Genomic DNA, 57,671 nt, shown 5'->3' with positions numbered 1-57,671 from the left:
GACGAAGGCGTCGCGGTCCAGGGCGGAGGGCTTGAGGGTCTTGAAGGCGGTCATCAGGCGTTCTCTTTCTTGTACGGGTGGGTGGTGTGCCAGTGGCGGGCGATGTCCACGCGACGGGCGAACCAGACCTGCTCGTGGCTCTTGGCGTAGTCGATGAAGCGCTTGAGCGCAGCCAGGCGCGCCGGGCGGCCGACCAGGCGGCAGTGCAGGCCGATGGAGAGCATCTTCGGCGCTTCGGCGCCTTCGGCATAAAGCACGTCGAACGCGTCTTTCAGGTACTGGAAGAACTGCTCGCCACAGTTGAAACCCTGCACTTGGGTGAAGCGCATGTCGTTGGTGTCCAGGGTGTAGGGGATCACCAGGTGCGGCTTGCCGGTCGGGTTGTTTGGCTCCCAGTAGGGCAGGTCGTCGTCGTAGGTGTCGCTGTCGTAGAGGAAGCCACCTTCCTCCATCACCAGGCGGCGGGTGTTCGGGCCGGTGCGGCCGGTGTACCAGCCCACTGGGCGTTCACCGGTGATTTCGGTGAGGATGCGGATGGCTTCGAGCATGTGCTCGCGCTCCTGTGCCTCATCCATGTACTGGTAGTCGATCCAGCGGTAGCCGTGGCTGCAGATCTCGTGGCCAGCTTCGGCCATGGCGCGAATCACGTCGGGGTGGCGCTGGGCGGCCATGGCCACGGCAAAGATGGTGAGTGGGACGCCGCTGTCCTTGAACAGCTTGAGCAGGCGCCATACACCGGCACGGCTGCCGTATTCATACAGCGACTCCATGCTCATGTTGCGCTGGCCTTGCAGCGGCTGGGCAGCAACCATTTCGGAGAGGAACGCTTCGGACTCCTTGTCCCCGTGCAGGATGTTGCGTTCGCCACCTTCCTCGTAATTGAGCACGAAAGACAGCGCGATGCGAGCGTTGCCCGGCCATTGCGGGTGAGGAGGGTTGTTGCCGTAACCGATCAGGTCGCGAGGATAGTCAGCGCTCACTGCAGTCTTCCTTCTTGTGCGTTGGTGCGGGGGGGTGGGCGGGCCGCGTCGGGATGTCGCACCACCGGATGAGCTGATTGTATACAACTTATGAAATCTTTTGTAAGCCTGTTTTTCCGCATTTCTGCCCTTTTGTCGCTTCACTGCCAGCAGGAAATTCAGTGCAAGAAACCTGCCTGATTGGTCAGATAATGAAGTTGGCGTCGTTATCCCGCCTGTATTCGCGACCGCTGGGTGGTCTCTGGGCAAGGTACGGTGGGGGATGACGGCTGGGTTGAAAAAATTGTGTACAATTTTGCGGTGGAATGTCTTAATAGCGTCATTCGCGCCTGCCGCAGGCCCTGTTTGGGTGCGCTGGCGAGTATTTCTTGCCCACAGATTGAACAAGAGGCGACACGCATGGGACGTTTGACCACACACGTACTGGATGCCGCGCATGGCTGCCCGGGCAGCTCGATCAAGGTCGAGCTGTACCGTGTCGAAGGCCAGCAACTGGAGCTGGTGAACACCGCCCTGACCAACAGCGATGGCCGCGTTGACGCGCCGCTGTTGCAAGGCGACGACTACCGTACTGGCGTCTACCAGCTGCAGTTCAGCGCAGGCGACTACTACCGCGCCCGCGGTGTGCAACTGCCGGCCCAGGCGTTCCTGGATGTTGTGGTGCTGCGCTTTGGCATCGACGCGCAGCAGGAGCACTACCACGTGCCGCTGTTGATCTCGCCGTACAGCTATTCGACCTACCGTGGAAGCTAGTTGGTCGCTAGAAGAATCTTCGTAGGTCCTTTGGCCCGCTCTCACACTGGCGGGCTTTTTTTCGTCCGTAGTACGCTTTTTTTCCCGGCTTTACCTGTTTCGCTTGGCGACCTTTGCAGTCATGCCGAAAAGGTCGCTGTAAGAACACCGGATGCTTGTTGCACGCAGACCTACTTGGAAATTATTGATTCTTAAGTCAAAGGGTACAGGGATCGAGCCGGCTGCGGGCGTGTTGAGCGCTACCGAAAAAGCCAATTTGATAGCGTCCCGGTGGTCGAGATGAATATTTAGCCCGCTGCGATTCAGCGTAATTCCAGAGTTGGGCGTGCCAGGCAGAACTGCGTTCATTGGTAAGTTAACTTGCAATCCGCCAGAACCAACGCTGAATTTCATTTCTTTAGCCATGCCCCAGATGTCACCTGGATGCAGATTGTATTGCACGCCCGACCAGCTGATGGTCACGTTGCTTTTGCTTGGGGGAGTAATGACATTTTCAGGGTTTACCACAGTTGTATGGGGCTGTTGGCTGGGGGCCGTGAGTGGTGGGTTTACCTGTGGCGCGCTGCCGGGTGTTCTATTTTTCTTAAGGGTGAACGCACCCAAAACCGCATTAATAAATGAATGTCCGTCGCGATCAATTCGATTGACAGGGTCTCCTTGGCAGTAGGCGTACGCATTCAATCCGCCTCTGCCAAAAGGACTTCTGTCGTCTGGGCTGTAGAACCGTCCGAGCTGAGGGCTGAAATGGCGATAGCCTTGGCCGAGCGGATAGAGACCTGATACGGGATCTTGAAAATGGCCGTTATAGCCGAGTAAATCGCCACTGAGTACACTGTAACCACAAGGGGTGTAGTTGCGTGCAGCAGGCACAATGTGCATAGGAGCTATCTCCGGCCCTACCCTCATTGATGGTGCACCATGTTTATCATTTCCCTGCGCCCCCGGCACCTGATAAAAGTGTCAGGCTGAAGCACTCGCTAAAGTAGGGGTATCTATAATGAAGAAGGGCGCGGAGGCGCCCTTTTTGAAACTATGTAGGTTAAAGGAACACGAACTTGGCAATGAAGATCGCGCACAGTACCCACAGGCTGGCGGAGATTTCCTTGTACTTGCCGGTACCCGCCTTCAATGCCACATAGCTGATGAAGCCCAGGGCGATGCCATCGGCAACCGAGAAGGTCAACGGCATCATGATCACCGTGACAATTGCCGGAATGCTGTCGGTAGCCTCGTCCCAATGGATGTGCGCCATGCTGCCCATCATCAGCATGGCCACGTAGATCAGCGCGCCTGCAGTTGCGTAAGCTGGGATCATCCCGGCCAGTGGGGCAAAGAACATCGCCGCCACAAACAGCAAACCGACCACCACCGCCGTCAGGCCGGTGCGGCCACCTGCCGCAACCCCGGCAGCACTTTCCACATAGCTGGTCACCGGCGGTACACCCACCACGGCACCGAACACACTCGATGCACTGTCGGCCTTCAACGCCCGCGACAGGTTCTCGATACGCCCGTCCGGTGCTACCAGATTCGCCCGCTGGGCCACACCCATCAGCGTGCCGGCCGTATCGAACATGTGCACGAACAGGAACGCCAGCACCACGCTGATCATGCTGACGTTGAACACGCCCGCCACGTCCATCGCCATCCAGGTCGGTGCCAGGCTCGGTGGCATCGACATCACCCCGCCAAATTTCACCAGGCCCAGGCCCCAGCCGGCCAGGGTGACGCCGATGATGCTGATCAGGATCGCGCCGAACACGCGCTTGTAGCTGAGGATGGCGATCAGCAGGAAGCACACCGCCGCCAGCAGTGGCCCTGGCTCATGCAGCGAGCCCAGCTTGATCAGGGTGGCGGGGCTGTCGACGATGATGCCGGCGGTCTTCAGGCCGATCAGCCCGAGAAACAATCCGACGCCGGCCCCCATGGCATGGCGCAGGCTGACCGGGATGCTGTTGAGCAACCATTCGCGCACTTTCGACAAGGTCAGGAACATGAACAGCACGCCCGAGACGAAAACGGCCCCCAGCGCGGTTTCCCAGTTGTAGCCCATGGTGCCGACCACGGTGTAGGTGAAGAAGGCGTTAAGCCCCATGCCCGGCGCCAGGCCCACCGGCCAGTTGGCGTACAGGCCCATCAGCAGGCAACCCAGCGCCGCGGCAATGCAGGTGGCGACGAAGGCGGCGCCATGGTCGATGCCGGCGTCGGCCATGATGTTGGGGTTGACGAAGATGATGTAGGCCATGGTGATGAAGGTGGTCACCCCGGCGATCATTTCGGTTTTGACGGTGCTGCCGTGTTGCTTGAGTTTGAAAATCCGCTCCAGCCAACTCGTTTCGAGCGGTGGGGCAAGATCCAGCGTAGGGGCTTCGGATTTGCGGCTTTCCACAGCGTGTACTCCTCAAGTCTTTCTTGTTGTTGTGGGGGCCAGTTCCTGCGCCATGCACTTGGTGACCCCGCGAGGTGAGGCAGACGTCCGACCGTTTTGTTGACTTACGGGTCAAGAAGTTGCTCGATGGATTATGCTTTTGTGTACAAAGAATGCAAATAATGTTTTATGTTTTGTGTGCGCAATGCGTCGTACAACGGCTATATAGCTAAAACGCCCCCTGCGGAATCGCCTCAGCCTGTGTACAATGGCGCCATACTTTCTCTTCGTGCCTCGAGAGCCCATGAACGAACAGCTGCAACCTCTGAAGAAACCTGCACGGGTCGGCAAGGCCGGCCGCAGCGGTACCCAGGACGACATCGTCTACGCGCATATTTTCGAGGCGATTCTTGAACAGCGGCTGGCCCCGGGCACCAAGTTGAGCGAGGAAGCGCTGGGCGAAATCTTCGGCGTCAGCCGCACCATCATCCGCCGCGCCCTGTCGCGGCTGGCTCACGAGAGCGTGGTGTTGCTGCGGCCCAACCGCGGTGCCGTGGTGGCCAGCCCGACCGTTGAAGAGGCGCGCCAGGTATTCTTCTCGCGGCGCATGGTCGAACGGGCCATTACCGAACTGGCCGTGCAGCATGCCACCGCCGAGCAGCTGAACGAGCTGCGGCAGATGGTGCGTGAAGAGCGTGACAGCTTCTCGCGCGGCGACCGTGGTGCCGGTATCCGCCTGTCCGGCGAGTTCCATCTCAAGTTGGCCGAGGCAGCGGGCAATGCGCCGCTGGTCAGCTTCCAGCGCAGCCTGGTGTCGCAGACCTCGCTGATCATTGCCCAGTACGAAAGCGGCACGCGTTCGCACTGCTCGTATGACGAACACATGCAGCTGATCGACGCCATCGAGGCGCGCGATGCCCAGCAGGCGGTGAGCCTGATGATGCACCACATGGACCACATCGACAGCAAGCTGAACCTGGACGAGGAAAGCGCCTCGGACGACCTGCATGCGGTGTTCTCGCATTTGCTGAAAAAGCCCAAGGTTTCCGTCAAGGGCTGATCGTTTGCCTGGTTAGCCTCAGGGGTGTGCATTTGCGCTCACCCCTGGACCTGCTTTGCAGCCCATCGCGACACAAGGCCGCTCCTACCAGGGCTGCGGTGGCTAGCGCTGGTGCACGCAACGCCCGGCAGCGTAGGTTTCACGCACGGTGCGGTCGTCACCCAGGGTGGTCAGCACGAACAGGGTCTCTTCAATGCTGTTGGACTGCTGAATGCGGTAGTCCAGCAGTGGCGTGGCCTTGTAGTCCAGCACCACGAAGTCGGCATCGTTGCCGGGGCGCAGGCTGCCGATGCGGTCGTCCAGGCGCAGCGCACGGGCGCCGCCGAGGGTGGCCAGGTACAGTGACTTGAACGGGTGCAGGCGCGCGCCTTGCAGCTGCATCACCTTGTACGCCTCGTTCAGGGTGTTGAGCAGCGAGAAGCTGGTCCCGGCGCCGACGTCGGTGCCCAGGCCCACATTGACCTTGAAGCGTTCGGCCTGCGGCAGGTTGAACAGGCCGCTGCCGAGGAACAGGTTGGAGGTGGGGCAGAAGGCCACGGCCGAGCCGGTTTCGGCCAAGCGCTGGCATTCGTCGTCGCACAGGTGCACGCCGTGGGCGAATACCGAGCGCTCGCCCAGCAGCTCGAAGTGGTCATAGACATCCAGGTAACCCTTCTGCTCAGGGAACAGCGACTTGACCCAGTCGATTTCCTTGAGGTTTTCCGACAGGTGCGTGTGCATGTACACGCCCGGGTGCTCCTTGAGCAACTGCCCGGCCAGGGTCAACTGTTCAGGCGTGCTGGTCGGTGCGAACCGCGGGGTGACGGCGTAGTGCAGGCGGCCTTTGCCGTGCCAGCGTTCGATCAGCGCCTTGCTTTCGGTATACCCGGACTCGGCAGTGTCGGTCAGGTAGTCCGGGGCGTTGCGGTCCATCATCACCTTGCCGGCGATCAGCCGCAGGTCCAGGCGCTCGGCCTCTTCGAACAGGGCATTCACCGATTCCGGGTGAACGCTGCCGAATACCAATGCGGTGGTGGTGCCGTTGCGCAGCAGTTCCTTGAGGAAGATCTTCGCCACCTGGTCGGCGTGGGCCTTGTCGGCAAACTGCCGTTCGCACGGGAAGGTGTAGGTGTTCAGCCAGTCCAGCAACTGCTCGCCGTAGGAACCGATCATGCCGGTTTGCGGGAAGTGGATGTGGGTATCGATGAAACCCGGGGTGATCAGTGCGTCCTGGTAGTGCTCGACCGGAAAATCGGCGGCCAGGGTCGGCAGCAGCTCGCTGGCGTGGCCAACGGCGCTGATGCGGCCATCGTCGACGACCAGCAGGCCGTCTTCATAGTATTCATGGGATGCCTCCAGGCCCACCTCGGCCGGGTCAGCGATGCTGTGCAGGATGGCGGCACGGTAGGCTTTGCGGGTAACGGTCATAACTCACTCGTCAAAGGGCTTGGCTGCGCCGGGAGGGCGGCAGCAACTGGGCAATGGGGCCGGCATTGGCGGCAGCGTCGTGCTGGCCAAAGCAGGCGTTGTAGGTGGCGATGATTTCACCGGCGATGGACACCGCGATCTCAATGGGCAGCTTGCCCTTGACCTCGGCCAGGCCCATCGGGCAGCGCATGCGCGCCATCAGCGCGTCGTCGTAGCCCCGTTCGCGCAGGCGGTGCTCGAACTTGACCCGTTTGGTCTTCGAGCCAATCAGGCCGAACCAGGTGAAGTCGTTGCGCTTGAGAATGGCGGCGGTCAGTTCCAGGTCGAGCTGATGGTTGTGGGTCATGACGATGCAATAGCAACCGGGCGGCAGCTGTGCCACTTCGTCTACCGGCTCTTCACTGACCACCTTGGTCACCCCGTTGGGGACGAATTCGGGGAATTCCTGTTCACGCGAGTCGACCCAGCGCACCCGGCAGGGCAGGGCAGCGAGCAAGGGTACCAGAGCGCGGCCGACATGGCCCGCGCCGAACACGGCGATGTGCGCCTGCACTGCAGCCATGGGTTCGAACAGCAGAACGGTGACGCCGCCGCAGCACTGGCCCAGGCTGGCGCCGAGGCTGAAGCGTTCCAGGTGCGGCGTGGTGCGTTGTGCCTCAAGCATCTGCCGGGCGATGTGCAGCGCCTTGTATTCTAGGTGGCCACCCCCGATCGTGTCGAACAGGCCGCTGGCGCTGACCACCATCTTCGAGCCGGCATTGCGCGGGGTCGAGCCGCGTTCCTCGATGATGGTCACCAGTACGCAGGCTTCGCCACGGGCCTGGTGGTCGGCGAGGGCGTTGATCCATTGGTGCATGATGCAACCTCTCTAAAGATCGACACGGCCCCCTTGTAGGAGCGGCCTCGTGTCGCGAAAGGGCTGCACCGCAGCCCCGACAATCTGTGCAGTAGCCAAGATCTTGGGGCCGCTTCGCGACCCTTTCGCGACACAAGGCCGCTCCTACAGGGCCTTGCGTTGTCAGTGGGTGACGGTTTCCAATTCATGTTCAGACGGTTGCTGCTGGGCCACCGCCTTTCGCATCTGCTCACACCCCCACAACACCCGCTCCGGCGTTGCCGGCGCGTCGATGTTCGGCTGCACGCGGTAATCGGCAAGGCTCGCCACGGCATCCTTGATCGCGCACCAGGCGGCAATGCCGAGCATGAACGGCGGCTCGCCCACGGCTTTGGAGTGGAACACGGTGTCTTCCGGGTTCTTGCGGTTTTCCACCAGCTTCACGCGCAGGTCCAGTGGCATGTCGGCCACTGCCGGAATCTTGTAGCTGGCCGGGCCATTGGTCATCAGCTTACCCTTGGCGTTCCACACCAGTTCCTCGGTGGTCAGCCAGCCCATTCCCTGGATGAAACCGCCCTCTACCTGGCCAATGTCGATGGCCGGGTTCAGCGAGTCACCGACATCGTGCAGGATATCGGCACGCAACATCTTGTATTCACCCGTCAGGGTGTCGACGACCACCTCCACACAGGCAGCGCCGAAGGCAAAGTAGTAGAACGGCCGGCCACGGGCCTGGCTACGGTCGTAATAAATCTTCGGCGTACGATAGAAACCCGTGCTGGACAGCGACACCTGGGCAAAGTACGCCTGCTGCACCAGTTGCTCGAAACTGACGATCTGATCGCGCACCCGCACATGGCCGTTGCGGAACTCGACGTCTTCCTCGGTCACCTGGTAGTGCCGTGCGGCAAACTCGGTCAGGCGTTTCTTGAGGATCTCGGCCGCGTTCTGGGCCGCCTTGCCGTTCAGGTCGGCACCGCTCGAGGCTGCCGTGGGCGAGGTGTTGGGCACTTTGTCGGTATTGGTGGCGGTGATCTGGATACGGCTGAAATCCACCTGGAAGATCTGTGCCACCACCTGCGCCACTTTGGTGTTCAGGCCCTGGCCCATTTCGGTGCCGCCGTGGTTCAGGTGGATGCTGCCATCGGTGTAGATGTGGATCAGCGCACCGGCCTGGTTGAGGAAGGTGGCGGTGAACGAAATGCCGAATTTGACCGGGGTCAGGGCCAGGCCTTTCTTCAGCACCGGGCTGTTGGCGTTGAAGCGGCGGATCGATTCGCGGCGTTCGGCGTAGTCGCTGCTGGCCTCCAGCTCGGCGGTCATCTCCTCGAGCATGTTGTGCTCGACGGTCTGGTAGTAATGGGTGACGTTGCGTTCTGTCTTGCCGTAGTAGTTGGCCTTGCGCACCGCCAGGGGGTCACGGCCCAGGTGGCGGGCAATGTGGTCCATCACCTGTTCGATGGCAACCATGCCCTGCGGGCCGCCAAAGCCGCGGTACGCCGTGTTGGAGGCGGTGTTGGTCTTGCAGCGGTGACCATGCACGGTGGCATCGCCCAGGTAGTAGGCATTGTCGGAGTGGAACATGGCGCGGTCGACGATCGAGCCAGACAGGTCGGGCGAGTAGCCACAGTTGCCGGCCAGGTCCAGATTGATGCCATGCAGGCGCCCATCTTCATCGAAGCCCACGTCGTACTCGACGTAGAACGGGTGGCGCTTGCCGGTCATGGTCATGTCTTCGACCCGCGGCAGGCGCATCTTGGTCGGCTGGCCGGTCAGGCGCGCCACCACCGCGCACAGGCAGGCCGGGCTGGCGGCCTGGGTTTCCTTGCCGCCAAAGCCGCCGCCCATGCGGCGCATGTCCAGTACCACCTTGTTCATCGGCACGTCGAGTACTTCGGCGACCAGCTTCTGCACTTCGGTGGGGTTCTGCGTGGAGCAGTAGACGATCATGCCGCCATCTTCGGTAGGCATCACCGAGGAAATCTGCGTTTCCAGGTAGAAGTGCTCCTGGCCACCGATGTGCAGGGTGCCCTGGAGGCGGTGCGGGGCGCTGGCCAGGGCGCTGGCGGAATCGCCGCGCTGGTGGGTGTGGCTGTCGAGCACGAAGTGCCGCTTGCGCAGCGCGTCGACCACGTCCAGCACCGGTTCCAGGTCCTCGTATTCGACGATTGCGGCCATGGCCGCCTTGCGTGCGGTGTCCAGGTCACCCGCAGCCACGGCCAGCACCGGCTGGCCGAAGAACTCGACCTTGTCGATAGCCAGCAGCGGGTCACCCGCCACCACCGGGCCGATGTCCTTCAGGCCAGGGATATCTTCGTGGGTGATGGCGATGCGCACGCCCTCGAAAGCATAGCACGGCGTGGTGTCGATGCGCAGGATGCGCGCATGGGCACGGTCGGCGGTGCGGGCATAGACGTGCAGCTGGTTGGGGAATTCCAGGCGGTCGTCAATGTACAGCGCCTCGCCGGAAACATGTTTGTCGGCGCTGTCGTGCTTGACGCTGCGGCCAACCCCGGTGGTCAGGTGCTGGCTGAACAGTTCGGCCATCTCGGCCTGGCTCTTGGCTACATGGTGGTTAGACATAAGCGGTCACCCGGGTTTCGATGTGCGGCGATTGCTGTTCGATGAAGTACTTGCGCAGCAGGTTTTGCGCAGTCAGCAGGCGGTATTCCTTGCTGGCGCGGAAGTCGCTGAGCGGGGTGAAGTCTTCGGCCAAGGCCTGGCAGGCACGCTCGATGGCAGCCGCGTTCCAGGGTTTGCCGCGCAGCGCGGCTTCGCAGGCGCGCGCGCGCTTGGGTATCGCTGCCATGCCGCCGAAGGCGATGCGCACACCGCTGACCACTCCGTCCTCGATGCTCAGGTTGAAAGCGCCGCACACGGCGGAGATGTCGTCGTCCAGGCGCTTGGATACCTTGTAGGCACGGAACGCCCAGTCGCGGCTGGCGCGTGGCACGATGATCTTCTCGATGAACTCGCTGTCCTGGCGGGCAGTGATGCGGTAGTCGATGAAGTAGTCCTCCAGCGGCATCACCCGTTGACGCTCACCCTGGCGCAGCACCACCTGCGCATCCAGGGCGATCAGCAGGGGTGGCGAGTCGCCAATCGGTGAGGCATTGCCAATGTTGCCACCGAGGGTGCCCTGGTTGCGGATCTGTAGCGAGGCGAAGCGGTGCAGCAGGGCGCCGAAGTCGGGGTACTCGTCGTTCAGGGCGCCGTAGCAGTCGGTAAGCGGGGTTGCAGCGCCGATTTCCAGGTGGCTGGCGGTTTTTTCGATGCGTTTGAGTTCGGCGACGTGGCCCACGTAGATCATCACCGGCAGGGTCTTGTGGAACTGGGTGACTTCCAGAGCCAGGTCGGTACCGCCGGCCAGCAGCCGCGCCTCTGGGTGCGAGCTGTACAGTTCGGCAAGATCCGCCACGGTCAGTGGCACCAGGCAGCGCTTGTCGCCGCTGTTCAGTTCACCGGTCTGGGTGGGGGCAATGGCCTTCAGGCGGCTGATGGTATGCGCCTGCTGAGCATCGAACTGGTCGCGGCAAGGCTGACGGCAGCTCTGCTCGGCGGCGTCGAGGATCGGCCGGTAGCCGGTGCAGCGGCACAGGTTGCCGGCCAGGGCCTCCTGGGCCTGGTGCAGGTCGGCACCGTCGCTGTTCTTTTGCAGGGCAAACAGCGACATCACGAAGCCTGGTGTGCAGAACCCGCATTGCGAACCATGGCAGTCGGCCATGGCCTGCTGCACGCTGTGCAGCTGGCCCTGGTGCTTGAGGCCCTCGACGCTGATCAGTTGCTTGCCATGCAGCGACGAGACGAAGGTCAGGCACGAATTGAGGCTGCGGTAGCGCAGGCTGTCGTTGCCCTGTTCGTCCTGGGTCAGTTCACCGACCACCACGGTGCAGGCGCCGCAGTCACCGCTGGCGCAGCCTTCCTTGGTGCCGGGTTTGCCCAGGTGCTCGCGCAGGTACTGCAGCACCGTCATGTTAGGGTCCAGGGCGTGCTCACTACGCAGCTCCTGATTGACGAGAAACTGGATCACGGGGATGGCCTCGCAATGGTTTTATTGTTGTTGGGCGGACTCTAAGCAACACCTGTCCAGCAGGTCAATATTTTTCTGACCCAAAGGTCAAGAAATTGCGCATGGTCTCGCCCAACCCTGTTCATTGCCCTATTGCAAGCATAGATCGCGCCGGCCCCGCGGTTGTCTGCGGGGTCAAATAAAGCGCCTGCTCCCTCTGCGCGACCAATGGTCAAGTGCGCTACACTTCGCCCCTTGTGCCCAGTTCAATGATTTTGAAGGAAAACCATGACGTTCAAGGCCCCGGACAGCCTCTCCGAGCAGATTGCCGATTACCTGGCCGAACGCATCATCCGCGGCGAGCTGGCGCCCGGCGAGCGCATTCAGGAGCAAAAGGTTACGCAGGCACTCAATGTCAGCCGTGGCTCGGTGCGCGAAGCGCTGCTGATTCTCGAACGCCGCCACCTGGTGGCGATTTTGCCGCGCCGCGGTGCGCACGTCACCGAGCTGGACGAACGCAACGTGCGCAGCCTGTGTGCGCTGATGGGCGAGTTCTATATCCTGCTGGGCAACGCGGTTGCGCAAAAATGGCGCACCGAAGCCGACCTGCGCCCGTTTCTGGAAATTCAGCAACGGCTTCAGCGCGCCCACGACCGGCTGGACATCAAGGCTTTCGTCGGCGACAGCTTCGCGGTGATGCGCGCCGCCTATCCGTTTGCCGATAACCCATTCCTGCAGGAAACCGTGGAAAACCTGCAGCCGGCCATGAGCCGTGCCTATTACCTGGCGCTGGACCAACGCCAGGCCAACATGATCGATTACCTCGACCTGTTCGCCCGCCTGCTCGAAGCAGTGGTCGCCCGTGACCTGCCGCACATTCGCGAGGTGCTTACCGCTTACTGCCAGCGCAGCTGCGAACTGGTGCTGGCGGCACTGGCCCGAGGCTGACCGATGCGCCTCAAATGCATTCGCCTGGCCGGCTTCAAGTCGTTCGTCGACCCGACCACGGTCAATTTCCCCAGCAACATGGCGGCCGTGGTCGGCCCCAACGGCTGCGGCAAATCCAACATCATCGACGCGGTGCGCTGGGTGATGGGCGAGAGCTCGGCGAAAAACCTGCGCGGCGAATCGATGACCGACGTCATCTTCAACGGCTCCAGTGGCCGCAAACCGGTCAGCCAGGCCAGCATCGAGCTGGTATTCGACAACAGTGAAACCACCCTGGTCGGCGAGTATGCCGCGTACGCCGAAATTTCCATCCGCCGCAAGGTCACCCGCGACGGGCAGAACAGCTACTACCTGAACGGCACCAAGTGCCGCCGGCGCGACATCACCGACATTTTCCTCGGCACCGGGCTGGGGCCGCGCAGCTACTCGATCATCGAACAGGGCATGATCTCCAAGCTGATCGAGGCCAAGCCCGAAGAGTTGCGCAATTTCATCGAGGAAGCCGCCGGCATCTCCAAATACAAGGAGCGCCGCCGCGAGACCGAGAACCGGATCCGCCGCACCCAGGAAAACCTGGCGCGCCTGACCGACCTGCGTGAAGAACTGGAACGCCAGCTCGAGCGCCTGCACCGCCAGGCCCAGGCCGCGGAAAAGTACCGTGAGTACAAGGCGCAGGAACGGCAGCTGAAAGCGCGCCTGTCGGCCTTGCGCTGGCGCGACCTGGACGAGCGGGTGCGCCAGCGCGAGTCGGTGATCGGTGACCAGGGCGTGGCCCACGAGGCACTGGTGGCCGAGCAGCGCAACGCCGATGCCAGTATCGAGCGCCTGCGTGACGGTCATCACGAGTTGTCCGAGCGGTTCAACCAGGTGCAGGGCCGCTTCTATTCGGTGGCCGGTGACATTGCCCGGGTCGAGCAGAGTATCCAGCACGGTCAGCAGCGCCTGCGCCAGTTGCAGGACGACTTCAAGGAGGCCGAACGCACCCGCTTGGAAACCGAGTCGCACCTGGGGCATGACCGCACGTTGCTGGCGACCCTGGGCGAAGAGTTGGCCATGCTCGAACCCGAGCAGGAAATGACCCTGGCCGCCGCCGAAGAAGCTGCGGCGGCACTGGAAGAGGCCGAGCTGGCCATGCACGGCTGGCAAGAGCAGTGGGACAGCTTCAACAGCCGTTCCGCCGAGCCACGCCGCCAGGCCGAAGTGCAGCAGGCGCGCCTGCAGCAGCTGGAAACCAGCCTGGAGCGCCAGGCTGAGCGCCAGCGCAAGCTGGGCGAAGAGCGCGAGCAACTGGGGAGCGATCCGCAGGACGCCACCCTGCTGGATCTGGCCGAGCAACTGGCCAGCAGCGAAATGTTGCTGGAAGAACTGCAGCTCTGCGAAGAACAGGTGGTCGAGCGTCTGGAATGCGCGCGCGGGCAGTCGCAGCAGGCTACCCAGGCCCAGCAGCAGGCGCAAGGCGACCTGCAGCGCCTGGGCGGCCGCCTGGCATCCTTGGAAGCGTTGCAGCAGGCAGCCCTGGAGCCGGGGGCGGGCGCCGCAGACTGGCTGCAGGGCCAGGGCCTGGAGCAACAGCCACGCTTGGCCGAAGGCATGCGGGTAGAACCGGGCTGGGAGCTTGCCGTAGAAGCCGTGCTCGGCGCTGACCTGCAGGCCGTGCTGGTGGACGATTTCAACGGCCTGGATTTTGCCGGTTTGGAACAAGGCGAGCTGCGCTTGCTGCAGGCCAGCGAAGCCAGCGCGTCGTTGCCCGGCAGCCTGCTGGAAAAGGTCGAAGGCCGTGTTGATCTGGCCCCCTGGCTGAGCCAGGTCAAGCCTGTCGAAAACTTGGCCCAGGCGCTGGCGCAGCGCACATCGCTTGGCGACGGCCAGAGCCTGGTCAGCCGCGATGGTTACTGGGTTGGCCGGCACTTCCTGCGGGTGCGCCGTGGCGGTGAGGCCGAAGGCGGTGTGCTGGCGCGTGGCCAGGAAATCGACCGCCTGGGCCAGGAACAACTGCGGCAGGAAGCGGCGTTGGAACAGCTTGAGCAACAGTTGCAAACCCTGCGCGAGCAGCAGCGGGACCTGGAAGAACAGCGCGAGCAACTGCGCCGCCGCAGCCAGGAAGAAAACCGCCTGCACGGTGAACTGAAAGCCAGCCTCTCGGCCAGCCGTGCGCGCGCCGAACAGGTCGAGCTGCGCCGCCGGCGCTTGCACGAAGAACTGGCCGAACTGGAGGAGCAGCGCGCCCTTGAGCACGAACAGCTGGGCGAAGCCCGCTTGTTGCTGCAAGAGGCGGTGGAGCTGATGGCCCAGGACACCGAACAGCGCGAGCAATTGATGGCCCGCCGCGACGCCCTGCGCGAAAGCCTCGATCGGGTGCGCCAGGAGGCCCGCCAGCACAAGGACCACGCCCACCAGCTGGCCGTGCGCCTGGGCTCGCTGCGGGCACAGCATGAATCCACCCGCCAGGCCCTGGAGCGCCTGGAACAGCAGGCGGCAAGGCTGGCCGAGCGCCAGGAGCAACTGAGCCTGAACCTGGAGGAGGGCGAGGCGCCACAGGAGGAGTTGCGCCTGAAGCTCGAAGCGCTGCTGGAACTGCGCATGAGTGTTGACGAGGAAATGCGCCAGGCGCGCCTGCACATGGACGAAGCCGACCGCGAATTGCGCGAGGCCGAGAAGCGCCGCACGCAGGCCGAGCAGCAGGCGCTGCTGTTGCGCGGCCAGCTGGAGCAGCTGCGGCTGGAGTGCCAAGGCCTGGATGTGCGGCGCAAGACCTTGCATGAGCAGCTGCTGGCCGACGGTTACGACCTGCAAGGGGTGCTTGCCACCCTGGAGTCCGATGCCAGCGAGCAGGGCACCGAGCAGGCGCTGGAGCAACTCGAGGCGCGTATCCAACGCCTGGGCGCGATCAACCTCGCCGCCATTGAGGAGTACGAGCAACAATCTGAGCGCAAGCGCTACCTTGATGCCCAGGACGCCGACCTGGTGGAGGCACTGGAGACCCTGGAAAACGTCATTCGCAAGATCGACAAGGAAACCCGCAACCGCTTCAAGGATACCTTTGATCAGATAAATGCCGGGTTACAGGCACTTTTCCCAAAAGTTTTCGGTGGTGGCAGCGCTTATCTGGAACTGACGGGCGAAGATCTACTCGATACAGGGGTGACGATCATGGCGCGACCACCGGGCAAGAAGAACAGCACCATCCATCTGCTGTCCGGCGGCGAAAAGGCACTGACCGCATTGGCGCTGGTGTTTGCCATCTTCAAGTTGAACCCCGCACCGTTCTGCATGCTCGACGAAGTCGATGCGCCGCTGGACGATGCCAACGTCGGGCGCTACGCGCGCCTGGTCAAGGAAATGAGTGAGAGCGTGCAGTTCATCTACATCACCCATAACAAGATTGCGATGGAGATGGCCGATCAACTGATGGGGGTAACCATGCATGAACCCGGTTGTTCACGTCTTGTTGCAGTTGATGTGGAGGCCGCCATGGCCATGGTCGATGCGTGATGCGCGACGATGCGGGCACTTTCTCCAAGGAAATGCCCCCGTCATGTGCGACAGACGGTGTAAAGTTGTCTTTGGTCGTGCTAGCTTAATGTCACTCGTTTATTGCGTGGGTAAAACGCCTGTCAGAACATAGAGTTGGCGCCACGTGTTAAAGGGCTTTGAACCCTTTGTTTTCAAGCATATTTTTATAGAGGCACGGGATTACATGGAAATCGGTCTGCGCGAGTGGCTGATCCTCATCGGCATCATTGTCATTGCCGGTATTCTTTTCGACGGCTGGCGCCGCATGCGCGGCGGCAAAGGCAAGTTGAAATTCCGTCTGGACCGCAGTTATTCCAACCTGCCGGACGAAGAGGGCGGCAGTGCCGAAGTGCTCGGCCCGCCGCGGGTGCTGGATACCCATAAAGAACCGGAACTGGACGAAAGCGACCTGCCTTCGCTCAGCGCCTCGGCACGTGACCGCGAGCGCGAGCCAAAGCCGGCCAAGGCCAGCAAGCGTGGCAAGCGCGCCACAGCCGCGGCCGATGTGCAGCAGGGCGACCTGGGCCTGAGCGCCGAGCCGCGCGAGCCCGACCTGTTCACCGACAGCGACGACGACTTCGCCGCCGACAACACCCGTGCCAACCCTGCGCCCGCTGCCAGCAGCAGCGTCAAGGAGCTGCCGCCGGCCGAAGAGGTGCTGGTGATCAGCGTCATTTCCCGCGACGAGGGTGGCTTCAAGGGCCCGGCATTGTTGCAGAACATTCTTGAAAGCGGCCTGCGCTTCGGCGAAATGGACATCTTCCACCGCCATGAAAGCATGGCCGGCCACGGCGAAGTGCTGTTCTCCATGGCCAATGCGGTCAAGCCTGGTGTGTTCGACCTGGATGACATCGACCATTTCAGCACCCGTGCGGTGAGCTTCTTCCTCGGCCTGCCTGGCCCACGTCATCCGAAGCAGGCCTTTGACGTGATGGTGGCGGCCGCGCGCAAGCTGGCCCATGAACTGAACGGTGAGCTCAAGGACGACCAGCGCAGCGTGCTGACTGCCCAGACCATCGAGCACTATCGCCAGCGCATCGTCGAGTTCGAGCGCCGTGCGCTGACCCAGAAGCGCTGACAGATCCAACGAAAGAGCAGCCTGAGGGCGTGCGGGTCGGTTCGGGTACCGTCGTTGCCTGTGCCGGCCTCTTCGCGGGTAAACCCGCTCCTACAGGTACACCACCGCCCTTGGGCGTGTGATGCCCATGTAGGAGCGGGTTTACCCGCGAAGAGGCCGGCACAGGCAATAGACACCTGGAACCCCGCGCACCACCCCAGGCTGCTCTTTTGCTTTGCAAGAGAAGACAAACCCCATGACCGCCGAAACCCGTATCCACGAACTGCGTGCCGAGCTCGACCAGCACAACTACCGCTATTACGTGCTCGACGAGCCCAGTGTGCCCGACGCCGAATACGACCGCCTGTTCAACGAGCTCAAGGCGTTGGAAGCCGAACACCCGCACCTGGTTACCCCCGACTCGCCCACCCAGCGCGTCGGCGGTGCAGCCCTGTCGGCCTTCAGCCAGGTGCGCCATGAAGTGCCCATGCTCAGCCTGGGCAACGCCTTCGAGGAAGCCGACCTGCGTGAGTTCGGCCGCCGTGTGGTGGACGGCCTCGATCAGCCGGGCGCCGTTGACTACAGCTGCGAACCCAAGCTCGATGGCCTGGCCGTTAGCCTGCTGTACCGCGACGGCCAGCTGGTGCAGGGTGCCACGCGCGGCGATGGCACCACTGGCGAAGATATCAGCGCCAACGTACGCACCGTGCGCAACATTCCGCTGAAGTTGCACGGCGAGGGCTGGCCCGCGGTGCTGGAAGTGCGTGGCGAGGTCTACATGAGCAAGGCCGGCTTCGACCGCCTCAATGCAGCCCAGGCCGAAGCCGGCGGCAAGACCTTCGCCAACCCCCGCAACGCGGCTGCCGGTAGCCTGCGCCAGCTCGATTCGAAAATCACGGCCAGCCGCCCGCTGGAGTTCTGCTGCTACGGCGTCGGTCAGCTGTCTGCCAGCATCGGCGACAGCCATATCGGCATCCTTGAACAGCTCAAGGCATGGGGCCTGCCGATCAGCCGCGAGCTCAAGCATGCGGCAGGGATCGAAGAGTGCCTGGATTACTACCGCGACATCGGCGAGCGACGTAACAGCCTGCCGTATGAAATCGATGGTGTGGTATTCAAGGTCAACAGCCTGGCCGCCCAGCGTGAACTGGGCTTCCGCGCCCGTGAACCGCGCTGGGCAATCGCCCACAAGTTCCCGGCCATGGAAGAGCTGACCGAGGTGCTGGACGTCGAGTTCCAGGTCGGCCGTACCGGCGCGGTCACCCCGGTGGCGCGCCTGAAACCGGTCAAGGTGGCGGGCGTGACCGTGTCCAACGCCACCCTGCACAACATGGACGAAATCGCCCGCCTGGGCCTGCGCATTGGCGACACGGTGATCATCCGCCGGGCCGGCGACGTGATCCCGCAGGTGATGCAGGTGGTGCTGGAGCGTCGCCCGGACGATGCCCGCCCGGTTGCCGTGCCAAGCGAGTGCCCGGTGTGTGGCTCGCAAGTCGAGCGCACCCAGCTGGTCAAGCGCAGCAAGGGCAAGGAAACCACCAGCGAAGGGGCGGTGTACCGCTGTGTCGGCCGCCTGGCCTGTGGTGCGCAGCTCAAGCAGGCGATCATTCACTATGTGTCGCGTCGCGCCATGGACATCGACGGGCTTGGCGAAAAAAGCGTCGAGCAGTTGGTGGACGAAGGCCTGATCGGCTCGCCGGCTGACCTGTACAAGCTGCAGTTCGAGCAGGTGGTCGGCCTGGAAGGCTTCGCCGAGGTGTCTACCCAGAAACTGCTGGATGCCATTGAAGCCAGCAAGCGGCCGAGCCTGGCGCGCTTCATCTATGCGCTGGGCATACCGGATGTGGGTGAGGAGACGGCCAAAGTGCTGGCCCGTTCGTTGGGCAGCCTGGCGCGCGTGCAGCAGGCCTTGCCGCAGGTGCTGACGTATCTGCCGGACATTGGCCTTGAGGTCGCCTACGAGATTCACAACTTCTTCGAAGACGAGCACAATCAGAAGGTTATCCAGCAGTTGCTCGATAGCGGCATGCAACTGCAGGACGAAGGCGAGTTGGCCGCCGAATTCGCGGCCAGCACCAGCTTGGCCGGCATGATCGCCAAGCTCGACATCGCTTCGGTAGGCCCAACCGGTGCCGAGAAGCTGGTAGCCAAGCTCGGCAGCCTGGACAAGATCATCGCTGCCGACGGCATCGACCTGCGCCAGGCACTGGCGGCCAAGCAGGCGGATGCGGTGCGTGAATTCTTCAAGGATGAAGCCAACCAGAAACTGGCGCGGGCTATCGAGGCGCAGTTGCTGGCGTTCGGCATGCACTGGACCAGCGAGAAGAAAGTCGCCGAAGGTTTGCCGCTGGCCGGCCAGACCTGGGTACTGACCGGTACCCTGGAGCGCATGAGCCGCGATGTGGCCAAGGACAAGCTGGAAAGCCTTGGCGCCAAGGTGGCCGGTTCGGTGTCGGGCAAGACCCAGTGCGTGGTCGCAGGGCCGGGGGCTGGATCGAAGCTGGCCAAGGCCAGCGAGCTGGGCGTGAAGGTGCTGGACGAGGAGGCCTTCGTCGCGTTCCTGGCCGAGCAGGGCATCGCTATTTAAGTCCCTGCGCGCGCCCCTTGTGGGAGCGGGCATGCCCGCGAACACCGGCAAAGCCGGTGCCATCCATCGCGTAGCTTGCTTCGCGGGCACGCCCGCTCCCACAGGGCTCGCGCCAGTCTTGCCTGCAACATCACCCCAACCCAGACAAGTCATTGAGAAATGATGACTTTTTCTGCTCCTAGAGGTTGTATCTGCCCCCAGGACCGGTACAATGGCGCCACTCGCTGCTCAGCGAGGCATGTTGTGGTGGCCCTATCGGTCCCCCCGCATTGATTACCCGTTAACCTGGTCAGGCCCGGAAGGGAGCAGCCATAGCGGGAACATCGAGTGCCGGGGTGTGGCTGGTGGGGCCGCCTCCATTCCGGGGTCGGAAAACCTCAATCTGCTGCGAACGCCTTCTTTCTGTCCTGCTTCTCGCCCAATGCCCCCAACGCCGACAGCTTCATCAGTCGCTGGAATTTAGGGCAGGCCAGATGATCCTCCTCAGGGCACTGCGCCGCATGTCGCAAGCCTTTGCTCATCGCCTCTGGGCGCCTACCCATGTCACAGGCAGCACGCGAGCTCGAATCGGTCGCAATACCCTGTGGGAGCGGGCGTGCCCGCGAAACAGGCGACGCGGTATAGGCACCAGCTTCACCGTAGATCGCCGGCAAGCCAGCGACCACAGGGGGAGTGCTGGCTTGCAGCCTCTGTACATCACCAGCGCTTCTGTTTCACGGGCGAGCGACAGACGGGTTGTCGCTACGGCCCATCCCCGCGTACCGCTGAAGGATCCGCTCGATTACCCCCGTCTGCTTCAGCCGCACCAAGGCGCGCAGCAGCCCTTGTGTGGGTATCGCCGGGTCGTTGCGCACCATGCACCCCAGGTCCTGCTCCTCCAGCACTGCCAGTACTTGCAGTTGCTGAGCCGCCGGCTGCCCTTGGTTGAACCACTGCAGCGACAACTCGTTGCTCACTGCATGCCGGTAGCGGTGGGCTTGCAGTTTCTGCAGGACCAGCAGCTGGCTGCGGCTGTCTTCGCGGCTCAGGCGGCCTTGGTCAAGCAGGGGTTGCAAGGTTGGGTAGGTATACCCCAGCACCGTGCCGATGGCCTGGGGTGGCAGTTGCTCTGCGGCGACCGGGATGCTGTCGTCAAGGCGCCCCACCAGCACGTCGCGCTGGTGGATCAGCGGGATGCTCCAGACAAAGTCCCCCGGGCGGTCATTGAACCATTGCGTGCTGACATAGCAACGCACATCAATGTCACCGCTGTCCATGGCCTCCTGCAAGCGCAGCCTGGCCATCACGTGATACTGCGGGCGGACCCCTGCTTCCCTGGCCAGCGCCTGTACAAGGTCATAGACCAGGCCCTCAACCGGCTGGTCGTCTTCAACCCGCACCAGCGGCATGCTCCAGCTTTCAGCCACGGAAAAACGCAGCACCGGCTGTTCAGCCACGCTCTGGGTAGCCCAGACCAACAGCAAGGCCAGCAGTTTTCGCAAAAGCATCTCCTCCCTGGACAACAGGCGCTCGATTCATAGCTTAGCCGAGCTGCGCAGGGTGCAATTTTGCCCCCGCTCCGCTAGCATTAGCGATCTTCCGCTCGATCAGGCTACGATGGTTTTTCGATGAGTTATCAGGTTCTTGCACGTAAATGGCGTCCGCGCTCGTTCCGCGAAATGGTCGGCCAGACCCATGTGCTCAAGGCCTTGATCAATGCCTTGGACAACCAGCGCCTGCACCATGCCTACCTGTTCACGGGTACTCGTGGCGTGGGCAAGACTACCATTGCCCGTATCATCGCCAAATGCCTGAACTGCGAGACGGGTATCACCTCCACGCCCTGCGGCACCTGTTCGGTGTGCCGGGAGATCGACGAGGGCCGCTTCGTCGACCTGATCGAAATCGACGCCGCGAGCCGTACCAAGGTCGAAGACACCCGCGAACTGCTCGATAACGTGCAGTACGCGCCCAGCCGTGGGCGCTTCAAGGTCTACCTGATCGACGAAGTGCACATGCTCTCGACGCACTCGTTCAACGCCTTGCTCAAGACCCTGGAAGAGCCGCCGCCGTACGTCAAGTTCATCCTGGCCACCACCGATCCGCAGAAGCTGCCGGCCACCATCCTGTCGCGTTGCCTGCAGTTCTCGCTGAAGAACATGAGCCCAGAGCGGGTGGTCGAGCACCTCAGCCATGTGCTTGCTGCGGAGAACGTCCCGTTCGAGGCAGATGCCCTGTGGCTGTTGGGCCGTGCCGCCGACGGCTCCATGCGTGACGCCATGAGCCTGACCGACCAGGCCATCGCATTCGGCGAAGGCAAGGTGCTGGCCGCCGATGTGCGGGCCATGCTCGGCAGCCTCGACCACGGGCAGGTCTATGGGGTGCTGCAGGCGCTGCTCGAGGGCGATGCCCGGGCCCTGCTGGAGGCCGTGCGCAACCTGGCCGAGCAAGGCCCGGACTGGGCTGGCGTGCTGGCGGAAATGCTCAACGTGCTGCACCGTGTAGCCATCGCCCAGGCGCTGCCCGAGGCAGTGGACAACGGCCAGGGCGACCGTGACCGGGTGCTGGCGCTGGCCCAGGCATTACCGGCCGAGGATGTGCAGTTCTATTACCAGATGGGCCTGATCGGCCGGCGTGACCTGCCGCTGGCGCCGGACCCGCGTGGTGGCTTCGAGATGGTCTTGTTGCGGATGCTCGCCTTCCGCCCGGCCGACACCGACGATGCGCCGAAACCGGTGCTAAAGCCAGTGGGGATCAGCCAGGCCACAGCTGATCCTGCCAACCCGGTGGCAGCCCCTGCGCCTGCCGTGCCGCCGCCCGCCGCCGAGCCGGCGCCCGCGCCGCTGGTAGTGCCGCCGCCAGCCACGGTGGACCATGAGCCCGAGCTGCCCGCAGACGCCGAGCTGAGGGCCGAAGTCGAGGCCATTTCGGTGCCTGAGCCCGTCGCCGAGGTGGTCGACCTGCCGTGGGAGGACCCAGCCCCGGCCAGCGCGCCTGTCACAGAGCCTGTTGCCGAGCCCGCGCTAGCCCCGCGGCCGACCCCGCAGGCTGCGCCTGTCGTGCATGACGAGCCGCCTTTCGACCCGTCTGCCTATGCCGCCGTTGGCATGGACCGGGACGACGAGCCGCCGCTGGACGAGGACTACTATGGCGGCGAAAGCGATCCGGTTGGCTTCAGCTACCTCGACGAGTTGGCCGAACACGTTCAGGAAGAAGCCCCTGCGCCCGCGCCTGCCCCGTTGCCAGCCGCCAAGCCGGCCACCGGTCTGGCCCTGCAATGGCTGGAATTATTCCCACAGTTGCCTGTCTCCGGTATGACAGGCAACATCGCAGCAAACTGTACGCTGATTGCCGCCGATGGCGACGACTGGCTGCTGCACCTGGACCCAGGCCAGGGTGCGCTGTTCAACACCACCCAGCAGCGGCGCTTGAACGAGGCGCTCAACCAGCATCTGGGGCGCACGTTGAACCTGCGCATCGAACTGGTCCTGCCCGAGCAGGAAACCCCGGCCCAGGCCGCCGCGCGCAAGCGGGCCGAGCGTCAGCAGGGCGCCGTCGCCTCGATCGAGCAGGATCCATTGATCCAGCAGATGATCAAGTTGTTCGGTGCCAAGGTGCGGCAGGATACTATTGAGCCTGTAGAAGCCCTGGCCAACCAGGGCCAGTAACGGATAACCCTGCGGCCGGCCCGGCGCCGGGCCGCATCAAATGACCCAATCGAGGTATACCCCCATGATGAAAGGTGGCATGGCCGGCCTGATGAAGCAGGCCCAGCAGATGCAGGAAAAAATGCAGAAAATGCAGGAAGAGCTGGCCAACGCCGAAGTCACCGGCCAGTCCGGTGGCGGCCTGGTGAGCGTGGTGATGACCGGTCGTCACGACGTCAAGCGCGTCAGCATCGACCAGAGCCTGATGTCGACCGATGAAGATGACAAGGAAGTGCTGGAAGACCTGATCGCCGCTGCGTTGAACGATGCAGTGCGCAAGGTGGAGCAGAGCAGCCAGGAAAAAATGGGCGGCATGACCGCCGGCATGCAGCTGCCGCCGGGCTTCAAGATGCCGTTCTAAGGCATGCGCCCTCGAAAACCGCCGCTGACACCAGCGGCGGTTTTTTTTGTGCGTACTCGCAGCCGCCGCGGTCATTATTCTTGACCCGGCGCGCTCCACCCCGGAGGCTGATTTGACGCCACTGCCCCCGCTGGGTATAAACCGCCCCTTATTGAATTGTCAGGCCTTCCCCATGAGTTTCAGCCCCCTTATCCGCCAATTGATCGACGGCCTGCGCATCTTGCCAGGTGTAGGCCAGAAAACCGCCCAGCGCATGGCCCTGCAACTGCTCGAGCGTGACCGTAGCGGGGGGCTGCGCCTGGCTCAGGCTTTGACCCAGGCCATGGAAGGGGTAGGGCATTGCCGGCAGTGCCGCACCTTGACCGAGCAGGACCTGTGCCCACAGTGTGCTGACCCACGGCGTGACGACACCCAGCTGTGTGTGGTCGAGGGGCCGACCGATGTGTATGCGGTCGAGCAGGCCGGCTACCGCGGCCGTTACTTCGTGCTCAAAGGCCACCTGTCGCCGCTGGACGGCCTGGGCCCGGAGGCCATCGGCATTCCGCAACTGATGGCGCGGATCGAAGAGCAGGGTACCTTCACCGAGGTGATCCTGGCGACCAACCCGACCGTGGAAGGCGAGGCGACGGCGCATTACATCGCCCAACTGCTCAATGAAAAAGGCCTGGTGGCCTCGCGCATCGCCCATGGTGTGCCCCTGGGCGGGGAACTCGAACTGGTGGATGGCGGGACACTGGCCCATGCCTTTGCCGGGCGACGGCCGATTTCGCTCTGAAGCTGCAAGCTGCAAGCTGCAAGCTGCAAGCTACAAGCTACAAGCTACAAGCAAAAGCAGATCGGCTTTTGCTTGCGACTTGCGACTTTCAACTTGAAACTCAATACTCGCTGAGGGAAAACTCGGTCAGGCAGAAGGTCGGCACTCCCGCCGCCTGCAGCCGGCGCGAACCGTCCAGTTCGGGTAGGTCGATGATCGCGGCGGCCTCGAACACTTGCGCACCAGTGCGGCGCACCAGGTTGGCCGCTGCCAGCAAGGTCCCGCCCGTGGCAATCAAGTCATCGAAAATCAACACCGAATCGCCTTCGCACAGGCTGTCGGCGTGCACCTCCAGGAAGGCCTCGCCGTACTCGGTCTGGTAACCCTCGCTCAGCACGTCGGCTGGCAGCTTGCCTTGCTTGCGGAACAGGATCAGTGGCTTGTTCAACTGGTGGGCGATGATCGAACCAATCAGGAAACCCCGCGCGTCCATGGCGCCAATGTGGCTGAACTCAGCCTCGACATAGCGCTCGATGAACTGGTCGGCCACATAGCGCAGCCCGCGCGGCGACTGGAACAGCGGGGTGATATCACGGAAGATCACGCCGGGCTTGGGAAAGTCCACCACTGGGCGGATCAGGGCTTTGAGGTCGAAGGCGTCGCTGTGCATTGTTGCGGGTATCCTGGGAAAACGAATGCCCAAGTATACCCGCTAAATACCGGCCTCAGGCCTCCATTGCACCACCGGCCAGCGCACACAGCTGGATCGGGTCAAGGATGTGCACTTCCTTGCCTTCGGCGCGCAGCAGGCCGTTCTGCTGGAAGCGGGTGAACACCCGTGACACGGTCTCCACTGCCAGGCCCAGGTAGTTGCCGATTTCGTTGCGCGACATGCTCAGGCGGAACTGGTTGGCCGAATAACCGCGGGCGCGGAAACGTGCTGACAGGTTCACCAGGAACGTGGCAATGCGCTCGTCGGCGGTTTTTTTCGACAGCAGCAGCATCATTTGCTGGTCATCGCGGATTTCACGGCTCATTACCCGCATCAGCTGGCGGCGCAGCTGCGGGAGCTGGACCGACAGTTCGTCGAGGCGCTCGAAGGGGATTTCGCACACGGAGGTGGTTTCCTGAGCTTGCGCCGACACCGGGTAGGCTTCGGTGTCCATGCCTGACAGGCCGACCAGTTCGCTGGGCAGGTGGAAACCGGTGATCTGCTCTTCGCCGCTGTCGCTGAGGCTGAAGGTTTTCAGGGCACCGGAACGTACCGCGTAGACCGAGCCAAAATTGTCACCCTGGCGGAACAGAAACTCGCCTTTTTTCAGCGGACGCCCGCGTTTGACGATTTCATCCAGTGCATCCATGTCTTCCAGGTTGAGCGAAAGAGGCAGGCACAGGGGGGCCAGGCTGCAATCCTTGCAATGGGCCTGGTTGTGGGGGCGCAGTTTGACTGGCTCGGACATTTGGATCGATCCTTGTGGGAAAGCACACATAAGTCGTAAGGGTAACCTACGACACAGGGTGTAGGCCAGTGTGCGCATCGATGCTGCGCGCTGGCGAAACCCCGGCAAATGGCCTGCCGGGGGTCCTTGTTCGCCCATAGTGTGCCTGGCAAGGTGGCGTGTCCATGCGGTTGAACGTCTCGCTTTTCAGATAACCCGGGAGAAGCGCTGGCGGTTCTGCAGCGCCAGGTAGGCATCGAACACCATGCATACCGAGCGCGCCAGCAGGCGCCCTGCCGGGAGAATGCGGATGCCCTTGTCGTCCAGGCTGATCAGGCCGTCGCGCTGCAGGGTCAGCAGTTCTGGCCAGAGGTGGTCGAAGTAACCGCGAAAATCGATCGTGAACGCTTGCTCGATGGGTTCGTAATCCAGCTGGAAATGGCAGATCAGTTGCTGGATGACCGCCCGGCGGATGCGGTCGTCATGGTTGCACAGCAGGCCGCGCTGGGTCGCCAGCTGAGCGTTGGACAGGCTGTCCTGGTAGGTGTTGAGGTCACTGCTGTTCTGGCAGTACAAATCGCCGATCTGGCTGATGGCCGACACGCCAAGGCCGATGAGGTCGCAGTGCCCGTGGGTGGTATAGCCCTGGAAATTGCGCTGCAGGGTGCCTTCTTCCTGGGCGATGGCCAGCTCGTCGTCGGGCAGGGCGAAATGGTCCATGCCGATATAGCGGTAGCCAGCGGCGGTCAACTGCTCGATGGTGGCGTGCAGCATCTCCAGCTTGGCGGCCGCGCTGGGCAGGTCGCTGCTGTCGATACGCCGTTGTGGCATGAAGCGTTCGGGCAGGTGGGCGTAGTTGAACACCGACAAGCGGTCGGGCTGCAGCCGGATCACCTCTTCGACGGTGCGGGCGAAGCCTTGCGGGGTTTGCTTGGGCAGGCCGTAGATCAGGTCGAGGTTGATCGAGCGGAATTGCAAGGTGCGCGCCGCCTCGATCAGGGTGCGGGTCTGCTCCAGGCTTTGCAGGCGGTTGATCGCGCGCTGCACGGCTGGGTCGAGGTCTTGCACGCCGAGGCTGACGCGGTTGAAACCCAGTTCACGCAGCAGGCCCATGGTCGACCAGTCGGCTTCGCGGGGGTCGATCTCTATGCCGTAGTCGCCGGAGTCATCGTCCAGCAAGTGAAAGTGCTGGCGCAGGGTAGTCATCAGCTGGCGCAGTTCCACATGGCTGAGGAAGGTCGGGGTGCCGCCGCCGAAATGCAGCTGTTCCACCCGCTGTTTCGGTGCCAGGTGGCAGGCGATCAGCTGAATCTCCTGCTCCAGGCGCTGCAGGTACGGCGCGGCGCGGGCGCGGTCCTTGGTGATGACTTTGTTGCAGGCGCAGTAGTAGCAGATGTTGGCGCAGAACGGCACGTGCACATACAGCGACAGCGGGCGTACCGCCCGGCGGCTTTCGCGCAGGGCGTGGAGCAGGTCGAACGAACCCACCTCGCTGTGCAGTTGCACGGCGGTCGGGTAGGAGGTGTAGCGTGGCCCGGCGAGATCGTAGCGGCGGATCAGGTCGGTATCCCAACGAATGTCGTCGAGCATGTGGGCGGTCCCCGGAAAGAGCAGCAGTGAACCGGAGTCTATGGGCGTCTGTAGGAATCTGTGTTGATTTGTATCAAGCGCCAAGCCGCAAGCGGCAAGCGGCAAGTCGAAAGTCGAAAGTCGAAAGTCGAAAGTCGAAAGTCGAAAGTCGAAAGCAGATCTGCTTTTGCTTGTAGCTTGTAGCTTGTAGCTTGTAGCTTGTAGCTTGTAGCTTGTAGCTTGTAGCTTGTAGCTTGTAGCTTGTAGCCCTCAATGCCCCATCAGCCAATGCTGGTGCGGCCCGGGCATGGTCCAGATACCAAACAGCATCACCAGCACCCCGCCGGCCACCCGCACACTGCGCCGTTTCAACAAAGTGTTTACCCGCTCTGCCGCCAATCCGGTGGCCAGCAGTACCGGCCAGGTGCCCACCCCGAACGCCAGCATCAACGCCGCGCTGTAGCCGGCGTGGCCCTGGCTGGCCGCCCATAACAACGTGCTGTACACCAACCCGCATGGCAACCACCCCCACAAGGCCCCCAGCAGCAACGCACGGGGCAGGCTGGACACCGGCAGCAAGCGCGACGCCAGCGGCTGGATATGCCGCCACACGCCGCGGCCTAGCACCTCGATACGCGTCAGCCCGCTCCACCAGCCGGCCAGGTACAGGCCCATGGCAATCAACAGCAAGGCGGCCAGGACCCGCAGGGCCAGGGCAGCCGGGCTGCTGGCCACGGCCCAGCCGGCCAGGCCCAGCAGCAACCCGGCGCAGGCATAGCTGAAGATGCGCCCAAGGTTGTACGCCACCAGCAGGCGCAGGCGCCTGCCGCGTTGTTCAGGGGGGATGGCCAAGGTCAGCGCACCCATCAGACCGCCGCACATGCCCAGGCAGTGGCCGCCGCCGAGCAAACCGAGCACCAGCGCCGAGCCCAGCAGGGGAAGCAGGTCAGGCACGGGGTGGCAAGTCCTTGTCGGCGTTGTCCGGCGTGTCGTCGGGTTTGACCGCCGCCTGGTGACGAGGGTCCTGGTCGTCGAACAGAATGCTGTGCGCCGGGCCATCGAGGTCGTCGTACTGGCCACTGTCCACGGCCCAGAAGAAGATGTACACGGCCACGCCGACCAGCAGCAGGGCTGCGGGGATCATGACATAGAGGGCGGGCATGGCGTACTCCTGGCGGGTTGCGCGGCATCCATCGCGAGCAGCCCGGCGCTGACTGGCAAGCGGGTCAGGCGCAGGGCATTGAGCACCACGATCAGTGAGCTCACCGACATGCCGACAGCAGCCCACACCGGGGTGATCCAGCCGAGGGCGGCGAACGGCAACATCAGGCCATTATACAGGGTTGCCCACAGCAGGTTCTCGAGGATATTGCGGCGGGTGCGGCGCGCCAGTTCCAGCGCCTGCACCAGCGCGTTCAGGCGGTTGGACAGCAGCACTGCGTCGGCGCAGGTCTTAGCCAGGTCGGTGGCGCTGCCCATGGCGATGCTGATGTCGGCGGCGGCCAGCACCGGCACATCGTTGACCCCGTCACCCAGCATCAGCACCTTGCGCCCGTCGGCCTGCAGGGCTTTGAGGCGGTCCAGTTTGTCGTCCGGGCGCAGGCCGCCAATGGCGTGGTCGATGCCCAGTTGCGCGGCAACTTCCGCCACCATCGGTGAACTGTCGCCAGACAGCAGCAGGGTGCGCCAGCCCCGCGCTTTGCAGGCAGCCAGCAGGGCCGGTGCATCATCGCGCAAGCGGTCGTCCAGGCCGAACCAGGCCAATGGCCCCTGGCGGTCGCCCAGCAGCAGCCACTGGCCGCGAGGCTCGGGCACTGCGGGTATTTGCGCACCGCTCAAGGCGCAGACGAAGCTGGCCTGACCAATGCGCAGGCGCTGGCCATCGACCAGCCCCTCCAGGCCCACGCCGGGCACAGTCTGCACCTCTTCAGCGGGTGTGGCCGCGCGCCCGAACGCGCGGGCGATGGGGTGCTCCGAGCGGTTCTCCAAAGCCGCCGCCAGCGCCAGGCATCGGTCCGCGGGGTGGCTGCCGAGCGGGCGAATGCTGCGCAAGGTCAGCCTGCCTTCGGTCAGCGTGCCGGTCTTGTCGAAAATCACCGTATCGATCTGGTTCAGGCCTTCCAGCACATGGCCACGGGTCACCAGCAGGCCAAGTTTGTGCAAGGTGCCGGTGGCTGCAGTGAGCGCGGTGGGGGTGGCCAGCGACAGCGCACAAGGGCAGGTCGCCACCAGCATGGCCAGCACGATCCAGAACGCCCGTGCCGGCTCCAGATACCACCACCACAGGCCGATGGCCACTGCGGCCAGTAGCGAGAACAGCAGGAACCCCTGCGAGGCGCGGTCGGCAATTTCTGCCAGGCGTGGCTTTTCCGTCTGTGCACGCTCCAGCAGGCGGACGATGGCCGACAGCCGCGAGTCGTGGCCCAGGGCCTGGACTTCTACGTTCAGCGTGCTTTCCACGTTCAAGGTGCCGCCGGTGACCCGGTCCCCCACCCGCCGCTGCTGTGGCAGGTATTCACCGGTGAGCAGCGATTCGTCGACGCTGGAGCGGCCTTCGACGATGCGCCCGTCGGCGGGAATCACCGCGCCGGGCAGCACCTGCACGGTGTCGCCGCATTGCAGTTCACTGAGCAGAATGCGCCCGCTGCGGCCTTGGCTGTCCAGGCGCAGGCACGAAGCCGGCAGCAAGTTCACCAGTTGCGCCGTGGCCGCTGCGGTGCGCTCGCGGGCGCGGCGTTCCAGGTAGCGCCCGCTCAGCAGGAACAGGGCGAACATGCCCACGGTGTCGAAATACAGCTCGCCGCTGCCGGTGATGGCTGTCCAGATACCCGCACCGAAGGCCAGGCCAATGGCCAGTGACACCGAAACATCCATGGTCAGGTGGCGGGTGCGCAAGTCGCGGGCGGCGCCTTTGAAGAACGGTGCGCAGCTGTAGAACACGATGGGGATCGTCAGGAACAGCGCCACCCAGCGCAGGATGGTGTGCAGCTCGGGCGACAGGTCGATGTTGAATTCCGGCCAGGTGGCCATGGTCGCCATCATTGCCTGGAACCACAGCAGCCCGGCTACGCCCAGGCGCCGCAGGGCGCTGCGGTTTTCCCGGGCCAACTGCTCGGCAGCCTGGTCGGGTTGGTAGGGGTGGGCGGCGTAACCGATCTGGCGCAGTTCGGCCAGCAGGCGCGACAGTGGCAGCTGCGAGGCATCCCAGGCAACCAGCAGGCGGTGGTTGGACAGGTTCAGGCGCGCCTCGGCGACGCCGGGCAGGTTGCGCAGGTGTTTTTCGATCAGCCAGCCACACGCCGCACAGCTGATACCTTCGATCAGCAAGGTGGCCTCGGCCAGGTCGCCCACGTGGTGGACGAAGGTTTGCTGCACGTCACTGCGGTCGTACAAGGCCAGTTCGTCCTGCAACTGCCTGGGCAACGCTTCGGGGTTGGCGCTGTTGTCGCTGCGGTGCTGGTAGTAGTGTTCCAAGCCGCCGGCCACGATCGCCTCGGCCACTGCCTGGCAGCCGGGGCAGCAGAACTGCCGGGGCTCGCCGAGGACCACGGCGGTGAAGCGGCTGCCGGCGGGGACGGGCAGGGCGCAGTGGTAGCAGGGGGTGGGTTGGGTCATCACATCATTGCCTTACACATAGCGGCCGGTTGGCGCGCTTCCCTGTAGGAGCGGCCTTGCGTCGCGAAAGGGGCGCGAAGCGGCCCCACGATCTCAGCTTCGCAGCATAGGTTGCAGGGGCTGCTGCGCAGCCCTTTCGCGACACAAGGCCGCTCCTACAAGTGCTCGGCGCCTTGGATGGCTTCATCACCCAGCTGCAAGGTCACGCCATGCTCGACCTTTTCCTCCTCGAACAGCCGCCACACCTGGCCACCTTCACTGCCCAGCAGCTCAACGAAACGCCGCCCGTCAACCTTGTCTTGCAGCTGCCCCACGTAACGCCCGGCCTCGACCTGGCTCAGCAGCACCTTGCGGTCCTTTTCCGGTTGGGTGGGCGATATCAGGTTCAGTTCCAGGTTCTGCGGGTTGCTGTTGCCGGTCAGGCGCAGGTCCACTTCGCCGGTCAGTTCATCCAGATGCACACTGGCTTGCAGGCGCAGCTTATGTGCCAGCAGTTCGCGGTCCAGTGAGCGGTTGATGCCCTTGCCCGCCTCGTAGTAATTGTCGTTCACCAGGTTGTCCGGGTTGTTGACGGCGATGCTGACCATGCTCAGGCTCAGGCACACCGAGGTGGTGAGGATCGCAATGATGATCCAGGGCCAGAGGTGCTTGTACCAAGGGTCGGCGGCGGTGGCAGGCATTGTGGGTTATCTCTCTTAGCGGATCTGTGGGCCGATGAAGCGGCTCTTGGCTTCAACCTGCGCGCTGCTGTCGTCGGCGCTGTTGAGGATGAAGGTGATTTCGTTGGTGGTCGATGGCAGTTTTTCCGGCGCCACCGACAGCTGCACCGGCAGGCTGACGATATCCCCGGCGGCCACGCGGATCTCGCGTTGGCCTTCGAGCGTGAGGTCTGGCAGGCCAGTGGCGTCCAGCACATACACATGGTCACGCTGGTCCTTGTTCATGACCTTCAGGCTGTACACGTTCTCGATCCGGCCCTGGGCATTTTCGCGGTACAGCACACGGTCCTTGCTGACGTCGAAACCGACCAGCGAGCGGGTGGCGAAGGCCGTGGCCAGGCCGATGATCATCACCAGCAGCACCAGCGCGTAGCCGATCAGGCGTGGCCGCAGCAGGTGGGTTTTCTGCCCGGAGAGGTTGTGCTCGGTGGTGTAGCTGATCAGCCCTTTGGGGTAGTTCATCTTGTCCATGATGCTGTCGCAGGCATCGATGCAGGCCGCGCAGCCGATGCATTCGATCTGCAGGCCGTCGCGGATGTCGATGCCGGTCGGGCAGACCTGCACGCACAAGGTGCAGTCAATGCAGTCGCCCAGGCCTTGGGCCTTGTAATCCGCGCCTTTCTTGCGCGGCCCCCGGGTTTCGCCGCGGCGCGGGTCATAGGAGACGATCAGTGTGTCCTTGTCGAACATCACGCTCTGGAAGCGGGCGTAGGGGCACATGTACACACAAACCTGCTCGCGCAGCCAACCGGCGTTGCCGTAGGTGGCGAGGGTGAAGAAGCCGACCCAGAAATAGGCCCAGCCATCGGCCTGGCCGGTGAAGAACTCGATCACCAGTTCACGGATCGGCGAGAAGTAGCCGACGAAGGTCATGCCGGTGACGAAACCGATCAGCAGCCACAGGCTGTGCTTGCTGAACTTGCGCAGGAACTTGTTGGCGCTCATGGGCGCCTTGTCGAGTTTGATGCGCTGGTTGCGGTCGCCCTCGGTGACCTTTTCACACCACATGAAGATCCACGTCCACACGCTTTGTGGGCAGGTGTAGCCACACCAGACCCGGCCTGCGAACACGGTGATGAAGAACAGGCCGAAGGCGGCGACGATGAGGATGCCTGACAGCAGGATGAAGTCCTGCGGCCAGATGGTGGCACCGAAGATATAGAACTTGCGCTCGGGCAGGTTCCACCACACCGCCTGGTGGCCACCCCAGTTCAGCCATACGGTGCCGAAGTACAGCAGGAACAGTGCGGCACCGCCAACCATGCGCAAACGCCGGAACAGGCCGGTGAAGGCGCGGGTATAGATTTTTTCGCGGGACGCGTAGAGGTCGACGGCGTCCTTCCCTTTCGTGGCAGGCGGCGTTACATCATGTACCGGAATTTGCTTGCTCATCATCAAGTCCCACGGCAGTGGAAAAATGCCGCGGCCAGTGCGTGCCGGCCGCAGTCTCGCGCAATCTGCTAGCGCTCTGCGGTTCATGATACGCCGCTGTGGGCGGCCCGGGGTCGCACTGCGACCTTTAGTCGCGTTGGGTTCGCGGTATGAATCGTGTTATGGCAGGTGTCAATTGATCCAGGTCATCAGCCTGCGAGAAATGCTGTGCCAGTACCGGCCTCTTCGCGGGTAAACCCGCTCCTACAAGGGTCGGGTTTACCCGCGAAGAGGCCAGGCCTGCCTTACTCGGCCTTGGCCGGCTCAGCCTGGTGCGACAGGCTGTACACATAAGCCGCCAGCAGGTGCACCTTGTCGTTGCCCTGCAGCTGTTCCTGGGCCGGCATCTGCCCCTGGCGGCCATAGCGGATGGTCTGCTGCAACTGGGCAAAGCTGGAGCCGTAGATGAACGCCTGCGGGTGGGTCAGGTTAGGTGCCCCCATGGCTGGCGTGCCTTTGCCTTCCGGCCCGTGGCAGGCCACGCAGTTGGCGGCGAAGATCTTCTGCCCGTTCTGCACATCGGCCTTGACCCCTTGCGGCAGGGTACGGCCATCGAGCTTGCTGACCACGAATGCCGCGACGTCGGCCACACCTTGGTCGCCGATCACTTCGGCCCATGCCGGCATCACACCGTGGCGGCCGCCCATGATGGTGGCCTTGATGGTTTCCGGCTCGCCGCCCCAGCGCCAGTCATTGTCGGTCAGGTTGGGGAAACCGAAGGCGCCCTTGGCGTCGGAGCCATGGCATACCGAGCAATTGGAGGCGAACAGGCGTGCGCCCATTTTCAGCGCCTGCGGGTCTTTGGCCACTTCCTCGATAGGCATGGCGGCGAACTTGGCGTAGATCGGGCCGAAGCGCGCCTGGGCCTTGGCCATTTCCTTTTCCCACTCGTGCACGCCGGTCCAGCCCTGCTGGCCGTTGGAAAACTCGGTCTGTTTGTCGTTGTCCAGGTACGAATAACCCGGCAGCATGCCTTTCCAGTTGCCCAGCCCCGGGTACAGCACCAGGTAGCCGAGGGCGAAGACGATGGTGCCGACGAACAGCCAGAACCACCATTTCGGCAGTGGGTTGTCGTACTCCTCGATACCATCGAAAGCGTGCCCGACGGTTTCGTCGGTCACCTCTTCGCGCTGGCCCTTGCGGGTCGACAGCAGCAGCCAGGTCAGCGAGAAGATGGTGCCCAGGGTCAGGACGGTAACGTACAGACTCCAGAAGGTTGTCATTGTTGTTTGCTCCCAGAAGCTTTTGCTTGCTCGACGGGCTGTTTGGCCTCGGGGTCATCGGCGAAGGGCAGTTGGGTCGCTTCGTCGAAGTCCTTCTTGCGCCGTGGGTTGAACACCCACAGCGCCAGGCCCACGAACGCCACCATCACCACGACGGTACCCAGGCCGCGAATCATCCCGATATCCATCAGCGTCACCGTTTGCTCTTGATGATGGTGCCAAGACCCTGCAGGTACGCCACGAGGGCGTCCATTTCGGTCTTGCCCTTGACCGCGTCACGGGCGCCGGCAATGTCGGCGTCGGTGTACGGTGTGCCGAGTGTGCGCAGCACCTCCATCTTCTTCGCGGTGTCCTTGCCGTCGAGCGTGTTCTCGACCAGCCAGGGGTAGGCCGGCATCTTCGATTCCGGCACCACGTTGCGCGGGTTGTACAGGTGCGCGCGGTGCCAGTCATCGGAGTAGCGGCCACCGACCCGTGCCAGATCCGGGCCGGTGCGTTTGGAGCCCCACAGGAACGGGTGGTCCCACACGCTCTCGCCGGCGACCGAGTAGTGGCCGTAGCGCTCGGTTTCGGCGCGGAACGGGCGGATCATCTGCGAGTGGCAGCCCACGCAACCTTCGCGGATATAGATGTCCCGGCCTTCCACTTCCAGGGCGGTACGCGGCTTCATGCCCTCCACCGGCTTGTTGGTCACGTCCTGGAAAAACAGCGGGACGATCTGGGTCAGGCCACCGACGCTTACCGCGATGACCATGAAGAAGGCCAGCAGGCCAATGTTCTTCTCGACGGCTTCATGCTTCATCAGTGCGCTCCCACAACGACGATCTTGGCGGCTTCTTCAGCCTGTGCCGGGTTGGCGGCACGCACGGTACGCAACACGTTGTAGGCCATCAGCAGCATGCCGCTGGCGAAGAACGCACCGCCCAGGGCGCGCACGATGTAGCCCGGGTGGCTGGCTTGCAGTGCTTCGACGAACGAGTAGGTGAGGGTGCCGTCATCGTTGATGGCACGCCACATCAGGCCCTGGGTAATGCCGTTGACCCACATCGAGGCGATGTACAGCACGGTGCCGATGGTGGCCAACCAGAAGTGCGCGTTGATCAGGCCAACGCTGTGCATCTGCACGCGGCCATACAGGCGTGGGATCATGTGGTACACGGCGCCGATCGAAATCATGGCGACCCAGCCGAGGGCGCCGGCGTGCACGTGGCCGATGGTCCAGTCGGTGTAATGCGATAGCGAGTTGACGGTCTTGATGGCCATCATCGGGCCTTCGAAGGTGGACATGCCGTAAAACGCCAGCGACACCACCAAAAAGCGCAGGATCGGGTCGGTACGCAGTTTGTGCCAGGCCCCCGACAGGGTCATCATGCCGTTGATCATGCCGCCCCAGCTTGGCGCCAGAAGGATGATCGACATCACCATACCCAGCGACTGCGCCCAGTCGGGGAGGGCGGTGTAGTGCAGGTGGTGCGGGCCGGCCCAGATGTACAGGGTGATCAGCGCCCAGAAGTGCACGATCGACAGGCGGTACGAGTAGATCGGCCGCTCGGCCTGCTTGGGCACGAAGTAATACATCATGCCCAGGAAGCCGGTGGTCAGGAAAAAGCCCACGGCGTTGTGCCCGTACCACCACTGGATCATCGCATCGGTGGCGCCGGCGTAGGCCGAGTACGACTTGAACAGGCTGACCGGCAGGGAAATGTGGTTGACGATGTGCAGCATCGCGGTGACCACGATGAAGGCACCGTAGAACCAGTTGCCGACATAGATATGCTTGGTCTTGCGCTTGACGATGGTGCCGAAGAACACCACCCCGTAGGTGACCCAGACAATGGCCAGCAGGATTGCCAGTGGCCACTCCAGCTCGGCGTATTCCTTGGTGGTGGTGTAGCCCATCGGCAGGGTGATCAGCGCCCCGACGATCACTGCCTGCCAGCCCCAGAAGGTGAAGGCGGCCAGACTGTCGGAAATCAGCCGCGTCTGGCAGGTGCGCTGCACCACGTAGTAGCTGGTGCCGAACAGCGCGCAGCCGCCGAAGGCGAAGATCACCAGGTTGGTGTGCAGCGGACGCAGGCGGCCGAAGCTGGTCCAGGGCAGGTCCAGGTTCAGTTGTGGCCACACCAGCTGCGAGGCGATGAAGACGCCGAGGCCCATGCCAAGGATCCCCCAGACCACCGTCATGATGGCGAACTGGCGGACGACCTTATAGTTATAAGCAGTCGGACTGATTGCTGTGCTCATTCTAAGGTTCCACGGTTTTGATGTTCTTGTTGGTTGAAAAATCGGCGCCAGTATTGATAACCATCCGGGTTACCGCAACGCAACTTTGGTACGCCGACCCGTGTCCGGGCCCGTTCACTGATGTCCCGCAGCGCTCGGGTCAGGTGGATTGTACACAAATAAATATTTGTAATGTGTACCGTTTTTCACCTTTTTCTGATCGATCGGTCAAGCTTTTTTTGGGGGCGGCCACTCGCCAGGCGCGGCGTATGCGCCGGTGCTTTCGTAGTATGCCCACTGTGGCAACAAGCTTAGTTCTGTTCGGAGGGGGTGCAAGGGGGGGAGTAGGGCGGGGGAGCGCTGGGGCTGCTCTGCAGCCCTTTCGCGACGCAAGGCCGCTCCTTCAGAAAAAATGCGATCTCCTGTAGGAGCGGCCTTGCGTCGCGATGGGCCGCAAAGCGGCCCCAGGGCTATTACTTGGAGGTCACGGTTTCAGCCGCGCCATCCTGCGACAGGCTGTACACATAAGCCGCCAACAGGTGCACTTTGTCGTTACCCTGAATCTCGGCCTGCGCCGGCATCTGCCCTTGGCGACCGTAGCGGATGGTCTGTTGCAGCTGGGCAAAGCTCGACCCATAGATGAACGCCTGTGGGTGGGTCAGGTCGGGCGCGCCCATGGCCGGGGTGCCTTTGCCTTCCGGCCCGTGGCAGGCCACGCAGTTGCCGGCGAAGATCTCCTTGCCCTTGGCCGGGTCGGCCTTGGCGCCTTCCGGCAGTTTACGGCCGTCCATGCTGGTCAGCACGAACGCGGCGACGTCGGCCACGCCCTGCTCGCCAATCACCTCGGCCCAGGCCGGCATCACACCATGGCGGCCATTCATGATCGACGCCTTGATGGTCTGCGCATCACCGCCCCAGCGCCAGTCCTTGTCGGTGAGGTTGGGGAAGCCGAACGCGCCCTTGGCGTCCGAGCCATGGCAGACCGAGCAGTTGGAGGCGAACAGGCGCCCGCCCATTTTCAACGCCTGCGGGTCGTTGGCCACTTCCTCCACCGGCATGGCGGCGTACTTGGCGAAGATCGGCCCGAAGCGGGCGTCGGCCTTGTCCATTTCCTTTTGCCATTCGTTGGCGCCGGTCCAGCCATTTTCATAACCCGGCAGAATGCCTTTCCAGTTGCCCAGGCCCGGGTAAAGGATCAGGTAGCCGACCGCGAACACCAGGGTGCCAACGAACAGCCAGAACCACCACTTGGGCAAGGGGTTGTCGTACTCCTCGATGCCGTCGAAGCTGTGGCCCATGGTCTGGTCGGTGGGGTTGTGGCTCTGGCCCTTGCGGGTGGCGAGCAACAGCCAGGTCAGGCCAATCAGGCTCCCGATGGTCAGTACGCTGATATACGTACTCCAGAAGGTGGTCATTGCCCGTTACTCCTTTTTGCAGCAGGTTCCTGCCCGGCAGCGGGCAGGCGGTCGTCGACGAAGGGCAGCAAGCGCGCCTCGGCGAAATCACGGTCGCGACGGCGGTTGAATACCCACAGGGAGAGGCCGATGAAGGCGACCATCACCACCAGGGTGCCGAGGCCGCGAATCATGCCGGTGTCCATTTCCATCGCAATCACCTCTTGTTCTTGATCGCGGTGCCAAGCACCTGCAGGTAGGCCACCAGCGCGTCCATCTCGGTCTTGCCCTTGACCGCGTCGCGGGCACCGGCGATGTCGTCGTCGGTGTACGGCACGCCAAGGGTACGCAGGGTGCGCATCTTCACGTCGGTGTGGCTGTTATCCACCTGTTGGGCGACCAGCCAGGGGTACGCCGGCATTTTCGATTCCGGCACCACGTTGCGCGGGTTGTACAGGTGCGCGCGGTGCCAGTCGTCCGAGTAGCGGCCGCCGACCCGGGCCAGGTCCGGGCCGGTACGCTTGGAGCCCCACAGGAACGGGTGGTCCCACACGCTCTCGCCGGCGACCGAGTAGTGGCCGTAGCGTTCGGTTTCGGCGCGGAATGGGCGGATCATCTGCGAATGGCAGCCCACGCAGCCTTCGCGGATGTAGATGTCGCGGCCTTCGAGCTGCAGCGCGGTGTAGGGCTTCATGCCTTCGACCGGCTTGTTGGTGACGTCCTGGAAGAACAGCGGCACGATCTGGGTCAGGCCGCCGATACTGACGGCGAATACCATCAGCAGGGCCAGCAGGCCAACGTTTTTCTCGATGACTTCATGTTTCATCAGGCAGGTCTCCTCAAGCCAGCTGGGCGTTCGCAGGGGCAGCATCAAGCGCCGGCGAACGCACGGTGCGCCAGGTGTTCCAGGCCATCAGGAACATGCCGCTGAGGAAGATCGCACCGCCGACGAAGCGCACGATGAAGCCGGGGTGGCTGGCCACCAGGGTTTCCACGAACGAATAGGTGAGCGTGCCGTCGCTGTTCACTGCGCGCCACATCAGGCCCTGGGCAATGCCGTTGACCCACATCGAGGCGATGTACAGTACGGTGCCGATTGTGGCCAGCCAGAAATGCGCGTTGATCAGGCCGATGCTGTACATGCGTTCCTTGCCAAACACTTTCGGGATGGTGTGGTACAGGGCGCCGATCGAGATCATCGCGACCCAGCCCAGGGCACCAGCGTGCACGTGGCCGATGGTCCAGTCGGTGTAGTGGGAAAGGGCGTTGACCGTCTTGATGGCCATCATCGGGCCCTCGAAGGTGGACATGCCGTAGAACGCCAGCGACACTACCAAAAAGCGCAGGATCGGGTCGCTGCGCAGTTTGTGCCAGGCCCCCGACAGGGTCATCATGCCGTTGATCATGCCACCCCAGCTCGGTGCCAGCAGGATCAGCGACATCACCATGCCCAGCGATTGCGCCCAGTCAGGCAGGGCGGTGTAGTGCAGGTGGTGCGGGCCGGCCCAGATGTACAGGGTAATCAGCGCCCAGAAGTGCACGATCGACAGGCGGTAGGAATACACCGGGCGCTCGGCCTGCTTGGGCACGTAGTAGTACATCATCCCCAGGAAGCCCGCGGTCAGGAAGAAGCCCACCGCGTTGTGGCCATACCACCACTGCACCATGGCGTCGGTGGCACCGGCATAGACCGAGTACGACTTGGTCAGGCTGACCGGCAGTTCCAGGTTGTTGACGATGTGCAGCATGGCCACGGTCAGGATGAACCCGCCGAAGAACCAGTTGCCCACGTAGATGTGCTTGGTGTTGCGCTTGATCAGCGTGCCGAAGAACACGATGGCGTAGCAGACCCAGACGATGGTGATCAGAATGTCGATCGGCCATTCCAGCTCGGCGTATTCCTTGGAGCTGGTGTAGCCCAATGGCAGGCTGATGGCCGCCAGCAGGATCACCAGCTGCCAGCCCCAGAAGGTGAACGCGGCCAGGCCGGGTGCGAACAGGGTGGTCTGGCAGGTGCGTTGCACCGAATAATAGGACGTGGCGAACAGCGCGCAGCCGCCGAAGGCGAAGATCACCGCATTGGTGTGCAGTGGGCGCAGGCGGCCGAAGCTGGTCCAGGGGAGGTCGAAGTTGAGGGCAGGCCAGGCAAGCTGGGCGGCGATGAAAACGCCGAGCCCCATCCCGACGATTCCCCACACCACCGTCATGATGGCGAATTGGCGGACCACCTTGTAGTTATAGGCGGTACTGCTGGTTGTGTTCATGTATGGGTTCCCATCCACGGTTATTTGGCAGGCTTTACAGCGAGGCAAGCATGATTAATGGGCAAAGTGCCGGTATTGACGGGGATCAATGGGCGAAGGTCGGAAATGTCCCAGGCTTGCGTTGCGATCTTGCGCGGGTCGAGGGCGGGGAGGGTTACAAGGGCTGCCTGATCCTGGCCCACGGTGCCGGTGCGCCGATGGACAGCGGGTTCATGGACGAAATGGCGCAAAGGCTTGCGGCACTTGGGGTAGCGGTGCTGCGCTTCGAGTTCCCGTACATGGCCGAGCGCCGGGTTGGCGGTGGCAAGCGGCCGCCGAACCCGCAGAAGGTATTGCTGGAAAGCTGGCGCGAGGTGTATCGGCAGGTGCGACCTTTGGTCGCGGGCAAGCTGGCTGTGGGTGGCAAGTCGATGGGTGGGCGCATGGCCAGCCTGCTGGCCGACGAACTGGGCGCCGATGCGCTGGTGTGCCTGGGGTACCCGTTCTACGCGGTGGGCAAACCCGAGAAGCCGCGCGTGGAGCACCTGGCCGAGTTGAAAACACCGACGTTGATCGTGCAGGGCGAGCGCGATGCGCTGGGCAACCGGGAGGCGGTGGCAGGGTATGCGTTGTCGCCGGCGATCGAGGTGAGCTGGCTAGTGGCGGCGGACCATGACCTGAAGCCGTTGAAGGCTTCCGGGTTCAGCCATGAGCAGCATTTGCAGGCGGCGGCTGAACAGGTTGCGGCATTCCTGAAGGGTTAGCGCGGGATGCTTCGCGGGCTTGCCCGCTCCCACACGTACTGCGCAGCCCTGGAGGCTGGCGGTGATCTTGTGGGAGCTGGCTTGCCGGCGATAGGGCCGATGCAGGCTGACGCTTAGTCGCGGTACTCGCACAGGTAAGCGGTGTCTACCTTGACCTGCAGCTGGAACTTGCTGTCAGCCGGTACATTGAACGTGTCGCCCGCCTTGAAGGTTTCCCAGTTGTCGCTGCCTGGCAGCTTGACGATCAACGCACCCGACACCACGTGCATGATTTCACGCTTGGCGGTGCCGAACTCGTATTCGCCCGGGGCCATCACGCCGACAGTGGCCGGGCCTTCTTCGCCCGTGAAGGCGATCGACTTGACGGTGCCGTTGAAGTACTCGTTGACCTGGAACATGGGCGTCTCCTGAAAAAGGGGAGGAAAAAGGGCTGGCCAGTATGCCCAAGCCCAATGGCCTCGTCATCTGCTTTCAGGGCCCGTCGGCGGGCAGGCTCAAGGGCAGCAGCCGCGCTGTGTTGCGCGCATCTTCCAGGGCCCGGTGCTGCTGCCCGCAAAAGTGCATGCCAGCCAGTTGCAGGGCGCCGTTCAGGCCGGCAGGGCGCTGCAGGTGGCGGGCCTTGGCAAAGCGTTGCTTGAGGTTGATGTGCGCCAGCGTACGCAGCAGGCTGTCCACGCCGTGCAGGTGCCATTCCTGGTGCAGTTGCTGGCGGTCGTAGTCGCCCCAACTGACCCAGGCCTGCAGCTGTTGACGATGCTGCCCGAGCCAGTGCTCGAAGCTGGCCCACACCTCGCGAAACGGCGCGGCAGCGTCAACGTCAGCCTGGCTGATGTGGGTCAGCTCGCGACAGAACGGGGTCAGCTGCGGGCGCCGCCGCGGGCGCACGAACCGCTGGAAGTGGTCGACCTCACGCCCTTCGCGGGTGACCAGGCTCGCGCCGATTTCAATGACTTCCATCTCCGTGACCGGCCACCCACCCTCATCGGTGGTGGCCTCCAGGTCGATCACCAACCAATGGCCCATACCAGGCTCCCTTGCAGATCCTGCTAGAGCGTAGCCAAACTCGGCGCATCCGGCACCTCGTGGCATTTTGCCGCCCGTTTTGTCACCGCCAATGGCGTATCGAGGGGCACGAAAGCCGGAGGCAGCAGTTGTGCCGCCCTCGGAAAACGCCTAGCTTAAGCGGACCCAGGCATGAACCGTGATGAATGTCCGCCTTGACCCCCGCGCCCGGCCTGAAGGCCTTGTCCACCCTCGTGTTGCTGGCTGTTTACTGGTTGGCCGTACCGGCATGGGCGGCAGATGCCATCGAGGTGAAGGTCGGTGCCGCGCATTTCCCGCCGTATACGGTGCGTCCCGAGCAGGGGGCCGATATCGGTTTGCTGCCGCAGTTGGTCGCTGCGCTCAACCGTGCCCAGCAGCGCTACCGCTTCGTGCTGGTGCCCACTTCCATCCAGCGGCGTTTCAGTGATTTCCAGCAAGGCCGTACCGACATGGCCATTTTCGAAAACCCGCAGTGGGGCTGGCAGCAGATCGCCCACCAGCAGGTGGACATGGGCCTTGAAGACGCCGAAGTGTTCGTGGCCCGCCAGGTCGACGGGCGCGACCCGCATTACTTCGATGACCTGAAGGGCAAGCGCCTGGCGCTGTTCAATGGCTACCACTATGCGTTCACCGGCTTCAACGCCGACCCGCGCTACCTGCGCAAGGTCTACAACGCGACGTTGACCTATTCGCACGACAGCAACCTGTTGATGGTGCAGGCTGGCCGCGCCGACATCGCCCTGGTCACGCGTTCCTACTTCAGTGACTTCCTGGCACGTAACCCGTCCAGCCGTGCGCAACTGGTCGCCTCGCAACGCATCGACCAGGTTTACCACCACTACGCACTGCTGCGGCCCGCCGCACCCATTGGTGAGCAGTCGTTCGCCGAACTGTTGAGAGGCTTGCGTGATAGCGGCGAGCTGGCGCGCATTTTCCAGCCTTACCGCATCGCCGTCAGTGCGCCCGAGGACTAAATTGCCGCCAGGTGGCATCGTTCTCGACAGTGAGCCCTTTGTTCATTCGCGAGACCTACCCATGCCCTTCGATGCCGCTTCGCAGCCACAGTCACCGCCACGTTGGCGCAGCCTCAGCGCCGAAGAGGGGGACAACAGGCTGAGCCTGACCCTGGAGGGCCGCCCGCTGGCGCAGGTGCGCCTGCAGGCAGGTCCACCCTTGCAGGTACACCTTGAGCAACTGTGCCCCGAGCGCCCTTATCAAGCCCTGTGGGCTGCCTGCTATTGGCTGTTGTCCCGTGACAGCGCCCGCCAGCGCCTGGCCTGGCACCTGCCCGAGGTGGTGCCGCAGGCATTGACCAGCGGCCTGCTGTTGGTGGGCGATGTGCCTGGCCAGTACCTGTGCGAGCGCGCGCTGTTCTGGCAGTTGCCGCAACCCTGGCTGGGTGAGGCGCTGGCTGCCCCCTACCCGCAGCAGATGCAGATCAGTAACGGCAAGCGCCACCCGCGGCGTGCGCCCAAGCCCCGTGGCGAGGTCTATCGGCGCTTCGATGCGCGGCTGGGTAGCTGGGTATCGCTGCGCACCTTGGACATCGAACATGACCTGGAGCGCTTCAACCGCTGGCAGAACAACCCGCGCGTGGAGGCGTTCTGGCAGGAAAGCGGCACACTTGCCCAGCACCGCGCGTACCTGGCCAAGCTGGAGGCCGACCCGCATACCCTGACGTTGATTGGCTGTTTCGACGATCAGCCCTTTGCCTATTTCGAGGCATACTGGGCCAAGGAAGACCGCATTGCACCGTTCTACCCGGCCGATGACTACGACCGCGGCATCCACATGCTGGTCGGGGAGCAGAGCCATCGTGGGCCGCACAAGGTCGCCAGCTGGCTATCGGCGCTGGTGCATTACCTGTTCCTGGATGACCCGCGTACCCAGCGGGTAGTCGCCGAGCCGCGTGCCGACAACGGCAAGATGATCGGCTACATGCTCGACCAGTGCTTCCATTGCGAGAAAGAGTTCGACTTCCCGCACAAGCGCGCGGCGCTGATGATGCTGGGCCGGGAGCGGTTCTTCGATCGTTGCAGACTCGCCTGATGGCTAGAGCGGCAAGCGGCAAGCTGCAAGCTGCAAGCTACAAGTTACAAGCTACAAGTTAAAAGAAAAAGCCAAGGCAGAACGCGATCGGCTTTTGCTTGAAGCTTGAAGCTTGAAGCTTGAAGCTTGAAGCTTGAAGCTTGCAGCTTTGGTCAGCCCTGCCGGTTAGCGGTCTTGCGGCAATGCACCAGGGCATCGCGGATCATGAAGTTGACCAAGGTCGGCGACACGCCCAGCTCCTTGGCGATGTCCTTCTGCGGCACGCCATGCAGGCGGTACATCTCGAACGCATAGCGGGTGCGCTGGGGCAACTGGTTCAGCGCTTCGGCAATATCGTCCAGCGCGGCCAGGTTGATATGGGTAGCTTCGGGCGAGGCGTTCTGGATGACCACATTCAGGCCTTCCTCTTCGCTGCCGGAGTATTTCAGCTCCATCGCCTGCTTGCGGTAATGGTCGATCGCCAGGTTGCGCACGATCTGGAACAAGTAACTCAGCTGCGCTTTGAACGACGAGGTTATCTGCGGGGCGGCGCTGAGCCGGAAGAAGGCGTCCTGCACCACATCTTCGGCACGCGAGCGGCAGCCGGTAATGCGCGCAGCGATCTTGACCAGGATGCTGCGGTTGTCTACGAAGGCCTGCAGTAATGGTGAATCGCACTTACTTGTGGATAGTTGTTCCGCCATGGAAATCACCTTGTCACAGAGGGGGAGGAGGCACCCGGGGCAGGGACGCTTCCTACGACGTGCGACAAGCTATTCACAATGATAATGATTGTCAAATGCGAAATGTAATTGGTATCAGGAGTTTTCGATTTTTGAGGCATAGGCCATGACATGCGTGTCGCTGGCATACCCCTGAACCCGCCTTACCCCGCCACCTCCGCTAATTTCTCCCGCCGCCCATCCGTTCCCCTGTGTACATCCCCGGCCGCCAACCGCTGCCCGCCAATGTTCGCGGCGCAGTCGGCACGCCCCAACAGATACTGGCAGGAACACCCCATGACGGACGCCTTCGAACTCCCGCTCTCGCTGGTCCAGGCCCTGGCGCAACGCGCCGCGCAGACCCCGGACAGGATTGCCCTGCGCTTTCTCGCCGACGCCCCGCACGAGCAGGCTGTGCTCAGTTATCGGGAGCTCGACCAGCGCGCGCGCACCATCGCCGCCGCCCTGCAGGCACGCGCCAGCGTCGGTGACCGCGCGGTGTTGCTGTTTCCCAGTGGGCCGGATTACGTAGCGGCGTTCTTCGGCTGCCTGTACGCCGGCGTGATTGCAGTGCCGGCCTACCCGCCGGAATCTGCCCGCCAGCACCACCAGCAACGCCTGCTGTCGATCATCGCCGACGCCGAGCCGCGCCTGCTGCTGACCGTGGCGGCGCTGCACGACAACCTGCAGGGCCTGGAAGCACTTGCCGCCGAGGCGGCGCCCGCGTTGCTGGCAGTGGATGGCCTGGACCCCGCCCTGGCCGAGACCTGGCAGGAACCTGCCCTCAGCAGCCAGGACATCGCCTTCCTGCAGTACACCTCCGGCTCCACCGCACTGCCCAAAGGCGTGCAGGTCAGCCATGGCAACCTGGTGGCCAACGAACAACTCATCCGCAGCGGCTTTGGCATCGACCTCAACCCCGACGACGTGATCGTCAGCTGGTTGCCGCTGTATCACGACATGGGGCTGATCGGCGGCCTGTTGCAGCCGATCTTCAGCGGTGTGCCTTGCGTACTGATGTCGCCAGGCTACTTCCTCGCCCGGCCAGTGCGCTGGTTGCAGGCCATCAGCGACTACGGCGGCACCATCAGCGGCGGCCCCGATTTTGCCTACCGCCTGTGCAGCGAGCGGGTCAGCGAGGCCTCGCTGGCCGGGCTCGACCTGAGCCGCTGGCGCGTGGCCTATTCGGGCTCCGAGCCGATCCGCCAGGACAGCCTGGCGAGTTTCGCCGACACCTTCAAGGCCTGCGGCTTCGACCCCCAGAGCTTCTTCGCCAGCTACGGCCTGGCCGAAGCAACCTTGTTCGTCAGCGGTAGCCGCCGTGGCCAGGGTATCCCCGCGCTTGCGCTGGATGCCGACGCCTTGGCCGCCAACCGCGCCGAACCCGGTACCGGCAGCGTGCTGATGAGTTGCGGCTTCCCGCAGCCGGGGCACGCGGTACGCATCGTCGAGCCGCAACAGCGGCAATGGCTGGGCGACAACCAGGTGGGGGAAATCTGGGCCGGCGGGCCGAGTATCGCCTCGGGCTACTGGCGTAACCCAGAAGCCAGCGCGCGCACCTTCGTCGAAATGGACGGGCAGACCTGGCTGCGAACCGGTGACCTGGGTTTCATGCGTGAAGGCGAGGTGTTCGTTACCGGGCGCCTGAAAGACATGCTGATCGTGCGTGGGCAGAACCTGTACCCGCAAGACCTGGAAAAAACCCTCGAGCGTGAAGTGCAGGCACTGCGCAAAGGCCGGGTGGCGGTGTTCGCCGTCGAGCATCAGGGCGAGGAGGGCATCGGCGTGGCGGTGGAGATCAGCCGCAGCGTGCAAAAGGCCACCCAACCCCAGGCGCTGATCAACACCCTGCGCCAGGTCACCGCCGATGCCTGCCGCCAGGCGCCGGCGGCGGTGCTGCTGCTCAACCCAGGCGCGCTGCCGAAAACCTCCAGCGGCAAGCTGCAGCGTTCGGCCTGCCGCGTGCGCATGGCCGATGGCAGCCTGGACTGCTATGCCCAATTCCCTGAGCCGAGCGCCGCTGCTGCCACCCAGGCATCAGGCGATGCCTTGCAGGCGCGCATCGCGGCGGTGTGGCGCGACACCCTCAAGGTGCAGGCAGTAGCGGCAGATGACCATTTCCTGTTGTTGGGCGGCAACTCCATCGCCGCCACCCAGGCCACGGCGCGGCTGGCCGACGAACTGGGCATCGACCTGGGCCTGCGCACCTTGTTCGAGGCGCCGGTGTTGGCTGACTACAGCAACGCGGTGGCTGCGCTCATCGGTGCAGGCGCTGCCCAGCCCGCAGCTATCGCGCCCCTGGCACGCGCCCAGGCGCTGCCCCAGTCGCTGGCGCAGAACCGCCTGTGGCTGTTGTGGCAACTGCAACCCCAATCGGCGGCCTACAATATTCCCGCCGGCCTGCACCTGCGTGGCGAACTGGACGCTAGCGCCCTGCAGGCCGCATTCCAGGCACTGGTGGCGCGCCACGAGTCGCTGCGTACCGTGTTCGCTGAAGAAAACGGCCAGGCGCTGCAGCGTATTCTGCCGCAGCAGCCGTTCAGCCTGGCCCGCCTGGACCTCGCAGGCCAGACCCCCGAGCAGGTCGCCGCCCAGCGTGAGGCCGAGGCCTGCCAGCCGTTCGACCTGACGCAAGGTCCGTTGCTGCGTGTGACCCTGGCCCGGCTCGACGATGAAGACCATCAGCTGTGGGTGACCCTGCATCACATCGTGGCCGACGGCTGGTCGCTGAACATCCTGCTCGATGAATTCGCCAAATTGTATGCCGCTCACTGCCAGGGCCTGGAGGCAGCGTTGGCGCCGCTGCCCCTGGGCTACGCGGACTACGGCAACTGGCAGCGGCAGTGGCTGGCCGACGGCGAAGCCGAACGCCAACTGCAGTACTGGAAGGCCCAGCTCGGTGATGAACTGCCCGTGCTTGACCTGTGCACCGACCAACCCCGGGCCAACCAGCGCACATTCAGTGCTGCGCGTTTCAGCGTGAAGGTCCCCGCCACGCTCAGCCAAGCCCTCAAGGACCTGGCGCAGGCGCAGCAGGCCAGCCTGTTCATGGTCCTGTTGGCCGGCTGGCAGGCACTGTTGCAGCGCTACAGCGGCCAGGCCGAGATCCGCGTCGGCGTGCCGAATGCCAACCGCCCGCGCCTGGAAACCCAGGGCATGGTCGGCTTCTTCATCAACACCCAGGTGCTGCGCGCGCAACTCGATGGCCGCATGCCGTTCAGCCAGCTGCTGGCGCAGGTGCGCCAGGCCACGCTCCAGGCCCAGGCCCACCAGGACCTGCCGTTCGAGCAGTTGCTCGAGGCCCTGCCGCAAGCCCGCGAGCAGGGCCTGTTCCAGGTCATGTTCAACCACCAGCAACGCGACCTGTCGGCACTGCGCCGCCTGCCAGGCCTGCTGGCCGAAGAGTTGCCGTGGCACAGCCGCGAAGCCAAGTTCGACCTGCAGCTGCACAGTGAGGAGGACCACCAGGGCCGGCTGAGCCTGGCGTTCGACTATGCCGACGAACTGTTCGAGGCCAGCACCATCCAGCGCCTGGCCGGGCAACTGCTGGCACTGCTGGAGCAAGTGTGCGCCGCGCCCGACCTGGCCCTGGCCGAGGTGCAACTGCTCGACGAGGCGGGCCGGCGCCAGTTGTCGGGCTGGGGCCAGGCCGAAGCCGCCGCGCCGCAGCAACTGCTGGTCGAGCAACTCAACGAGCAGGCCCGCCTGACGCCGCAACGTACTGCCCTGGTATGGGCGGGCGGCAGCCTGGGCTACGCCGAACTGCACCAGCAGGCCAACCGCCTGGCCCACTACCTGCGCGACAAAGGTGTCGGTCCTGACACCTGCGTCGCCATCGCCCTCGAGCGCTCGCCGCAACTGCTGGTCGGCTTGCTGGCCATTCTCAAGGCCGGCGGCGCCTACGTGCCGCTCGACGTGGATTACCCCGCCGAGCGCCTGGCGTACATGTTGGCCGATTGTGGTACCGGCCTGTTGCTCAGCCATAGCAGCCTGGTGGGCAAGCTGCCACAGGTCGATGGCGTCAGCACCATCGCCCTCGACCAGCTGCACCTGGACAACTGGCCCAACCATGCCCCTGGCTTGCACCTGCAAGGTGACAACCTGGCCTACGTGATCTACACATCCGGCTCCACCGGCCAGCCCAAAGGCGTGGGCAATACTCACGCGGCGCTGGCCGAGCGCTTGCACTGGATGCAGGCCACCTATGGGTTGGGCGACGAGGATGTGCTGCTGCAGAAAGCACCGATCAGTTTCGACGTGTCGGTGTGGGAGTGCTTCTGGCCGTTGATCACCGGCTGCAAGCTGGTGCTCGCCGGCCCTGGCGAGCATCGCGACCCGCAGCGCATTGCGGCCCTGGTCCAGGCGCATGGCGTGACCACCCTGCATTTTGTGCCGCCACTGCTGCAGGTGTTTGTCCAGGAACCACAGGCCGCGGGCTGCGCCAGCCTGCGCCGGGTGTTTTCCGGGGGCGAGGCCTTGTCGGCGGCGCTGCGCGACCGGGTGCTGCAACTGCTGCCGCACGTGCAGCTGCACAACCGCTACGGTCCGACCGAAACCGCCATCAACGTCACTCACTGGCATTGCCAGGCCACGGACGGCGAGCGTTCACCCATCGGCCGGCCGCTGGCCAACGTGCTGTGCCGGGTACTGGATGACGAACTCGAGCTCACCGCACCCGGCGTGCCGGGCGAGTTGTACCTGGGCGGTGCGGGCCTGGCCCGTGGGTACCTGGGGCGCCCAGGGCTTACCGCCGAGCGTTTCGTACCCCAGGCCGATGGCAACGGCCAGCGCCTGTACCGCAGTGGTGACCGCGCCCGTTGGCAGGTTCAGTTGCACGCGCTGGAATACCTCGGGCGCCTGGATCAGCAGGTGAAAGTACGGGGGTTGCGCGTTGAACCTGAAGAAGTCCAGGCCTGCCTGTTGGCGCAAGCGGGTGTCGAGCAGGCGCTGGTACTGATTCACAACGATGCGGTCGGCGCGCAACTGGTCGGCTACTACACCGGCAGCGCCCAGGCCGAAGCCTTGTTGACGGTACTGGCCGAGCACCTGCCGGCGTACATGGTGCCGGCGCAGCTGATTGCCCTTGCGCAAATGCCCCTGGGCCCCAGCGGCAAGGTCGACCGCAAGGCGCTGCCGGCCCCGGTGTGGCAGCAGCGTGAGCACGTCGAGCCGCAAACAGCACTGCAACAGCAGGTCGCTGCCATCTGGCGCGATGTACTGAACCTGCCCCGTGTGGGCCTGCGCGATGATTTCTTCGCCCTGGGCGGCCACTCGCTGCTGGCCACACAGATCGTTTCCCGCACGCGCCAGGCGTGCGACGTGGAGCTGCCGCTCAAGGCCCTGTTCGAGGCCAGCGAGCTGGGCGCATTCTGTGCCGAGGTTGCCCGCATCCAGGGCAATGGCCAGCGCAACCTGCAAGGGCAGATCGCCCGCGTAGACCGCCGCCAGGCGGTGCCGCTGTCTTATTCGCAACAGCGCATGTGGTTCCTCTGGCAAATGCAGCCCGACAGCCCGGCCTATAACGTGGGCGGCATGGCACGCTTGCGCGGCACCTTGCACGTTGAGGCGTTCGAGCGGGCGCTGCATGCGCTGATCGTGCGTCACGAAGCCCTGCGTACAACGTTCCCCAGCATCGACGGGGTGCCCTACCAGTGCGTGGCCGAAGACAGCGGCCTGCACCTGCACTGGCAGGACTTCAGCGCCTTGCCCGGCGCTGCCCGTGAGCAACGCCTGCAACAGCTGGCCGATGACCAGACGCACCAGCCGTTCGACCTTGAACGCGGCCCGCTGCTGCGCGCCTGCCTGGTCAAGGCCGCAGAGCGCGAGCACTTCTTCGTGCTGACCCTGCACCATATCGTGACCGAAGGCTGGGCCATGGACATCTTCGCCCGCGAGCTGGGTGAACTGTACGAGGCCTTTGTCGACGACCGCGAGTCGCCCTTGGCGCCACTGCCGGTGCAGTACCTTGACTACAGCGTGTGGCAACGGCAATGGCTGGAAAGCGGCGAGGGCGCTCGCCAACTGGCCTACTGGCAAACGCGCCTGGGCACCGAGCACCCGGTGCTGGCGTTACCCGCCGACCGCCCACGCCCGGCGGTGCAAAGCCACCGGGGCGGGTTGTACCGCTTCGAGCTCGACCCGGCCCTGGTCGAGCGCGTGCATGCCTTCAACAGCCAGCGTGGCCTGACCCTGTTCATGACCATGACAGCCACCCTGGCTGCCTTGCTGCACCGCTACAGTGGCCAGCGCGACCTGCGCATCGGTGCGCCGGTGGCCAACCGCATCCGCCCGGAAAGCGAAGGGCTGATCGGCGCCTTCCTCAATACCCAGGTGCTGCGCTGCGAACTGGATGGGCAGATGAGCGCCAGCGCCTTGCTGGAGCAGGTGCGTCAGGCTGCCATCGAAGGCCAGTCGCACCAGGACCTGCCGTTCGATCAACTGGTCGAGGCCCTGCAACCGCCACGCAGCAGTGCCTACAACCCGTTGTTCCAGGTGATGTGCAACGTGCAGCGCTGGGCCTTCCAGCAAAGCCGCAGCCTGGCCGGCATGCAGGTGGATTACCTGGTCAACGACGCCAGCGCCACCAAGTTCGACCTGTACCTGGAAGTGACCGACCTGGATGGCCGCCTGGGCTGCTGCCTGACCTACAGCCGTGACCTGTTCGATGAGCCGCGTATCGCGCGCATGGCCGAACACTGGCAACAGCTGCTGGTCGGTCTGCTCGACAACCCGCAACAGCGCCTGTGCGAGCTGCCGATGCTGAGCAGCAGCGAGCAGCAGCAACTGCTGGGCCAGTTGCAGGGCGACCCGCACTTGGGCCTCGGGCAGACCCTGCACGGGTTGTTCGCGGCCCAGGCCGCACGTACGCCGCAGGCCGGGGCGTTGACCTTCGCCGGCCAGCACCTGAGCTATGCCGAGCTCGAGCAGCGCGCCAACCGCCTGGCCCGGGCCCTGCGCGAACGGGGTGTCGGGCCGCAGGTGCGGGTAGGCCTGGCGCTGCAGCGTTCGCTGGAAATGGTGGTTGGCCTGCTGGCCATCCTCAAGGCTGGCGGCGCCTACGTGCCACTGGACCCTGAATACCCACTCGACCGCCTGCGCTACATGATCGAGGACAGCCGTATCGGCCTGCTGCTGAGCCAGCGCGAGCTGCTGCAAAGCCTGGGCGAATTGCCCGAGGGCGTGGCACGCTGGAGCCTGGAAGACGACGCAGCCAGCCTGGCGGCCTACAGCGCTGCGCCGCTGGCCAACCTCAGCCTGCCGCAGCACCAGGCTTACCTGATCTACACCTCCGGCTCCACCGGCAAACCCAAGGGCGTGGTCGTCAGCCATGGCGAATTCGCCATGCACTGCCAGGCCGTGAGCGCCGCGTTCGGCATGCGCAGCGACGATTGCGAGCTGCATTTCTATTCGATCAACTTCGACGCCGCCAGCGAGCGCCTGTGGGTGCCACTGTTGTGCGGTGCGCGGGTGGTGTTGCGTGCCCAGGGGCAGTGGGGTGCGGAGGAAATATGCCAATTGGTGCGTGAGCAGCAGGTGAACATCCTTGGCTTTACCCCAAGCTACGGGAGCCAACTGGCGCAATACCTGGGCGGCCAGGGCGAGCAACTGCCGGTTCGCATGGTGATCACCGGTGGCGAGGCGCTGACCGGTGAGCACCTGCAGCGTATTCGCCAGGCATTCGCGCCCCAGCAGTTCTTCAATGCCTATGGGCCGACCGAGACCGTGGTCATGCCGCTGGCCTGCCTGGCGCCAGAGGTGCTGCCTGCAGCGCTGGGCAGTGTGCCGATCGGCCAGGTCATCGGCAGCCGCACGGCCTACATCCTCGACGAAGACCTGGCGCTGTTGCCGCAAGGGGGTATCGGTGAGCTGTATGTCGGCGGCGCCGGCCTGGCCCAGGGCTACCACGATCGCCCGGGGCTGAGCGCCGAGCGCTTCGTTGCTGACCCGTTCGGCAGCGCAGGTGGGCGCCTGTACCGCACCGGTGACCTGGTACGCCTGGGCGCCGATGGCCTGGTCGAGTATGTTGGCCGCGCCGACCAGCAAGTGAAAATTCGCGGTTTCCGCATCGAACTGGGCGAGATCGAAAGCCGTCTGCAGGCACACGCCGATGTCGACGAGGCAGTGGTACTGGCCCTCGACCTGCCAGGCGGCAAGCAGCTGGTGGGCTACCTGGTGTGCCAGCAGGCCGCAGCCGACAACGAGGTGCAGCACCGCCTGCGCGAAGCCGTGAAGGCCGAGGCCCGCCAGCACTTGCCAGACTACATGGTGCCTGCGCACCTGGTGCTGCTCGACAGCCTGCCGCTGATGGGCAACGGCAAGCTCGACCGCCGCGCCCTGCCGCTGCCGGACCTTGAGCAAGCCCGCCAGCACTACCAGGCCCCTGGCGATGACGTGCAAGCTCGGCTGGCGCAGATCTGGGGCGAGGTGCTCAACGTCGCCCAGGTGGGGGTGCAGGACAACTTCTTCGAACTGGGCGGCGATTCGATCCTGTCGATCCAGGTGGTCAGCCGGGCGCGGCAGGCCGGGCTGCAGTTCACGCCACGCGACCTGTTCCAGCACCAGACCATCCAGGCGCTGGCCGCTGTGGTAAGGCAGAGCGAAGCGCACAGCAGCATCGACCAGGGGCTGCGCGAGGGCCAGGTTGGCCTGACGCCGATCCAGCACTGGTTCTTCGACAGCGAGGTGCCGCAGCCACAGCATTGGAACCAGGCGCTGCTGCTGGCCCTGCGCCAGCCGCTGGATAAAGCCACGCTGGAGCAGGCGCTGGCCGCGCTGGTGCAGCACCACGACAGCCTGCGCCTGCGTTTCAGTGCCGCCGCGGGCCGTTGGCAGGCTGCCTACACCCAGCCGGCTGAGGATCAGCTGTTGTGGGCTGTCACCGTCGCCGATTTTGCCGATTGCCAGGCGCTGTACAGCGATGTGCAGCGCAGCCTCGACCTGCAGCAGGGCCCGCTGCTGCGCGGCCTGCTGGTGACGGACGGCCAGGGCCACCAGCGCCTGCTGCTGGCGATTCACCACCTGCTGGTCGATGGTGTGTCCTGGCGTGTGCTGCTGGAAGACTTGCAGGCGCTGTACCGTGGCCAGCCACTGCCCGCCAAGACCCATGCCATGGGCGACTGGGCCGCGCGCCTGGCCAGCTATGCCGGCAGCGATTCGTTGCGTGACGAGCTGGGCTGGTGGCAAAGCCAACTGGGGGATGCCCGCCGTGAGCTGCCATGCGATCACCCCCAGGGCGGTAACCTGCACCGCCACGCGCTGACCCTGACGACCGGCCTGAACGCCGAGCAGACCCGGCAGTTGCTGCAACAGGCCCCGGCTGCTTACCACACGCAGGTCAACGACCTGCTGCTGACCGCGCTGGCGCGGGCCATGTGCCGCTGGAGTGTGGACGACAGCGTGCTGGTGCAGCTGGAAGGCCATGGCCGCGATGGGCTGTTCGACGATATGGACCTGACCCGCAGCGTGGGCTGGTTCACCAATGCCTACCCGTTGAGCCTGCGCCCGGTGCCCGGTGAGGATGACGCCGCGCGGGCAGGCTCGATCAAACGCATCAAGGAGCAGCTGCGCCAGGTGCCGCACAAAGGCCTGGGTTACGGCGTGCTGCGCTACCTGGCAGACGACGCCGGGCGCGAGCAGATGGCGGCGTTGCCGCAGGCACGCATTACCTTCAATTACCTGGGCCAGTTCGACCAGCAGTTCGACAGCGCGGCGCTGTTCCAGCCGCTGGATGCCCCGGCCGGCCTGGCCCACGACCCCGACGCGCCGCTGCCCAACTGGCTGAGTGTCGATGGCCAGGTGTATGGCGGCGCCCTGCAGCTGCGCTGGACCTTCAGCGCCGAACGCTACGACAGGCAGACCATTGCCGCGCTGGCCGAAGCCTACCGCCTGGAACTGCTGGCATTGGTGGAGCATTGCCTGGCCGAGGGCAATGGCAGTTTCACCCCTTCGGATTTCCCGCTGGCGCACCTGACGCAAGCGCAGATCGACGCCCTGCCGGTGCCGGCAGCGCAGATCGAGGACGTGTACCCGCTGAGCCCGATGCAGGAGGGCATGCTGCTGCATACCCTGCTGGAGCCGGGCACCGGCCTGTACTACATGCAGGACCGCTACCGCATCAACAGTGCGCTGGACCCCGATCGCTTCGCCCAGGCCTGGCAGGTCGTGGTGGCGCGCCACGAAGCACTGCGCGCCTCGTTCAGCTGGAACAGCGGTGAGGCGATGTTGCAGATCATTCACAAACCGGGCGACCTGGCCGTCGACTACCAGGACTGGCGCGGGATTGCCGAGGCTGCGCAGGAGCAACGCCTGCAAGCCTTGCACAAGCAGGAGCGCGAAGCGGGCTTCGCCTTGCTCAGCGAGGCACCGTTCCACCTGCGCCTGGTGCGCGTGGCAGACGAGCGCTACTGGTTCATGATGAGCAACCACCACATCCTGATCGATGCCTGGTGCCGCTCGCTGTTGATGAACGACTTCTTCGAGGTTTATCAGGCGCTTGGCGAGGGCCGCCAGGCGCAGTTGCCGGTGCCGCCGCGCTACCGCGACTACATTGGCTGGCTGCAACGCCAGGGGCTGGACGATGCGCGGGCCTGGTGGCAGGCCAACCTGGCCGGGTTCGAGCGCGCCACGGCGCTGCCCAGTGACCGCCCATTGCGCCATGACCATGCCGGCAGCGGCATGGTCGTGGGCGACTGCCATACCCGCTTGCAGGTGAGCGAGGGCGTGCGCCTGCGCGAACTGGCGCAGGCGCACCAGCTGACCGTCAACACCTTTGCCCAGGCGGCCTGGGCCCTGCTGCTGGCGCGTTACAGTGGCGAGCGTGACGTGGCCTTTGGCGTGACCGTGGCCGGCCGCCCGGTCAGCATGCCGCAGATGCAGCGCACCGTGGGCCTGTTCATCAACAGCGTCGCGTTGCGCGTGCGCCTGCCGCTGGCCGGGGAGCGTTGCAGCGTGCGCCAGTGGTTGCACAGCCTGCTGCAAAGCAACATGGAGCTGCGCGAGTACGAGTACCTGCCCTTGGTGGCGATCCAGGAGTGCAGCCAACTGCCCAAGGGCCAGCCGCTGTTCGACAGCTTGTTCGTGTTCGAGAACGCCCCGGTGGAAACCGCGGTGCTCGACCATGCGCAGCACCTGAACGCCAGCTCCGACTCGGGCCGTACCCACACCAACTTCCCGCTCACGGCGGTGTGCTACCCCGGCGATGACCTGGGCCTGCACCTGTCTTTCGACCAGCGCTACTTCGACTACCCGACCGTCGAGCGCCTGCTGGCCGAGTTCAAGCGGCTGTTGCTGGCGCTGGTAGAGGGCTTTGCCGGGGAGGTGAGCGAACTGCCGTTGCTGGGCGGCGAAGAGCAGCGCTTCCTGCTGGAAGACTGCAACAGCACCGGGCGGGCTTATCCGCTGGAGCAAAGCTACGTTGCCCAGTTCGAAGCGCAAGTGGCCGCGCACCCGCAGCGTGTCGTTGCCCGCTGCCTGGAAGGCGCCTACGACTATGCCGGTCTGAACCTGGCCGCCAACCGCCTGGGCCACGCACTGATCCTGGCCGGCGTGAAGGTCGACCAGCCGGTGGCGCTGCTGGCCGAGCGCGGCTTGCCGCTGCTGGGCATGATCGTTGGCAGCTTCAAGGCCGGCGCCGGCTACCTGCCGCTGGACCCTGGCCTGCCGGCGGCGCGCCTGCAAAGCATCATCGAGCTCAGCCGCACGCCGGTGCTGGTGTGCAGTGCCGCCTGTGCCGAGCAAGGGCGGCAACTGTTGAGTGCGCTGCACACACAGGCGCGCCCGCAACTGCTGGTGTGGGAGGAAATCCAGGCCAGCCAGGTCGCCAGCCACAACCCTGGGATTCACAGCGGGCCAGACAACCTGGCCTACGTGATCTACACCTCAGGTTCCACCGGCCTGCCCAAAGGCGTGATGGTCGAGCAGCGCGGCATGCTCAACAACCAGCTGAGCAAGGTGCCTTACCTGGGCCTCAGCGAGCAGGATGTGATAGCCCAGACGGCGTCGCAGAGTTTCGACATTTCCGTGTGGCAGTTCTTGGCTGCGCCGTTGTTCGGGGCTACCGTGCAGATCGTGCCGAACGCCATCGCCCATGATCCGCAGGGCCTGCTGGCGCATGTGCAGGCCAGTGGCATCACCGTGCTGGAAAGCGTGCCATCGCTGATCCAGGGCATGCTGGCCAACGACCATCAGGCGCTCGATAGCTTGCGCTGGATGCTGCCAACCGGCGAGGCCATGCCACCGGAGCTGGCCGCGCAGTGGCTGCAGCGCTACCCGCAGGTGGGGCTGGTGAACGCCTATGGCCCGGCCGAGTGCTCGGATGACGTGGCGTTCTTCCGGGTCGATGCTGCCTCGACTCAAGGCGCCTATTTGCCGATCGGCACGCCGACCGACAACAACCGCCTGTACCTGTGCGGGGACGATCAGGCCCTGGTGCCGCTGGGCGCGGTGGGTGAACTGTGCGTGGCTGGCACCGGCGTTGGCCGTGGCTACGTTGGCGACCCGGTGCGCACGGCGCTGGCGTTCATCCCGCACCCGTACGGTGCGCCGGGCGAGCGCCTGTACCGTACTGGCGACCTGGCGCGGCAGCGCCCGGACGGTGTGCTGGAGTACGTTGGGCGCATCGACCACCAAGTGAAGATTCGCGGTTATCGCATCGAGTTGGGCGAGATCGAGGCGCGCCTGCACGAACAGGCACAAATCCGCGATGCTGCCGTGGGGGTGCAGGAGGGTGCCAATGGCAAGCACTTGGTCGGTTACCTGGTTGCGCACCAGGGCATTGCCGGGGACGCTGAATTGCTGGAGCGGATCAAGCAACGCCTGCGCGCCGAGTTGCCGGAGTACATGGTGCCGTTGCACTGGGGCTGGTTCGACAGCCTGCCGCACAATGCCAACGGCAAGCTGGACCGCAAGGCCCTGCCAGCCATCGACATCGGCGGCCAGCAC

At 64.1% G+C, this 57,671-nt stretch carries 40 protein-coding genes, 1 other RNA gene and 2 pseudogenes (1 of these 43 running past the window's edge); 14 read left to right on the top strand and 29 right to left on the bottom strand.

The window, feature by feature from the left end; translation table 11 throughout:
* Positions 1–54 carry the 5' end (the start) of a 2-oxo-4-hydroxy-4-carboxy-5-ureidoimidazoline decarboxylase gene (gene uraD / locus ACF8SD_RS18675; protein ID WP_392484943.1) on the bottom strand. 462 nt of this gene lie to the left of the window's left edge, so the window shows 54 of its 516 coding nt (coding positions 1–54); the start codon lies at positions 52–54; the stop codon falls past the left edge of the window.
* Complete coding sequence (puuE, locus tag ACF8SD_RS18670; protein WP_009683931.1) at positions 54–980, bottom strand: allantoinase PuuE; 927 nt, start codon at positions 978–980, stop codon at positions 54–56. Before puuE ends, uraD begins: the two co-directional genes overlap by 1 nt.
* 399 nt (positions 981–1,379) lie before the next feature.
* Here puuE and uraH point away from each other — a divergent pair, with 399 nt between their 5' ends.
* On the top strand, positions 1,380–1,733 hold the full coding sequence (gene uraH, locus ACF8SD_RS18665) for a hydroxyisourate hydrolase (protein WP_392484942.1): 354 nt from the start codon (positions 1,380–1,382) through the stop codon (positions 1,731–1,733).
* Positions 1,734–2,345: 612 nt separating this feature from the next.
* Here uraH and ACF8SD_RS18660 read toward each other — a convergent pair.
* Positions 2,346–2,585: pseudogene (locus tag ACF8SD_RS18660) on the bottom strand (RHS repeat-associated core domain-containing protein); the annotation flags it as partial.
* A gap of 187 nt (positions 2,586–2,772) precedes the next feature.
* Positions 2,773–4,122, bottom strand: coding sequence for an NCS2 family permease (locus ACF8SD_RS18655; RefSeq protein WP_056801455.1), 1,350 nt, complete (start codon positions 4,120–4,122; stop codon positions 2,773–2,775).
* Between the two features lie 283 nt (positions 4,123–4,405).
* Between ACF8SD_RS18655 and ACF8SD_RS18650 the strand changes: the two genes are divergently transcribed.
* Positions 4,406–5,161 (top strand): GntR family transcriptional regulator, encoded by a 756-nt coding sequence (locus ACF8SD_RS18650; protein WP_054890194.1) that lies wholly within the window; start codon positions 4,406–4,408, stop codon positions 5,159–5,161.
* A gap of 102 nt (positions 5,162–5,263) precedes the next feature.
* On the opposite strand, the gene guaD is transcribed toward ACF8SD_RS18650, so the two are convergent.
* The 4 genes from guaD to xdhA form a co-directional block, all read right to left on the bottom strand.
* A complete protein-coding gene (gene guaD / locus ACF8SD_RS18645) occupies positions 5,264–6,568 on the bottom strand; it encodes a guanine deaminase (protein WP_392484941.1) in 1,305 nt (434 codons plus the stop codon).
* A gap of 10 nt (positions 6,569–6,578) precedes the next feature.
* Entirely contained in the window at positions 6,579–7,424 is an 846-nt protein-coding gene (gene xdhC, locus ACF8SD_RS18640) for a xanthine dehydrogenase accessory protein XdhC (protein WP_392484940.1), read from the bottom strand.
* A gap of 162 nt (positions 7,425–7,586) precedes the next feature.
* Positions 7,587–9,986, bottom strand: coding sequence for a xanthine dehydrogenase molybdopterin binding subunit (xdhB, locus tag ACF8SD_RS18635; protein ID WP_392484939.1), 2,400 nt, complete (start codon positions 9,984–9,986; stop codon positions 7,587–7,589).
* Positions 9,979–11,433 (bottom strand): xanthine dehydrogenase small subunit, encoded by a 1,455-nt coding sequence (gene xdhA, locus ACF8SD_RS18630; protein WP_392484938.1) that lies wholly within the window; start codon positions 11,431–11,433, stop codon positions 9,979–9,981. Before xdhA ends, xdhB begins: the two co-directional genes overlap by 8 nt.
* Before the next feature lie 267 nt (positions 11,434–11,700).
* Here xdhA and ACF8SD_RS18625 point away from each other — a divergent pair, with 267 nt between their 5' ends.
* From ACF8SD_RS18625 to ffs, 5 genes are all read left to right on the top strand, one after another.
* A complete protein-coding gene (locus ACF8SD_RS18625; protein ID WP_173888149.1) occupies positions 11,701–12,360 on the top strand; it encodes a GntR family transcriptional regulator in 660 nt (219 codons plus the stop codon).
* Positions 12,361–12,363: 3 nt separating this feature from the next.
* Positions 12,364–15,852, top strand: coding sequence for a chromosome segregation protein SMC (gene smc / locus ACF8SD_RS18620; RefSeq protein ID WP_392484937.1), 3,489 nt, complete (start codon positions 12,364–12,366; stop codon positions 15,850–15,852).
* Positions 15,853–16,057: 205 nt separating this feature from the next.
* Complete coding sequence (gene zipA / locus ACF8SD_RS18615; RefSeq protein WP_173888153.1) at positions 16,058–16,951, top strand: cell division protein ZipA; 894 nt, start codon at positions 16,058–16,060, stop codon at positions 16,949–16,951.
* A gap of 235 nt (positions 16,952–17,186) precedes the next feature.
* A complete protein-coding gene (gene ligA, locus ACF8SD_RS18610) occupies positions 17,187–19,517 on the top strand; it encodes an NAD-dependent DNA ligase LigA (RefSeq protein WP_392484936.1) in 2,331 nt (776 codons plus the stop codon).
* 253 nt (positions 19,518–19,770) lie between these two features.
* Positions 19,771–19,867, top strand: an RNA gene (gene ffs / locus ACF8SD_RS18605) — signal recognition particle sRNA small type.
* 27 nt (positions 19,868–19,894) lie between these two features.
* Here ffs and ACF8SD_RS18600 read toward each other — a convergent pair.
* Together ACF8SD_RS18600 and ACF8SD_RS18595 are read right to left on the bottom strand one after the other, a co-directional pair.
* Positions 19,895–20,053 (bottom strand): annotated as a pseudogene (locus ACF8SD_RS18600) (MerR family transcriptional regulator); the annotation flags it as partial.
* A gap of 177 nt (positions 20,054–20,230) precedes the next feature.
* Positions 20,231–21,004: a substrate-binding periplasmic protein gene (locus ACF8SD_RS18595; RefSeq protein WP_392484935.1), complete on the bottom strand. Its 774-nt coding sequence runs from the start codon at positions 21,002–21,004 to the stop codon at positions 20,231–20,233.
* A gap of 120 nt (positions 21,005–21,124) precedes the next feature.
* Between ACF8SD_RS18595 and dnaX the strand changes: the two genes are divergently transcribed.
* From dnaX to recR, 3 genes are all read left to right on the top strand, one after another.
* A complete protein-coding gene (dnaX, locus tag ACF8SD_RS18590) occupies positions 21,125–23,164 on the top strand; it encodes a DNA polymerase III subunit gamma/tau (protein ID WP_392484934.1) in 2,040 nt (679 codons plus the stop codon).
* Positions 23,165–23,228: 64 nt separating this feature from the next.
* On the top strand, positions 23,229–23,564 hold the full coding sequence (locus ACF8SD_RS18585; protein ID WP_003254305.1) for a YbaB/EbfC family nucleoid-associated protein: 336 nt from the start codon (positions 23,229–23,231) through the stop codon (positions 23,562–23,564).
* Positions 23,565–23,736: 172 nt separating this feature from the next.
* The gene (recR, locus tag ACF8SD_RS18580; RefSeq protein ID WP_009683911.1) at positions 23,737–24,339 is read left to right on the top strand and encodes a recombination mediator RecR; all 603 of its coding nucleotides are present in this window, start codon (positions 23,737–23,739) and stop codon (positions 24,337–24,339) included.
* A 100-nt stretch (positions 24,340–24,439) separates the two neighbouring features.
* Here recR and ACF8SD_RS18575 read toward each other — a convergent pair whose 3' ends face one another.
* The 16 genes from ACF8SD_RS18575 to ccoN (ACF8SD_RS18500) form a co-directional block, all read right to left on the bottom strand.
* The gene (locus tag ACF8SD_RS18575) at positions 24,440–24,988 is read right to left on the bottom strand and encodes an adenine phosphoribosyltransferase (protein WP_009683910.1); all 549 of its coding nucleotides are present in this window, start codon (positions 24,986–24,988) and stop codon (positions 24,440–24,442) included.
* Positions 24,989–25,043: 55 nt separating this feature from the next.
* Positions 25,044–25,778 carry a Crp/Fnr family transcriptional regulator FnrA gene (gene fnrA / locus ACF8SD_RS18570; RefSeq protein ID WP_009683909.1) on the bottom strand — a complete coding sequence of 245 codons (735 nt, stop codon included), beginning with the start codon at positions 25,776–25,778 and terminating at the stop codon, positions 25,044–25,046.
* Positions 25,779–25,964: 186 nt separating this feature from the next.
* A complete protein-coding gene (hemN, locus tag ACF8SD_RS18565; RefSeq protein ID WP_392484933.1) occupies positions 25,965–27,347 on the bottom strand; it encodes an oxygen-independent coproporphyrinogen III oxidase in 1,383 nt (460 codons plus the stop codon).
* Positions 27,348–27,596: 249 nt separating this feature from the next.
* Positions 27,597–28,280, bottom strand: a complete 684-nt coding sequence (locus tag ACF8SD_RS18560) for a sulfite exporter TauE/SafE family protein (RefSeq protein WP_173888168.1) — start codon at positions 28,278–28,280, stop codon at positions 27,597–27,599.
* Positions 28,273–28,488, bottom strand: coding sequence for a cbb3-type cytochrome oxidase assembly protein CcoS (ccoS, locus tag ACF8SD_RS18555; RefSeq protein WP_173888170.1), 216 nt, complete (start codon positions 28,486–28,488; stop codon positions 28,273–28,275). Before ccoS ends, ACF8SD_RS18560 begins: the two co-directional genes overlap by 8 nt.
* On the bottom strand, positions 28,467–30,941 hold the full coding sequence (locus ACF8SD_RS18550; RefSeq protein WP_392484932.1) for a heavy metal translocating P-type ATPase: 2,475 nt from the start codon (positions 30,939–30,941) through the stop codon (positions 28,467–28,469). The genes ccoS and ACF8SD_RS18550 overlap by 22 nt, the downstream gene beginning before the upstream one ends.
* A gap of 155 nt (positions 30,942–31,096) precedes the next feature.
* Positions 31,097–31,621: a FixH family protein gene (locus ACF8SD_RS18545; RefSeq protein WP_173888174.1), complete on the bottom strand. Its 525-nt coding sequence runs from the start codon at positions 31,619–31,621 to the stop codon at positions 31,097–31,099.
* Between the two features lie 15 nt (positions 31,622–31,636).
* Positions 31,637–33,052 (bottom strand): cytochrome c oxidase accessory protein CcoG, encoded by a 1,416-nt coding sequence (gene ccoG / locus ACF8SD_RS18540; RefSeq protein ID WP_173888176.1) that lies wholly within the window; start codon positions 33,050–33,052, stop codon positions 31,637–31,639.
* Between the two features lie 284 nt (positions 33,053–33,336).
* Positions 33,337–34,314 (bottom strand): cytochrome-c oxidase, cbb3-type subunit III, encoded by a 978-nt coding sequence (ccoP, locus tag ACF8SD_RS18535; protein ID WP_173888178.1) that lies wholly within the window; start codon positions 34,312–34,314, stop codon positions 33,337–33,339.
* On the bottom strand, positions 34,311–34,502 hold the full coding sequence (locus ACF8SD_RS18530; RefSeq protein ID WP_173888180.1) for a cbb3-type cytochrome c oxidase subunit 3: 192 nt from the start codon (positions 34,500–34,502) through the stop codon (positions 34,311–34,313). The genes ccoP (ACF8SD_RS18535) and ACF8SD_RS18530 overlap by 4 nt, the downstream gene beginning before the upstream one ends.
* A gap of 5 nt (positions 34,503–34,507) precedes the next feature.
* Positions 34,508–35,116 (bottom strand): cytochrome-c oxidase, cbb3-type subunit II, encoded by a 609-nt coding sequence (ccoO, locus tag ACF8SD_RS18525; RefSeq protein ID WP_173888182.1) that lies wholly within the window; start codon positions 35,114–35,116, stop codon positions 34,508–34,510.
* The gene (ccoN, locus tag ACF8SD_RS18520; protein WP_173888184.1) at positions 35,116–36,558 is read right to left on the bottom strand and encodes a cytochrome-c oxidase, cbb3-type subunit I; all 1,443 of its coding nucleotides are present in this window, start codon (positions 36,556–36,558) and stop codon (positions 35,116–35,118) included. Before ccoN (ACF8SD_RS18520) ends, ccoO (ACF8SD_RS18525) begins: the two co-directional genes overlap by 1 nt.
* A gap of 452 nt (positions 36,559–37,010) precedes the next feature.
* On the bottom strand, positions 37,011–37,952 hold the full coding sequence (gene ccoP / locus ACF8SD_RS18515) for a cytochrome-c oxidase, cbb3-type subunit III (RefSeq protein ID WP_173888186.1): 942 nt from the start codon (positions 37,950–37,952) through the stop codon (positions 37,011–37,013).
* Positions 37,949–38,143: a cbb3-type cytochrome c oxidase subunit 3 gene (locus tag ACF8SD_RS18510; RefSeq protein WP_009683895.1), complete on the bottom strand. Its 195-nt coding sequence runs from the start codon at positions 38,141–38,143 to the stop codon at positions 37,949–37,951. The genes ccoP (ACF8SD_RS18515) and ACF8SD_RS18510 overlap by 4 nt, the downstream gene beginning before the upstream one ends.
* A 5-nt stretch (positions 38,144–38,148) precedes the next feature.
* The gene (gene ccoO / locus ACF8SD_RS18505) at positions 38,149–38,757 is read right to left on the bottom strand and encodes a cytochrome-c oxidase, cbb3-type subunit II (protein ID WP_173888188.1); all 609 of its coding nucleotides are present in this window, start codon (positions 38,755–38,757) and stop codon (positions 38,149–38,151) included.
* Positions 38,758–38,770: 13 nt separating this feature from the next.
* Complete coding sequence (gene ccoN, locus ACF8SD_RS18500) at positions 38,771–40,195, bottom strand: cytochrome-c oxidase, cbb3-type subunit I (RefSeq protein ID WP_173888190.1); 1,425 nt, start codon at positions 40,193–40,195, stop codon at positions 38,771–38,773.
* A gap of 50 nt (positions 40,196–40,245) precedes the next feature.
* Between ccoN (ACF8SD_RS18500) and ACF8SD_RS18495 the strand changes: the two genes are divergently transcribed.
* Positions 40,246–40,938: an alpha/beta family hydrolase gene (locus tag ACF8SD_RS18495; protein WP_249414328.1), complete on the top strand. Its 693-nt coding sequence runs from the start codon at positions 40,246–40,248 to the stop codon at positions 40,936–40,938.
* Between the two features lie 113 nt (positions 40,939–41,051).
* Here ACF8SD_RS18495 and ACF8SD_RS18490 read toward each other — a convergent pair whose 3' ends face one another.
* Complete coding sequence (locus ACF8SD_RS18490; RefSeq protein ID WP_009684816.1) at positions 41,052–41,336, bottom strand: pyrimidine/purine nucleoside phosphorylase; 285 nt, start codon at positions 41,334–41,336, stop codon at positions 41,052–41,054.
* A 73-nt stretch (positions 41,337–41,409) separates the two neighbouring features.
* A complete protein-coding gene (locus ACF8SD_RS18485; RefSeq protein ID WP_173888192.1) occupies positions 41,410–41,961 on the bottom strand; it encodes an exonuclease domain-containing protein in 552 nt (183 codons plus the stop codon).
* A 194-nt stretch (positions 41,962–42,155) separates the two neighbouring features.
* On the opposite strand from ACF8SD_RS18485, the gene ACF8SD_RS18480 reads away from it, so the two are divergent.
* Positions 42,156–42,956 (top strand): substrate-binding periplasmic protein, encoded by an 801-nt coding sequence (locus ACF8SD_RS18480; protein WP_392484982.1) that lies wholly within the window; start codon positions 42,156–42,158, stop codon positions 42,954–42,956.
* Between the two features lie 61 nt (positions 42,957–43,017).
* The gene (locus tag ACF8SD_RS18475; protein WP_173888194.1) at positions 43,018–44,031 is read left to right on the top strand and encodes a GNAT family N-acetyltransferase; all 1,014 of its coding nucleotides are present in this window, start codon (positions 43,018–43,020) and stop codon (positions 44,029–44,031) included.
* Between the two features lie 152 nt (positions 44,032–44,183).
* On the opposite strand, the gene ACF8SD_RS18470 is transcribed toward ACF8SD_RS18475, so the two are convergent.
* Complete coding sequence (locus tag ACF8SD_RS18470; RefSeq protein WP_173888196.1) at positions 44,184–44,714, bottom strand: RNA polymerase factor sigma-70; 531 nt, start codon at positions 44,712–44,714, stop codon at positions 44,184–44,186.
* 315 nt (positions 44,715–45,029) lie between these two features.
* On the opposite strand from ACF8SD_RS18470, the gene ACF8SD_RS18465 reads away from it, so the two are divergent.
* Positions 45,030–57,671: non-ribosomal peptide synthetase (locus tag ACF8SD_RS18465; protein WP_392484931.1), on the top strand; the 12,642-nt coding region annotated here is incomplete at its 3' end.

The organism is Pseudomonas sp. CJQ_9 (assembly GCF_043106615.1).
Taxonomy (GTDB): Bacteria; Pseudomonadota; Gammaproteobacteria; order Pseudomonadales; family Pseudomonadaceae; genus Aquipseudomonas; species Aquipseudomonas juntendi.
The sequence above is the reverse complement of the archived record's forward strand: the minus strand, read 5'-3'. Positions and strand labels throughout refer to the sequence as shown.

What these genes read in the sequence shown, in the direction of transcription:
- ACF8SD_RS18530 (WP_173888180.1), bottom strand. Translation starts at nt 34,502, where the DNA reads ATGGATATCGGGATGATTCGCGGCCTGGGTACCGTCGTGGTGATGGTG.
- zipA (WP_173888153.1), top strand. Translation starts at nt 16,058, where the DNA reads ATGGAAATCGGTCTGCGCGAGTGGCTGATCCTCATCGGCATCATTGTC.
- recR (WP_009683911.1), top strand. Translation starts at nt 23,737, where the DNA reads ATGAGTTTCAGCCCCCTTATCCGCCAATTGATCGACGGCCTGCGCATC.
- ACF8SD_RS18545 (WP_173888174.1), bottom strand. Translation starts at nt 31,621, where the DNA reads ATGCCTGCCACCGCCGCCGACCCTTGGTACAAGCACCTCTGGCCCTGG.
- ACF8SD_RS18470 (WP_173888196.1), bottom strand. Translation starts at nt 44,714, where the DNA reads ATGGCGGAACAACTATCCACAAGTAAGTGCGATTCACCATTACTGCAG.
- ACF8SD_RS18650 (WP_054890194.1), top strand. Translation starts at nt 4,406, where the DNA reads ATGAACGAACAGCTGCAACCTCTGAAGAAACCTGCACGGGTCGGCAAG.
- ACF8SD_RS18550 (WP_392484932.1), bottom strand. Translation starts at nt 30,941, where the DNA reads ATGACCCAACCCACCCCCTGCTACCACTGCGCCCTGCCCGTCCCCGCC.
- ccoN (WP_173888184.1), bottom strand. Translation starts at nt 36,558, where the DNA reads ATGAGCACAGCAATCAGTCCGACTGCTTATAACTATAAGGTCGTCCGC.
- ligA (WP_392484936.1), top strand. Translation starts at nt 17,187, where the DNA reads ATGACCGCCGAAACCCGTATCCACGAACTGCGTGCCGAGCTCGACCAG.
- hemN (WP_392484933.1), bottom strand. Translation starts at nt 27,347, where the DNA reads ATGCTCGACGACATTCGTTGGGATACCGACCTGATCCGCCGCTACGAT.
- fnrA (WP_009683909.1), bottom strand. Translation starts at nt 25,778, where the DNA reads ATGTCCGAGCCAGTCAAACTGCGCCCCCACAACCAGGCCCATTGCAAG.
- ccoS (WP_173888170.1), bottom strand. Translation starts at nt 28,488, where the DNA reads ATGCCCGCCCTCTATGTCATGATCCCCGCAGCCCTGCTGCTGGTCGGC.
- ccoP (WP_173888186.1), bottom strand. Translation starts at nt 37,952, where the DNA reads ATGACCACCTTCTGGAGTACGTATATCAGCGTACTGACCATCGGGAGC.
- ACF8SD_RS18495 (WP_249414328.1), top strand. Translation starts at nt 40,246, where the DNA reads ATGATTAATGGGCAAAGTGCCGGTATTGACGGGGATCAATGGGCGAAG.
- ACF8SD_RS18625 (WP_173888149.1), top strand. Translation starts at nt 11,701, where the DNA reads ATGACGTTCAAGGCCCCGGACAGCCTCTCCGAGCAGATTGCCGATTAC.
- smc (WP_392484937.1), top strand. Translation starts at nt 12,364, where the DNA reads ATGCGCCTCAAATGCATTCGCCTGGCCGGCTTCAAGTCGTTCGTCGAC.
- ACF8SD_RS18575 (WP_009683910.1), bottom strand. Translation starts at nt 24,988, where the DNA reads ATGCACAGCGACGCCTTCGACCTCAAAGCCCTGATCCGCCCAGTGGTG.
- ccoP (WP_173888178.1), bottom strand. Translation starts at nt 34,314, where the DNA reads ATGACAACCTTCTGGAGTCTGTACGTTACCGTCCTGACCCTGGGCACC.
- ccoG (WP_173888176.1), bottom strand. Translation starts at nt 33,052, where the DNA reads ATGAGCAAGCAAATTCCGGTACATGATGTAACGCCGCCTGCCACGAAA.
- xdhC (WP_392484940.1), bottom strand. Translation starts at nt 7,424, where the DNA reads ATGCACCAATGGATCAACGCCCTCGCCGACCACCAGGCCCGTGGCGAA.
- ccoO (WP_173888188.1), bottom strand. Translation starts at nt 38,757, where the DNA reads ATGAAACATGAAGTCATCGAGAAAAACGTTGGCCTGCTGGCCCTGCTG.
- ACF8SD_RS18485 (WP_173888192.1), bottom strand. Translation starts at nt 41,961, where the DNA reads ATGGGCCATTGGTTGGTGATCGACCTGGAGGCCACCACCGATGAGGGT.
- xdhB (WP_392484939.1), bottom strand. Translation starts at nt 9,986, where the DNA reads ATGTCTAACCACCATGTAGCCAAGAGCCAGGCCGAGATGGCCGAACTG.
- uraH (WP_392484942.1), top strand. Translation starts at nt 1,380, where the DNA reads ATGGGACGTTTGACCACACACGTACTGGATGCCGCGCATGGCTGCCCG.
- ccoO (WP_173888182.1), bottom strand. Translation starts at nt 35,116, where the DNA reads ATGAAGCATGAAGCCGTCGAGAAGAACATTGGCCTGCTGGCCTTCTTC.
- ccoN (WP_173888190.1), bottom strand. Translation starts at nt 40,195, where the DNA reads ATGAACACAACCAGCAGTACCGCCTATAACTACAAGGTGGTCCGCCAA.
- dnaX (WP_392484934.1), top strand. Translation starts at nt 21,125, where the DNA reads ATGAGTTATCAGGTTCTTGCACGTAAATGGCGTCCGCGCTCGTTCCGC.
- guaD (WP_392484941.1), bottom strand. Translation starts at nt 6,568, where the DNA reads ATGACCGTTACCCGCAAAGCCTACCGTGCCGCCATCCTGCACAGCATC.
- ACF8SD_RS18475 (WP_173888194.1), top strand. Translation starts at nt 43,018, where the DNA reads ATGCCCTTCGATGCCGCTTCGCAGCCACAGTCACCGCCACGTTGGCGC.
- ACF8SD_RS18595 (WP_392484935.1), bottom strand. Translation starts at nt 21,004, where the DNA reads ATGCTTTTGCGAAAACTGCTGGCCTTGCTGTTGGTCTGGGCTACCCAG.
- ACF8SD_RS18510 (WP_009683895.1), bottom strand. Translation starts at nt 38,143, where the DNA reads ATGGAAATGGACACCGGCATGATTCGCGGCCTCGGCACCCTGGTGGTG.
- ACF8SD_RS18585 (WP_003254305.1), top strand. Translation starts at nt 23,229, where the DNA reads ATGATGAAAGGTGGCATGGCCGGCCTGATGAAGCAGGCCCAGCAGATG.
- ACF8SD_RS18490 (WP_009684816.1), bottom strand. Translation starts at nt 41,336, where the DNA reads ATGTTCCAGGTCAACGAGTACTTCAACGGCACCGTCAAGTCGATCGCC.